Below are 57,671 nucleotides of genomic sequence, written 5' to 3'. Positions count from 1 at the left end.
GGATATTCAGTGCCGTACCTGCATGGATGGCGTTGTGTACTTGCTGCTGCAGCGCTGCGCTTCTATCCATGTCAGCCATCAGAAGCGATCCAGTTCAGGGTGAGGAAGCTGGCCATGATGCACATGCATGGCACCCAATTCAGCACAGCGGTGCAGGGTGGGCACTGCCTTGCCGGGGTTGAGCAAGCCAGCAGGATCAAAGGCGGCCTTGACTGCGTGGAACTGACTGAGCTCGCCACTCTGGAACTGGATGCACATCTGGTCTATCTTTTCCATCCCGACGCCATGTTCACCGGTGATCGTGCCACCGACCTCTACACATAATTGCAGGATGCGGCGACCAAATTCCTCAGTGCTCGCCAGCTCACCCGGCTTGTTGGCATCGAACAGAATCAGTGGATGCAGATTGCCGTCGCCGGCATGAAAGACATTGGCCACCGGCAGGCCATATTCCGCCGACCACTGACTGATCTGACGCAATACCCGTGGCAGATGGCGGCGCGGGATAGTGCCATCCATGCAGTAATAATCCGGAGAAATGCGGCCCACTGCTGGAAAGGCCGATTTGCGTCCCTTCCAGAAAAGTTGCCGTTCGGCTTCATCCACCGCAGTGCGTACTTCGGTGGCACCACTCTGTGTCAGCACTTTGCGCACGGCCATTATGTATTCGGATACCTCTGCATTCGTCCCATCCAATTCGCACAGCAGTATTGCTTCGGCATCGCGCGGGTAGCCCGCATGGGCAAAATCTTCAGCGGCCTGGATGGCGAGCTTGTCCATCATCTCCAGGCCCGCAGGAATAATGCCGGCAGCGATGATGGCACCGACGGCTTCACCGGCCTTCACCACATCATCAAAAGCGGCGAGGACAACCTGCGCACGCTCAGGCCTGGCCAATAGCTTTACCGTCACCTCGACAATAATGCCCAGCATGCCTTCGGAACCTGTCATCAGGGCAAGCAGATCATAGCCCGGCGCATCCAGCGTTTCAGCACCGATAGTGAGTAACTCCCCCTCCATGGTGACGACCTTCAGCATCAGGATATTGTGTACGGTAAGGCCATACTTGAGGCAATGCACGCCACCGGAATTTTCTGCAACATTGCCGCCTATGGTGCAGGCAATTTGAGAAGAAGGATCAGGAGCGTAATACATACCATGCACGGCTGCCGCTTCGGAAATGGCCAGGTTGCGCACGCCCGGCTGCACCGTTGCCTGCGCATTGTGCGGATCGACATTCAGAATTTTCTTGAACTTGGCCAGACTCAGCAACACGCCATCACTCGATGGCAGCGCCCCACCGGACAGACCGGTGCCCGCGCCACGCGCCACTACCGGTACCTGTAACTTATGACACAAACTCATGATGGCTTGCACCTGCGCGATTGTTTCCGGCAAAACCACGACCAGCGGCAAACGACGGTATACAGATAGCCCATCGCACTCGAACGGGCGTAAATCTTCAGGGTCGGTCAATACCAATGAAGCGGGCAGCAAAGAAAGAAGCCCCTTTAGCAGGGCTTCTTGAGCGTGGGCATGCGGATTAATTGCGGTCTTTTCTGCCGTCATGCCAATAAATTGAGTAAATTAGTCAGAATATTGATTTCAGCAGAGTTTGAATAGAATAACAACCTTGATGCCGCCATGGAAATCAATGCGCTAACTCACTTCGGACTTGAAACAGTCCAGAAAGACTCAAAAATGACCGATAATGGAACCATTGCGCAGATTAATCAGAGTGAACCGGGATGAATAGTTTGGCAAAAAGGCTAAAAGCATGGACTTGACTGCACACGTCGAAAGCAACGTTGAAGCCGCATTGGTCGAGGATATCGGCAGTGGCGATCTGACCGCGCAACTGATCCCGACGGGGCAAGAGGCACGCTCCACCATCATCAGCCGCGAAGCGGCGGTGCTTTGCGGCGTGGCCTGGTTCGAGGCCTGCTTCCGCAGGCTGGATGCCGAGGTAGAAATAAAATGGTTTGCCCGCGACGGCGAAGCTGTGGCCGCCGGGCAAACTCTGGCCGAAATCAGCGGCAACGCGCGCGCCCTGCTCAGCGCCGAGCGACCGGCGCTGAATTTCCTGCAAACCCTGTCCGCCACCGCTACCGCAACACGGCAATATGTCGATTTGATCAGGGATACTCACGCCAAAATCATGGATACGCGCAAGACCCTGCCCGGCCTGCGTGTCGCGCAGAAATATGCGGTCAAGTGCGGTGGAGGGGAAAACCAGCGAGTAGGGCTTTACGATGGCATCCTGATCAAGGAAAACCACATCCTGGCAGCGGGCGGCGTTCGCGAGGCGCTGACGCAGGCCACGAATATCGCCACAGCGGGGATATCGATACAGATCGAAGTGGAAAGCCTGGACGAACTGGATCAGGCGCTGGCAGCAGGGGCGAAATTGATCCTGCTCGACAACTTCAACCTGGAAAGCCTGCGCGCGGCGGTAAAGCTGGCCGGCACTAGGGCCGAACTGGAGGCTTCCGGCGGCATCACCCTGGAAACCGTACGCGCCATCGCCGAGACGGGCGTGCACCGCATCTCCATCGGCAGCCTGACCAAGGACATCAAGGCGGTGGATTTGTCGATGCGATTTAAAACCCGCTAGACCAGGGTGCCTCTAAAAATTCAGAGTTCGCCCAAATGCAAGGCGCGGAAAAAATTTCGCAGCGCAGCATATGGTTGATATGTAAGTAAGAAATTTTTTACGCAACGCGGCAGTTGGGATGAAATCTGGATTATTTAGAGGCTCCCTCAGAAACTACCCCAGATAGGCGGCAAGCACACGTTCGTTCTTGTGCAACTCGGCAGGACTTCCCTCGACGGCGATACAGCCATGCTCCATTACATAGGCATAGTCCGCCACTTCCAATGCGCTTTTGGCGAATTGTTCCACCAGCAGCAAGGTGATCCCGGCTTCTTTCAGACGCCGGATGGTGTTGAAGACTTCCTGCACGATGACTGGCGCTAGCCCCATGGACGGTTCATCCAGCAACATGACCTTGGGGTTGGCCATGAGCGCACGTCCGATGGCCAGCATCTGCTGTTCGCCACCGGACAGCGTACCGGCAGCCTGCTGACGCCGTTCCCGCAGGCGCGGAAAAAGATCGTAAACTCGTTCCAGGTCACCTACCGCCTTGCTGCGGAAGCCGAAAAACAGGGGCAGATGACTGTAGGCACCGAGGAGCAGGTTGTCCTCCACCGACAAAGGTCCAAATACCTTGCGCCCTTCCGGTGCATGAGCCAAACCCAGCCTGGCAATACGCGAGGCATCCAGACCCTGCACCGGCTTGCCATCTAGAATGACGCGGCCTTTGGTCGGCTTCAACATCCCCGAGATAGCACGCATGGTGGTGGTTTTTCCGGCACCGTTGGCTCCGATCAAAGCTACGACCGTGCCCTGCTTCACTTCCAGCGAAGTACCTACCAGCACCTCGCTGGTGCCATATCCTGCATGCAGATTTTCGACGACTAGCATCTGTGCTTCTTTCTGTTCGTTAAGCCGGCGACGGTATAGCGTCAGGCGCTTCCGCCTCGCTGACAACCCCCAGGTAGGCCTCGATGACCTTGGGATCGCGTTTCACTTCATCCGGCGTGCCTTCGGCAATCACCTGGCCGCCATCAAGGACAGTCACCGCATCGCACAACTCGCTCACAACATCCATGTGATGCTCGATCAAAACGATCGTGATACCACGCTGGCGGATGCGTTTGATGATCTCCACCAAATTGTTCACATCCGGATGAGCAAGACCGGCAGCGGGTTCGTCCAGAATCAGGAGATCGGGTTTTCGCGCCAGCGCACGGGCAATTTCCAGGAAACGCTGTGCGCCATAGGTGAGGTCTTTTGCCCGTGTGCGGGCCTGGTCTTTGAGGTCGACCAGTTCCAGCAGCGCCAGGGACTCGGCCTGGGCACGTTTTTCCTCCCCCCGGGCAAATCCCAGCAGCACGAGGGGCAGCGGACTGCGATAAACCCCTTTCAGCGCGACCATGACGTTATCCAGCGCGGTCAGTTCGCCGAACAGTTGCAGGTTCTGGAAGGTACGCGAAACGCCGACCCGTGCTACCTTGAACAGGCTTCCTTGCGGCAGCGCCCTGCCATGCAGCAGGATTTCGCCCGCAGTCGGGGCATAAAGCCCTGAAATAACGTTTACGGCGGTACTCTTGCCGGATCCGTTGGGGCCGATCAAGCCGTGCACCTGTCCGGCACGCACCGTCATGGACACGCCGTCGACAGCTTTGACACCGCCGAAGTAGCGCTTCAAATCCCGCAATTCGAGCAGCGCTTCGCCATTGGCCGCCTTGGCCGCCAGCACGGTATTCAGCTCAGCCGGCGCGGGGAGCGCAGGCGGATCAATGCGGAACAACTGCGCCAGAAAGCGGGAGGCGAATCCCATCAAGCCTTCCGGTAGTCCTACCACCACTGCAAACAGCATCAGGGCAAAGATCGCCTTGCGCCAATTTTCAGTGTTCTCCACCAGAAAGCCTCCTCCAACGAGCAAACCCATGGCGATGATAGGCGCGATAGCCTGAAACGGTTTGGTGGTCTTTTTCATCAGCCCGCGCACCCCCGCCGCCAAGGCCACCAGCAAACCAAGCGCCGAAATTACTTCGAACATAAGCCAGTTGGACAGCAGATTGGGCAGCAGGGCGATCAGCGAAGCCCCGACAAAAGCGCCCCACAGGCTTTTACGTCCCCCCAGAACAACGCCGAGGAGCAAAATCACCATAAGGTCATAAACATAGGTTTGCGGTTGCAGATACTCGAAATTGAAGGCGTACAGCCCGCCCGCCAAGCCGCCGAGTCCAGATCCCAGGGCGAAGCCCGCCACCTTGTGACGAAAGGTCCCGACCCCCATCGCATCGGTAGCGATCGGGCTGTCGCGCAACGCTTCGAAGGCGCGACCCCATTGCGAGGAGAGCAGGTTACGCATCGCCATCCAGACCAGGGCCAGAAGGATCAGGCACAGCCAATAAAACCCCTGGGCTTTTAGATCGAAACCGAAAAGATCGGGGCGAGTCACGTGCAAGCCCTGTGCTCCGCCGGTGAGTGACTCCCACTCGTTAAGAACGGTTACGCTCAGGGCTGAAAAGCTCAGTGTTGCCAGGGCAAATTGCGGCCCCTCCAGTCGTAGCGCCGGAAACGCCAGCAGGCCGCCAAGAACCAGCCCCACCAGAAGACTGACGGCAAGCGCGCCAAATATCCCGAAACCGAGCAGGGAAACACTCAACCCCGCGGCATAGGCGCCGAGTCCCAGGAACGCGGCTTGCGCCAGGTTGACTTGACCGAGGTAGCCCACGGTCACGTCCAGACCGATGAGAAGAATGCCATAGATCGCCAGCAGGGTCAGCAACCCCAGGACATAGGAGTTGTCCACTGCCAGGGGTATGGAGGCAAGCAGGGCGAGAGCAACGAGCTCTGTTCCGCGAATGAATAACAGGCGTTTCCACATGGTCGGTCAGTTTTACGATTAGTTGATTGCGTCAGTGAAGCATGCCGCTGAAAATTGTTGTTCCCGTTACCTTGTCTGTTTCTGCTCAAGAGTGCCGGTCGCTACGGAGAACGGCACCCAAGTCAGTTCAGACTTTCCTGATGCTGGCCTTGCCGAAGACCCCATTCGGGCGCACGGCCAAGGCAAGAATGAGCAAAATCAAACCCGGTGCTTCGCGCCAGCCGCTACCGATATAGAAACTCGCCAGGCTTTCCAGAGCGCCCAGGAACAAACCGATCAGGACCACGCCGAAACCGGAATCGAGGCCCGCAACCACGGCAACCGCAAAAGCCTTCAGGATGAGGGCGGATGCCATGGTAGGACCCACGGTAGTAATCGGCGAAACCAGAATACCCGCCATCGCCGCCACCATCCCGGACAAGCCGTAAGAGAGCATGATCGTTCGGGTGGCCGAAACCCCCATCAGTTCAGCCGCATCACGGTCCGCCGAAACAGCCTCAAACGCCTTTCCCAGCAGGGTCTTGCGCTTGAACAACTCGATCAGCCCCATCACGGCGAGAACGCCGATGGCCACGGAGATTTCTAGCGGAGTAATACTGACGCCGAAAACCTGGAATGACTCGGATGGAATGGGCGTGGGGAATGGACGATCATCCCTCCCCCAAATATTCTCGGCCGCAGAAAAACCGAATAGCCCGATAATGATGGTCAGAAGTATCCAGCCCTCGCTTTTCTGCTCAAGCGCAAGGCGCACCCCGGCACGCTCGACGAACAGGCCGAGGACTGCGCCGAAAAGCAAGCCACCGGGTACCACCAGCCAGTAGGGCAACCCGACATTAATGAGGGTCAGGCTAAAGAAAGCGGAAACCATTACCAACTCGCCCTGACCGAAATTGATGCTTTTGCTGGTAGCGTATGTCAGCTGAAAGCCGTAGGCGATAAGCGCGTAAACAAGGCCCATGAAGGCCCCGCTCACAGCCATCTGGGCGATAATGATTGATTCCATGATGATTGCTTTGTGTGAACCGTGGAAGGGGGAACCCCCCTTCCACAGCTTTACTTACCTTTCTTCACTTCCGTTGCGCTTTTGATGAGACGCTGCTTTTCAGCCTCATTGGCGAAAACGACGCGACCATCCTTGACCATACCCATCACCACCTGATCACGACGGAAAGCTTCATGGGTCTGCTCGTTGGCAGGATCCCATTTACTGAAGGGGCGCAGCCAGGTAGCGATCACGCCTTTCACGGGTTCTTTCAAATCCTCAAGCGCTTCCTTGATCTTGTGGGTGTCATCGCTTTGCGCCTGTTTCACGGCAGCTGCAAAAATATAAACGGCATCATAACCCTGGGCTGCAGACATCGGGGATGCCATGCGGCTGACCCCATAAGCCTTGTGGTAGCCTTCGATGAAACTCTTGGCCTTGGGCGTAATCGGCTCCTCAATGAAGGTCTGCGGCATCAAGGCACCATCGCCGCTCTTGCCTGCGTTATCGATGAAGTTGGACATAGAGAGGGTCCAGCCGCCGATCAGCGGCTCTTTCATGCCCATTTTTGCCATACCGTTAGCAAGGGCGGCCATCTCGGGTCCAATCCCCCAGAGCAGGATCGCCTGTGCACCACCGGCTTTCGCACGCATCAACTGCGCCGTCATGTCCTTGTCGCCGATGTTGTATTTTTCGGTGGCAACCACCTGCAGTTTGTCACCCTGCTTCTTGATTTGCTCCAGCAGGTCGTCACGACCGGAAACACCGTAGTTGGTTGCGTCGTGCAGGATCGCCACTTTGGTAAATTTACGGTTGATCGCCTCTTCAATCACCATGGCGGACTGAATGCCGTCATTCGCGGAAAAACGGAAAATCGACAAATCCTTCACCCCTGCCTTGCTCCACTGAGTCATGGAGGCGGAGCCAGCTGCAGGCGTGATTATTTTGGTGATTCCTTTATCCTGCAAATGCTTGTCGCCCGCGAGCACGACCCCCCGTATTCACGGTGCCGATCACGCCGGACAAATCGCCCATCGAGGCCAGTTCCTGCCCGATCAGAGCGCCACGCTCGTTCTTGCCTTCATCGTCCCGTTCGATTATCTCGATTTTCATCTTCTTGCTGCCGACACTGATACCGCCCGCCGCGTTGATCTCGGAAATCGCGAGTTTGGCGCCGTCCCTCATGGATATGCCCATCGGAGCCGAACCGCCACTAAATGGGCCGGTAATTGCAATCTTGATGGCATCAGCGGCAAACGAAGGAACAGCAAACATACCCAGCAGCAGCGTTGCAATTAAAGTCTTTTTCATATGGTATTCTCCAATAATAATCATACGGTTAATTGAAACAATTCTTTCCAGATACTTACTTGGGACGCGCTCCATGGAGTATACATAATTTATATCTGATCTATTAAGATTCGAGTATATGATTTTTGCTCGGATATAGCGCAGCCCACACGTAAGCAAGGATCTGCGGCAGATGCAGCGTTTTACACGGCCCGCAATACCCACCACCAAGCGGTCAGCGTAAAAAAGGACAGGGCTATCCCCACAGCCACCATCAGAGTGACGAGAGGAGGATCGAGATCATGTTCGATCGCCACAATAGCGCCGGTAATCATGGGCCCCATGGCGGCTTCGAACAGCGTTACTTGCGTTACCAGCCCGTGCCCCCCGAGCGCGCCCACCAACAAAAAACACAGCAGCAGCGGTGCGAGAAATAATTTGAACACCAAGCCCAGCGCCAAGTTGCGGCCATTGCCCGCCAAGTGCCCTAGCTGCAACTGTAAGCCCACCGACACCAGTGCGAGCGGCGCCAGGGTGTCGCCCAGACGCTTCAGAACAGCTGAAAACCATAATGGATAATCCACCGGGATCAGCAGTACAGCAACCACCAATGCGATGAAAGGCGGAAACAACATGATTTTGCGTGCGATGGTTCGGGCGTCCGGGGCACCGGAGGAATACAGGCCGGCAACAATGATCCCGACTGTGGACAGTGCCAGGAAGGAGCCCAACTGGTCAGCAATGATCCCGGTTGCAATGCCCTCGTGCCCGTAAAAGGTTTCGATCATGGGCAAACCAATAAACGAAGTGTTACCTAACCCTCCGGTGAGCATCAAGGCACCGACAGTCGCGCGCGGCAATTTGAGCACCCGTCCTGCCATCCAGAAGAACCCGGCGCCCATAGCAAATAATATCCAGGGCATGGCGGCCGCATACGCTAGCTCGCGCGTGAAATGGATATCATGAATGTAGAGCAGAACCAGTGCCGGCAGGGAGATGTGGATGATGAAGCTGTTCAGCGCAGAAGGCGCGTTGTCAGGCATGCGCCCACCCTTGCGCAGCGCCATACCGAAAATGAAACAGGCGACCAGCAGGATAAGATTATTCATGCCAGTCGATCTTGCAGAAAAGAGTTAGCCGGTGTGCTGAACGATGAAGCGCTTCACTGCTTCGGCATCCGCCGCCATGACTTCGAAGCGCTGCGGCAGGTTCTCTATCCCCACCATATCGGCCGGGCGCTCAGGCTCGCAACCCAGCGCTTCGCGGATGGTTTCCTCGAATTTGGCGGGCAATGCAGTTTCCAGGCAGACCATGGGCACGTTGGCTTCACGGTGCTCCAGGCCAACCTTCACGCCGTCGGCAGTGTGGGTGTCGATCATCACGCCGTATTTCTGGTGCATGTGGCGTATGGTTTCCAGCCGGTTTGCATGGCTGCTGGAGCCGGATTCGAAGCCGAATTCCCTGACTCTGGCGAAATACGGCGTTTTCGAAAGATCGAAGCTGCCACCCGCGTCCACTTCCTTCCATAGCTCGTTCACCACTGCCGGATCGCGTCCGACCAGATCGTAAACAAAGCGCTCGAAGTTGGACGCCTTGGAGATATCCATCGACGGGCTGCTGGTATGCTCGGTTTGCGGACGAGGACGATAAACGCCAGTGCGGAAGAACTCGTCGAGCACGTCGTTCTCGTTGGTTGCAACGATCAGTTTCTTGATCGGCAGGCCCATCTGACGGGCGATGTGGCCGGCGCAGACGTTGCCGAAATTGCCCGACGGCACGGAGAAAGACACTTCCTCGTCGTTGCTTTGGGTCACCGCGAAATAGGCCTTGAAGTAGTACACCACCTGGGCCGTGACGCGCGCCCAGTTGATCGAGTTGACTGCGCCGATCTTGTGTTTGGCCTTGAAGTCGAGGTCATTGGAGACCGCCTTGACGATGTCCTGGCAATCATCGAACACGCCCTTCACGGCGATGTTGAAAATGTTCGGGTCCTGCAGAGAGAACATCTGGGCAGTCTGGAACGGACTCATCTTTCCCTGCGGTGAAAGCATGAAAACCTTGATGCCACGCTTGCCGCGCATGGCATATTCCGCCGCGCTGCCGGTATCGCCCGAAGTCGCACCGAGGATGTTGATCTCGGAATTTTCCTTGGCAAGCACGTACTCGAACAAGTTGCCGAGCAACTGCATCGCCACATCCTTGAAAGCCAGCGTCGGGCCGTAAGACAGCCCGAGCAGGTGCAACCCCGGCTCCAGCGTTTTCACCGGCGTAATCTCGTCGCTGCGGAAAATCTCTGCGGTATAGGTCTTGTCGACGATGGCCCTGAGGTCGGCGGCGGGAATATCGTCTGCGAAGCGGCGTATTACCTCGAATGCCAGCTCGCGGTAGCTCATGTCACGCATCGCGGCGAGTTCTTCCTTGCTGAATCGGGGGTAAGCTTCTGAGATGGTCAGGCCACCATCGGTAGCGAGGCCTCCGAGCAGGATTTCGGTGAAGGTTTTAGGCTGCATGCCGCCGCGGGTGCTCAAGTATTTCATATTTATAACCGTCAAATTGCTGTTGATTAATTCGAGCTTAGTTCTTCCAGACGTATCCGCGTCACCTTGCCGGAAATCGAAGACAACGCCTCAATTTTGGCGATCGCCTGGTTGATGAATTTTTCTACCGTGATATGGGTCAACAAGATCACGTCAGCCTGCTCTTCGCCTTCGGCAGGCTCTTTCTGGATCATGGCATCAATCGAGATCCCCAGATCGGCCAGAATCCGCGTTACATCAGCCAGCACGCCGGGCTTGTCGAAAACACGCAGGCGCAAGTAGTAGGAAGTACGGACTTCGTCGATTGCCAGCACCGGCACATCGGACAAGGCGTCCGGCTGGAAGGCCAGGTGCGGCACGCGGTTTTCCGGATCGGAGGTCAGCATCCGGGTCACATCGACCAGGTCCGCCACCACGGAACTCGCAGTCGGCTCAGCACCGGCGCCGCGGCCGTAATACATGGTCGCGCCAACGGCATCGCCTTTGACCAGCACCGCATTCATCACGCCTTCCACATTGGCGATCAGGCGCTTGGCCGGGATCAGCGTCGGATGAACACGCAGTTCAATGCCCTGTTCGGTACGTTTGGTGATGCCGAGCAGCTTAATGCGGTAGCCCAGTTGTTCGGCATAAGCGATATCTTCTTTGGTGAGCTTGCTGATGCCCTCGGTGTAAGCTTTGTCGAACTGCATCGGAATACCGAAACCAATCGCCGCCATAATGGTGAGCTTGTGCGCCGCGTCGACGCCTTCGATATCGAAGGTCGGATCGGCCTCTGCATAGCCGAGTTCCTGCGCCTGTTGAAGCACGGCATCGAAGGCCAGGCCCTTGTCGCGCATTTCGGTCAGGATGAAGTTGGTAGTACCGTTGATGATGCCGGCGATCCATTCGATGCGGTTGGCGGTGAGGCCCTCGCGCAACGCCTTGATGATCGGGATGCCGCCTGCCACGGCCGCCTCGAAGGCTACCATCACGCCCTTGGCCTGTGCCGCCTGGAAAATTTCGTTGCCATGCATCGCCAACAGCGCCTTGTTCGCCGTGACCACGTGCTTGCCGTTGGCGATCGCCTTCAGGACCAGGTCCTTGGCCAACGACGTACCGCCGATCAACTCGACGACGATATCGATGTCCGTGTTATTCACTACCGCCATCGGGTCAGTGGTAATTTCCAGCTCGGGGCCGGCAAGTTTCCGCGCCTTTTCCAGATCGCGTACCGCCGCCATGGTCACCTTGATTTCGCGCCCGGCACGGCGGGTAATTTCTCCGGCATTGCGCCGCAATACTGTGAGGGTGCCGCCGCCGACGGTACCCAGGCCTAACAAACCTACGTTGATGGGTTTCATAATGAGTTTTCAGTTAACAATAATTTAGTTAGGAACCATGCCGCTTGCGATAGTGCTCAAGAAAGTGTGCAATACGACCTATGGCCTCGGTGAGGTCGTCTACGTTGGGCAGGAACACCACCCGGAAATGATCGGGGTTTGGCCAGTTGAAACCGCTGCCCTGCACCAGCAACACCTTTTCCTCAAGCAGCAACTCAAGGATGAATTCCTGGTCATCGGCAATCGGGTACATCTTGGCATCAAGCCGGGGGAACAAATACATGGCGCCCTGCGGCTTGACGCAGGTTACACCGGGAATATCGGTGAGCAACTGATAGGCCAGGTCGCGTTGCTTGGTCAGACGCCCCCCGGGCGCGACCAGATCATTGATGCTCTGGTAGCCGCCAAGTGCAGTCTGTATTCCGTACTGCGCCGGCACGTTGGAACACAATCGCATCGAGGCGAGCATGGTTAAGCCTTCAATGTAATCTCTGGCATGCTTTTTTTCGCCCGACACCACCAGCCATCCCGCACGATAACCGGCTGCACGGTAATTCTTGGAAAGTCCGTTGAAGGTAATGAACAGCACGTCGTCTGCCAGAGACGCAATCGAGGTATGGGTCGCACCGTCATACAAGACCTTGTCGTAGATCTCGTCGGAGTAGATGATCAGCTGGTGTTGTCGCGCGATCTCCACGACCTCTCGCAGCAGTTCAACCGGATAAAGCGCACCGGTCGGATTATTCGGGTTGATCAGAACAATCGCACGGGTATTTGGCCCGATTTTGCCGCGAATATCGTTCAGATCTGGCAGCCAGCCAGACTGCTCGTCGCAGATGTAATGGTGGGGCGTGCCGCCGGCCAGTGTTACCGCCGCTGTCCACAGCGGATAGTCAGGCATCGGCACCAGTACTTCATCTCCAGTGTTCAGCAAACCCTGCATCGCCATCACGATCAGCTCGGACACGCCGTTGCCGATGTAGATATCCTCCATCGTCACATCGGCGATTTTCTTTTCCTGGGTGTAGTGCATGATCGCCTTGCGCGCGGCGAACAGCCCTTTGGATTCGCAATACCCGGAGGCATTGGGCAGATTATGGATCACATCCTGCAGGATTTCCTCCGGCACTTCAAAACCGAACGGTGCCGTATTGCCGATGTTGAGTTTGATAATGCGATGCCCGTCCTCCTCCATCTGCCGGGCACGCGCCATCACCGGTCCACGGATGTCGTAGCAGACGTTGGCGAGCTTGCTGGATTTGAGTACGGGTTGCATGGCTTCGAGCCCCTTTTTGCGCTGGCGACCGGGTCGCCCCACAGAATGCGCTAAAAAGGTATAATCTTACCCGACCGTCCCTTGTCCCGCAAATGGAGGCCCACCTTGAAATTCCACCTGGCCGACGATGCCGGCTTAAATCTTTTCACTGGCTACGACATCGATTATGTCGCGGTCAACCATCAACACTATCAAGCCAGCCTGATCGTGCTGCCGGATCGGATCGTCGAAACATGGCCGCCGCAAAGCTTTGCAGCGTTGGGAGCCGCCCATTTTGAAGCCATCCTGGAGTTTATGCCGGAGATCGTACTGCTCGGCACCGGCAGCACCCTGCGCTTTCCTCACCCCCGCCTGACGGACGCACTGATCCGGGCGTATATCGGCGTGGAGGTGATGGACACCCCAGCTGCCTGCCGCACCTACAACATCCTCGCGTCCGAGGGCAGAAAGGTGGCAGCGGCGCTGTTGCTGGGTTAGAGGAAGAGGCTAGAAAAAACCTGGCGCCAAGCGCCAGACACTCTATCTTGCCCTGAATTATCGCAATGTCCTGATCACGGCCTTCTGCAGGTCGGCCAGCTTATCCAGCACCTCGCCATTCAATTTCATCAACTTGGGACATAACTCAGCGACAGCCTCAACCTCACCAGCACCACGCAAACGAATGAGTTCCGCACCGACTTCATGCACCATGGTATGGATCGGCTCAAGGTCATAGTAGCCGGTCAGATGGCCATAGCGTTCCTTGCCATGGCCGTAATACCAGTGGCCGAATCGGCAATGATGGTGACTTTTCAGTTCCCCCTCGCTCAGCATCAAGGTGGCGCCTTCGATCGCCATCATCACCCGCTTGACCCATTGCACATGATCGGATTGCGCCATCAGCAACGGAAAATCGGCCAGATCCCAACGCGTATTTGCCCAGCGCAGCCAACCCGGATCAGGCTTGAACTGCTCAATCCAGTACGGCACCTTCGAAGCCGGCATGGGGTGAGCAATGCCATAGCCCTGCGCCTTGCCACAACCCAGGCGCATCAGCATCACGCCCTGCTCCATGGTTTCGACGCCCTCCGCAATCACATCCAGATTGAAAATGCTCGCCATGCTTACCACCCCTTCGATGATGGTGAGATCGCCCGAATCTTCCAGCATGTTGTGGATGAATGACCGGTCAATTTTCAGCATATTGGCGGGCAGACGCTTGAGATAAGCCAGCGACGAATAGCCCGCGCCGAAGTCGTCCAACGCGAAGCTTACGCCCAGTTCCTGACAGCCCAGCATGATGGAACGCACCGTCTGGATATCGTCGAGCGCAGCGCATTCCAGAATCTCCAGTTCCAGTGAGCTGGGCGGAACCGAGGGATATTCCGCAAGCACATCCCGCAGTTGATCGACAAATTCCATGCTTCTGAAATGGCACGCCCCAAGGTTGATACTCACCAGGGTGTTCAGTCCCTCTGCTCGCCACACCGCCAACTGGCGCAGCACATCCCGCATCACCCACATCCCGATATCCTTGATCAGATCGGTCTGCTCGATCAGCGGCAGGTATTCCATCGGCATCACCAGGCCGCGTTCCGGATGATTCCAGCGCAGCAACGCTTCGAAGCCAAACACCTCGCCGGTGCGCATGTTCACCTTGGGCTGGTAGTAAAGCTCCATTTCACCCTGCGCCAGCGCCTGAGCAATCCGCTCCTGCTCCTGGTAAAGGAAGCGAACCTCTTTGTCGAGTGAAATATCGAACAGGCAAAAACGGTTGCGCCCGGTTTGCTTGGCCTGATACAACGCTTGGTCGGCATGGCGCAGCAGGTTGCCGGAATCGGTATCGTTGAGCGGATAGATAGTCGCGCCAATGCTGGCGGTCAACTGCATAATCAAACCGTTGACTTGATAGGGCCGCGCAATATCCAGCAAAATCCGCTGTAGCGCCGCTTCCGCCTCCTCCAGATCGGCAACATTGGTAAGCAACAGCACGAACTCGTCGCCCCCCAGACGAGATACCGTATCACCACCGCGCACGCTGAGCGTCAGGCGGTGCGCCACCTCGATCAGCAGCAGGTCACCCAGTTCGTGTCCGTAGAGATCGTTAATTTCCTTGAATTTATCCAGGTCGATGAAACCGACCATCAGCAGCTTGTCCATGCGTTTAGCGCTGGAAATCGCCAGTTCGAGACGGTCAGCCAGCAAGGAGCGATTGGGCAGCTTGGTCAAGGCATCGTGCCCCGCCTGCCAGGTGATTTGCTGCATCAGTCGGCGCTTTTCGCTGACGTCATGAAACACCAGCACACAACCTAGCACATCGCCATTGCCATCGCGGATCGGCGCAACGGACTCCTCGATAGAAACCTCACGCCCGCCACGAGTACGCAGTAAACCGTTGCTCTCCAGTTCGATCACCGTACCCGGAACCAGCATGCGCGCCGCGTGAGTTGCCAATGGAAGTCGTGGAGTTTCACCGACCACGTTGAAGACCTTCTGCAATTCGAGACCATGTGCTTCCCAGGATGCCCAACCAGTCAACTGTTCCGCCACCGGGTTGAGGTATTCCACACGCCCCATCGCATCGGTGGTAATGACCGCATCGCCTATCGAGGACAAAGTCACCTGTGCTCGCACCTTTTCGGCGCGAAGCTCCGCTTCCGCCTGCTTGAGAGAAGTGATATCGCGGCCTTCCGCAATCAGCCAGGTAATCTCCTTGTTTTTCTCACGAAATGGCTTCAGGGAAAAATCCACGGCGCGAGGCATCCCATCCGACCCCAGGAAATAGGTTTCGTAGCGAACGAATTCACCGTGGGCGGCGCGCTCAACCGCCTCGCGCAGACGCGGCGCTTCCGCAGGGTCCCACCATGGCGTATCCCAGAGCGGGCGGCCAACCACCTCGCTGGCGCGGATCCCGGCAGCATCCAGGACGCCCTGATTGGCTTCCAGCAATATGCCTTCCCTGTCTAGCAGGCCAGCGAACTGGAATGTTTGATCGAAAATTGCCCGAAACCTGTTCTCGCTCTGATCCAGCGACTGCAGCAAATGCTCCACCTCCTCCGCCATTCGGTTGAAGGCCTGAGCCGCCCCGTTGATTTCTGGGTCGCCTCCAGCCTCGACCCGCGCACTGTAGTCGCCCCGCTTGAAACGGATAGCGGAAATCGACAACTGGCGCAACGTTTTCAGGTTGCCGCGCAGCAATAAAACAAGGAGCAGGATGACGGCAAAATTCGCCAGTGCAATAATCTTGAGCTGCGTTGACAAATGCTGCCACAGCCGATTGATCGACGGCACTGGATCGATGCGCAGCTTCAGCGTACCGAAATTCGCTTCACCGACATTGATGGATGAAATCAGCTCCTCAGGGGGAATAGGAGCGAAACGAACAAACCACTCGGGCGCGGAAAGCGGCACTTTGCCGCCGTCCTGAATGACCTGCAAGCCGGAGCCTGACTGCCACTCAATACGACCAATATTACTAGGCTCTCCGATCTGAGCGCCAAACACTTGCTGAATAGCGGCGACATTATTGTTAACCACGTACTTCGGCAACAACTGATCAAGGAAACGCTGGGTATCTCGCAGCTCAGTCAGATGGTGTTCGCGCACATAGGCGCTTTCATCCGCCATCTGTAGATAGCTGAGCAGGCCACCCGAAGAAAAAATCACCAGTACCACAAAGAACAGCAAGCGGGGCAGCAGCCCGATCTTGTTCCATAACACTAGGAATTTCCCTGGATTACTCACCACGTTCACTCCCGGGTTTAATTATTATCCGAGCAAGCTATTCATTTCAAATATTCTAACAGCATTTTCAGTCCCTATAGCGGTTATTCTCTGACCTCTAATAAATCACCATGGCATTCTGCAGATCCGCCAGTTTATCCAGCACCTGATCCTTCAGTATCAGCAGCTGCGGACATAGTGCTTCTGCCGCCTGGATATCGCCAGCGTCGCGCAATCGAATGATTTCCGAACCGACCTCATGCACATGGGCGTGAATCGGCTCCAACTCGGCAAAAACCGGCAGATGGCCGTAGCGCTCACTGCCTATACTATCGAACCATAAACCGAAACGGCAGTGGTGGTGGTCCGTCAACTCTGCCTCAGCCAGCACCATCGCGGCACTGCTAACCGCTGTCGTCACCTGTTTGACCCATTTCAAATGATCCTGCTGCGCCACCAGCAGCGGGAAGTCAGCCAGATCCCAGCGCATGTCCGCCCAGCGCAGCCAGGCTGGATCGGGTCTGAACTGCGTACACCATGCCGGCACGTCGACTGCGGGCATGGGGCGGGCTATGCCATAGCCCTGCACCTCATCGCAGCCCAGGCGCATCAGCATCACGCCATGCTCCGTTGTTTCGACCCCTTCGGCGATCACGCCGAGCTTGAAAATACTCGCCAGACTCACCACGCCCTCGATAAGGGCCAGATCATCCGGGTCTTCCAGCATGTCGCGCACGAACGACTGGTCGATTTTCAGGGTATTGGAGGGCAGGCGCTTCAGGTAAGACAACGATGAATATCCGGTACCGAAATCGTCCAGCGCGAATTTGACACCCTGCTTCTGGCAGGCTGCCATGATCGCCCGCACCGACTGTATATCCTCGAGCGCGGCGCTTTCCAGAATTTCCAGTTCCAGAGAACCGGGCGAAACCGTGGGATATAACTCAAACAGGTCGCGCAACTGGTCGACCAAATCCGCGTTCTGAAAATGGCGCGCCGCGATATTGACGCTCACCGTGGTGCGCATCCCCGCTTTCTCCCATACCGCAAGCTGGCGCAAGGCTTCCTGCAAAACCCATAAGCCGATTTCCACGATCAGATCGGTATGTTCAACCTGAGGCAGAAAATCCAGCGGCCCGACCAACCCGCGCTCCGGATGCTGCCAGCGCAGCAGCCCCTCGAAACCGATAACCTGGCCGGTGCGCATGTTCACCTTGGGCTGATAATATAGCCGCAGTTCTCCCTGTCGAAGCGCCTGGGCAACACGTTCCTTCTCGCGAAAACGGGAACGCGTCTGCTGGTCGAGCGACACATCGAAAATGGAATAGCGATTGCGGCCCGCCTGCTTGGCCTGATACATGGCCTGATCGGCGTGACGCAACAGGCTTTCTGGGTCGGCATCGTTGAGCGGGTACACCGTCACACCGATACTGGCGGATAGCTGCACCTCCCGACCGTCGATATAGTAGGGCCTGGCAACATCGATCAGAATCCGGTCCAGCGCCACCTCCATATCGTCAATATCTTCAACATCGTTGAGCAGCAGCACGAACTCGTCCCCACCCAGCCGGGCCACCGTATCCCCTCCGCGCACGTCATGCAGGAAGCGTTGCGCCACCTCTTTCAACAACTGGTCGCCCAGATCATGTCCATAGAGATCGTTGACCTCCTTGAATCCGTCCAGATCGACAAGGGCCAACACCAGCAATTTGTCCTGCCGTTCCGAATTGGAAATCGCCTGATCCAGCCGGTCGGACAGCAGGGAACGGTTAGGCAACCCGGTCAGCGGGTCGTGCCCAGCCTGCCAGGTAATTTGCTTGATCAGCTTGAGTTTGTCGCTAACGTCACGAAAGGTCAGCACGCAACCCATCACGCTGCCATCCTGATGGCAAATCTGCGCGAAGGAAAAATCGATAGCGAATTCATGGCCGGCGCGCGTCACCAGCAGGGAATTGATTTCCGACTTGACCACCTCGCCATAGAGTATCGCCTGGCAGGTGAGATTCAGCGGCAATCGGGTAGTTTCGCCGATGACTTTGAACACCTCGTGCAGTGACCGCCCCTGTGCTTCTGCCACGCTCCAGCCCGTCATCTGCTCCGCCTGTGGATTGAGATACTCCACCTGCCCCGACATGTCGGTGGAGATCATCGCCTCGCTAATCGAGGCCAGAGTGGCCTGGACGCGCGATCTCTCGGTACTGAGATTGTTCTCGCTTTGCAGCAACGACTGCAGCAGCTGTTCCACTTTCCCCACCATACTATTGAAGGCATAGGCGACAGCCCGGATTTCCGTGGCGCCTCTGGCCTCCACCCGCACGGCACGATCACCCCGCTCGAAACGAAGGGCAGCAGCCGATAACTGGCTCAGCGTTTTCAGGTTGCTGCGAAGCGCCCACGAAGTCAGCAGCAGAATAATCAGCATCACTACGCAAACAATTTTGATCTGAACAACCAGATGGCCCCACACGATATTGAGTACCGGGGCAGAATCGGCACGCAGTGTCAGCGTGCCGTAGTTCACTCCGTCAGACTCGATGGGGAACGATGTTTCCATATCGGAAATGGCGGCAATGCGCAGAAACCAGTCAGGCGCTTCAAGCCGCACCGGCACAGGCCGTTGGGCAAGTAGCGAACCAGAGCGCGACTTCCACTCGATGTGACTGATATATTCGCGCTCCCCGATTTGGGAATCGAGCAATTTTCGGATCCTGGCAAAATCACCGATCGCCTCCGGCTCGGCCAGTAATAACGCCAGGGAGTTCCCGGTCTCGCGCATTTCCGCCTGAAGGTGGCCGCTAAAGTAGGCACTCTCGTCGACAATCAGGAGATAGCTACGCGTGCTGGCCGCAGTCAGTATCACCAGCACAATGGCGAGCATCAGACGAGGCAATAGCCCGACCCTTCCCCATAACGCCACTAATTGTCCCGGTTTTCGCACTGCGCCAGCACCCCCTGATCCAAACATTTCATAAATCTACCACAGAGGCGCGGAGACACAGAGAAAACCATGCGCCAGATGGTTAACCTGTTTTCCATCCACAACCCCGTTTAACGCTGCCCTTGGCCACAACTTATCTGAAACAAAAAACGCTCAGCGTCTCTGCGGTCAAAAACCCATGCACTCATCGCGGAATAATTTCCAGAAAGTCATGAATGGCATCGAATTCCGCCACATCCTTGGCAGGCAGTTGCGTGTCCGGCCGATGCACCGCGAGCAGATGGGCGATGCCATAATTCCGTGCCGAGCGCAGCACCGGCAAGCTGTCGTCCACCAGCAGCGTGGCAAGAGGATCATAGCGTTCAGCGGACTGAAGCTTGTCCCAGAACCCGGGATGCTCTTTGGGCACACCGATGTCGTGGGCACAGATGACCGAGTCGAAAAAACCATCCAGACGGGTTTTTCGCATTTTCAAGGCCAGGCTCTTGTGGTGGGCGTTGGTTACCAGCACGATGTGCCGACGGCTGCCGCGTAACGCCGCAAGAAAATCGGTGACATGCGGATGCACGGCGATGAGATGCTCTACTTCCTCCTTGAGCTGGGCGATGTCCAGCCCCAGTTCGCGCGTCCAGTAATCCACACAGTACCATTCCATGGTACCCACCACCTTGTGGTAGCGCGGCGCCAATGCATCCTGCGCTGCCTGATGGCTCAGACTGTGTTTTTCGGCGTACCGCAGCGGGACGTGCTCGAGCCAGAAATGGTTGTCGAAATGCAGGTCGAGCAGGGTACCGTCCATATCGAGGAAAACGGTCTGTATGGCGTTCCAATCAAGCATTTTATTTAAGGGCTCAGGACTGATTTTCACTCGGCACTATCTATAAAAACCCCATCAATCGCGGTAGGGTTCGGTGGAAATTCCTATTCGCAGGGCCGGGCCCCATAGCGGAGCAGACCGCACGCTATGAAATCATGAAATCAATAAAGTCACAATCACAAAATATATTTTTTGCATATAGGGAAACTGCGTAAAATACCCTGTCGGCAAGAAGCCATTGGCGTTCATTATTGTCAACCTACCTCACTCAGCATTCAATAAATCAGCCATGGCAGAATCTCCAATTAACGACACACGCGAGTTCCATTTCACGGCACAGGATTTCGAACGCATCCGCAAGCTGATCTATGATCGGGCGGGGATTTCCCTGTCACCCGTCAAGCAGGACATGGTCTACAGCCGACTGGCGCGGCGTTTGCGCGCGACACGAATACCTTCCTTTAATGAATATCTGATTCGCCTGGAGCGTGGCGACGATGTGGAAATGGAAGCTTTCACCAACTCGCTCACCACCAATCTCACCTCCTTTTTTCGCGAGCAGCATCATTTCCCGCTCTTGGCCGAGCATGTTAAAAAAATGGGTCGGCACCACCCGATCTCACTCTGGTGCTCTGCCGCCTCTACCGGTGAAGAACCCTATTCCATGGCCATGACCATGGTGGATCTTTTCGGCACCTTCACGCCACCAGTGCACATCCTGGCAACGGACTTGGACACCACGGTATTGCAAAAAGCCCAGAAAGGCATCTATCCGCTGGATCGGCTTGAAAAAATGCCGGCGGAAACAGTAAAAAAGTTTTTCCTCAAGGGTGCTGGCATACAGGAAGGCCAAGCCCAGGTGCGCAAGGAATTGCGCGATATGATTACCTTCAGGAAAATCAACCTGCTCGATGAATCCTGGCCGATGCGCGGACCATTCGATGCGATATTCTGCCGCAATGTCATGATCTATTTCGACAAAAAAACTCAATACGATGTGCTGAAGAAGTTCGTTCCGTTGCTGCACAAGGATGGCTTGATGTTCGCCGGCCACTCGGAAAGCTTTTATCACGCCGCCGATTTGTTCAAGTCGCTGGGCAAGACCGTCTATGAACTATCACCCCAGGCCAAGCTCCTCGCTGCCCCCATGACTAACCGAAGGGAAACGCCATGAACCCTACGGATTATCATGGAACCCCCTTGCCCCATTTCTATGACAGGGCTACAGCGATGAGATTGCCGATAAAATTCGTTTCGCTGCCAAGGCGCGTCTTAGCCGTATTCCAAGCATGATAGTTCAGAAGAGTCTGACAGCCGATGTCATACTGCCCTCCCTGTCCAACCATATCACCTCGACAGAAAAATTGATTATCGTTGGCGCTTCCACGGGTGGAACCGAAGCGATCAAGGAATTCCTCATCAAATTGCCGCCGGACTGCCCTGGTATCGTCATCACTCAGCACATGCCGGAAAACTTCACCAAATCGTTCGCCCAGCGCCTCGATACACTATGCAAAATATTGGTGAAGGAAGCCGAACATGGCGACCGCATCCTGCCAGGGCATGCCTATATCGCGCCGGGACATTCCCACTTGCTGGTAAAGCGCAGCGGCGCCAATTACATCTGCGAACTATCCGACGGTCCGCCCGTCAATCGGCATCGCCCCTCGGTGGACGTCCTGTTCCGCTCCGCTGCTAATCATGCAGGCAAGAATGCAATTGGCGTGATCTTTACCGGCATGGGCAAGGATGGTGCCAGGGGGATGTTGGAGATGAAGCAGGCAGGCGCCTTCAACTTCGCCCAGGATGAAGCCAGCTGCATCGTGTTCGGCATGCCCAAAGAGGCGATCCTCATTGGTGGCGTCGATGCGGTCGTGCCACTGCAGGACATGGCTGCACGCGTTATGGCACATTTGTCAGGCCTGAGCACGCGCACCTCCCATGTTTAGACTTGATAGGGACTAGCGAAATCGAGCGGGTCAAGTTTTTGTGCGCAGAGGAAATATCCATGCCGCATAAAATGGATAACAGCGCTATACCAGCTGCAATAAACCGGTATATCTACGATAACCGGCAAATTCCTTGAAGACCGATTTTTCCAATGAACTCAGTTTTTCAGAGGGTGTCGTCTCGTGATATCCCCTTGCGCTTTAGGCTGCGGCGCAAAAGTTTCAAAGCTTCCACCTGAATCTGGCGCACCCGCTCGCGGGTGATGCCCAAGGTGTCAGCCACTTCCTCCAGGGTGTGAATGGCATGTCCGTTCAGGCCAAAACGCCGCTCTATAACGCGGCGCTGTTTATCTCCCAGTTCCTCCAGCCACTGACGCACGAGCGCCTCGAGCTCTGTATGCTGCAGTTGCAATTCGGGCGAAAGGGTATTCTCGTCGGGAATCGCATCACTCAAAGAGAGTCCAGGGTCAATATCCAGCGGCGTATCCAGGGAGGCTATGCGCTCATTCAGGTTCAGCACATAGCGCACATCGGCCACCGGCTTGCCTAGCATGTGCGCCACCTCTTCCACGCTGGGTTCGTTGCCTTTGTGGGACTCAAGGTGACGGAACGCCTGCAAGCAAGTATTCATCTCCCGGATCACATGCACCGGAATGCGGATAGTGCGCGACTGATTCATGATGGCGCGTTCGATATTCTGCCGTATCCACCAGGTGGCGTAGGTAGAAAAGCGGAAACCCCGTTCCGGATCGAATTTTTCCAGGGCATGGATGAGCCCCAGATTACCTTCCTCGATCAGGTCCAGCAGCGCCATACCACGATTGACATAATGTTTGGCGACATTGACCACTAGCCGGAGATTGCACTCAATCATCCTCTGGCGGGCCTCGAAATCACCCTGGATTACCCGGCACGCCAGGCTGTACTCCTCTGTAGCGGTCAGCAAGGCATTCTGCCCGATTTCATTCAGGTAAATCAGGGTCGGGTCATGCCGCGACTCGCCAGGCAGATCAGACAGTTCAGGCACTTCAAGCCGCTCCGGTAGCGCCTCGACCTTCTCCTCTTCCAGAGGGGACTTGTCATCGCTCAGGAACTCATCGTCGTCGCTGTAAGGATCTTCGCTCATCAGGATTTATCGCTGGGCAGATATTTCATCGGGTCGACCGGCTTGCCAAACCGCCGTATCTCGAAATGCAGCTTGACCTGATCGGCATCAGAATCACCCATTTCGGCAATTTTCTGACCCTTGGTCACACTCTGCCCTTCCTTGACCAGGATCTTGTGATTGTGCGCGTAGGCACTCAAATAGGTCTTGTTGTGCTTGATGATCACCAGTTTTCCATAGCCGCGCAGTCCGCTGCCACTATAAACCACTTTACCCGGTCCAGCGGCGAGAACAGGCTGGCCACTCTTCCCGCCGATGTCCAGGCCCTTGCCAGAACCGGATGCCTCATTGAACGACGTGATTACTTTGCCTGTGGTGGGCCAGTTCCACTCGACCCGCTCATCATCCTCGGCCTGGTTACCCTCTTTTTTCTCTGCCGGCAATTCAGCCGGTACCGGCTTGTCCTGGGATTCTGTCCTGGCCGTGGAAGCTTTTTCCGCCTGTTCTGAGTAAGCCAGCTTGAGCGCCTTGGGTTGGGTCTTCAGCAACGCATCCTCGCCGGCTTGCCGGGTTTCCGCCATCGCTCCGGTTTTCAACGGAGTGACCACTACCGTCTGCGGAGAATCTTTAAACTTCACAGACTGGCCGATATGTATGGTGTAGGGCGGAGTTATGCCGTTCCATTCAGCCACTTCTTTGTAGTCGAAGCCATGCTCCAGCGCAATGCCATACAGAGTATCACCCTTCTGAACGGTATAGGTCTGTGGGCGCAAGTCCCCGTCATTCCTGGTTTTGGTGGGTGATTTCTGAGCCATGGAAGCACGCTCGAGCACAGGCGCACTCGACTTGGTTGATGCGCAACCGCTGATCAGCAGGGCAAACACACCAGCGATCAGAACGGTACCAGCAATCATACCAACCCCGGCAATAGCGGCACGAACTTCACTGCCTCCAGCGTTGTCTGACGATATTCTTCAGCAGTATGCTCTATCAGACACAAGCGCTGTTCGCCGGTTCCAATCGGGAACACCATCCGACCACCCTCGGCCAATTGTGACAGCAGCGCCTCCGGCACGTGAGTGGCAGCCGCAGTCATGATGATCCCGTCGAATGGCCCGAGTTCCGCCAATCCGAGAGAGCCATCTGCATGCTTGACCCTGACGTTGGCAGCACGAATTTCGCGCAGATGTCCACGCGCCTTCATCAGTAGCGGCGCGATCCGTTCCACGGAATACACTTCCTGTGCCAGACGGGCCAGCACGGCAGTCTGGTAACCACAGCCCGTGCCGATTTCCAGCACTTTACCCAGTGACCTGCCACCGCGTAGCAGTTCAGACATGCGTGCAACGGTTTGGGGGTTGGAAATCGTCTGACCGAAACCAATCGGCAGCGAGCAGTCTTCATAGGCGCGGGTGGCCAGTGCCTCGTCCACGAAAATATGGCGCGGCACAGAAGCCATCGCATCGAGCACCACCTCGTCCTTGATACCCTGGCTGCGCAAGCGCTCCACCATGCGCACCCGGGTACGCTGGGAAGTCATGCCGATGCCACTGAGGTTCGCACTCATAACCACCCTTTAATCACGTCCATCTGCCCATAATGAGTCAAGTCAATCTGCAACGGGGTCACAGAGACCATGCCGCGCGCCACCGCGCCGAAATCCGTGCCAGCCCCGGCATCCTGCGCAGCGCCGGCCGCGCCCACCCAGTATACCGTTTCACCACGCGGGTTAACCGACTTCACCACCGGCTCTGCCTTGTGCCGCCTGCCCAGCCGCGTGACTTCCCGGCCCTGGAGCTGATCATAGGGAACGTCCGGTACATTGACGTTCAACAGCACCGGACTGGTGAAGGGGTGGTCCTGGTGGCGCTTGATAATCTCGGCGACCACGCGCGCCGCAGTTTCATAATTGCCAGCCCCCTTGCTCACCAAGGATACAGCGATTGAGGGGATACCCAACAAATAGCCTTCAGTTGCCGCCGCCACCGTACCGGAATAAATCGTGTCGTCACCCATGTTGGCGCCGTGATTGATGCCTGAAATCACCATGTCCGGCAGATGATCCAGCATGCCGGTCACAGCGAGGTGGACGCAGTCGGTTGGGGTGCCGTTAACATAATAGAAGCCGCTGTGGGCTTTGCGTAAGCTGAGTGGGCGATCAAGCGTGAGCGAGTTGCTGGCGCCGCTGCGATCTCGCTCAGGAGCGACTACAGTGATATCGGCAAGGGAGGAAAGTGTTTCGGCAAGGCAGGCCAAGCCAGGAGCGAAATAACCGTCATCGTTACTCAACAGAATCCGCATCGTTGATTTTTACGGTTGGCCAGTGAAGTCTCTAAGTGGAACACCCTTTCGGGCTTTCACTTCAGTTATAAGTTGGTCGGGGCGAGAGGATTTGAACCTCCGACCACATGCACCCCATGCATGTACGCTACCAGGCTGCGCTACGCCCCGAGAGACGGCATTATAGCCGAAACCTCCGGGCTCGGCTACATTCGAACTAGATTTGAAGCAGTTCCAGCACGCTTTTAATTTCCCGCCTTAGCAACGCCATATCCATACCATTGCCCGCTTCATGCATAGCGTCTGCAACCCCTGCCGGTGCTTCGCGCTCACCCGCTTCTTCCAGGCGATGGCGCGCACCGCTGATGGTGAAACCCTGCTCGTACAGCAGGTCGCGGATGCGGCGCACCAGCAGCACCTCGTGGTGCTGGTAGTAGCGCCGGTTGCCGCGTCGTTTCACCGGCTTGAGCTGGGTAAACTCCTGCTCCCAGTAACGCAGCACGTGGGGCTTGACTCCGCACAACTCGCTCACTTCACCAATCGTGAAGTAACGCTTTGCCGGAATCGGCGGTAAATCAGGCTTGCTTGCGAGTTCCGCCATTTGCGGCCTCTAATTGATAGGAATCTTCCACCAACCCTTTCAGCTTCTGGCTGGCATGAAAGGTCACCACGCGCCGCGCGGTGATAGGAATTTCTTCACCGGTTTTGGGATTGCGGCCTGGGCGTTCAGGCTTGTCGCGCAATTCGAAGTTGCCGAACCCGGACAGCTTGACGCCTTCCCCTTGTTCCAGGGATACGCGAATCTCTTCAAAGAAGGATTCAACCATGTCCTTGGCTTCCCGTTTGTTCAACCCTACTTTTTCGAACAGCATGTCTGCAAGTTCGGCTTTTGTTAATGTCATGTTTGTTCCTCAATTACGTAACTTCGCGCCATAGCGGGAAGCCAAAACTTCAGCAAGTTGCGCGGTTACCGCGTCTACTTCTTCATCGGTCAGAGTCTGTCGAGTATCTTGCATCAACACCCGGAATGCAAGACTTTTTTTACCTAAATCAATGCCTTTGCCACGATACACATCAAACAACTTAAGCTCGGTTACGGCGTCCGGCAAGTGCTCACTCATGCCGTCAAGCAAGTCCTGCACGCTGACTCCTTCGTCCACGACCACCGCAATATCACGGCGCACCACCTGAAACTTCGATATTTCAGCAAACGACGGAACCCTGCCCCTCAGCAGTACGGCCATATTCAGTTCGAACACGACCGGCGCGGCCGGCAGCTCGTATTTCTGCTGCCACTTCGGATGCAGCGTGCCAACCCAGCCAATAAACTCACCCTCCAGCCACACCTTTGCCGACTGGCCAGGATGCAACGCCGGATGCGAGCCGGACTCAAAGCGGGGAACCGACGGCCAGAACAGGGCTTCCACATCCGCCTTGGCGTCATAAAAATCCACTCCGCGCACGGCCTCGCCCCACTGCTCGGGCTTAGCATTGCCGTAACACAGACCGGCGATTTTTTCTGGCTGAATAAATCCATCCGCCGATTGGGTGAAGCAGCACCCGGTTTCAAACAGGCGCACACGCTCCTGCTTGCGGTTGAGATTGAAGCACAGATTATCGATCAACCCGCCGAACAGAGTCGAGCGCATCACGCCCATCTGGCTGGCAATCGGATTTTTTAGCGACAGCGGACTGTCGTTGCCGGCAATATCGCGCTCCCATGCCGCATCGACAAAGCTGTAATTGATCACTTCCTGGTAATCGCGCGCAGTCAGCAGCGCCCGCAACGAATCCCGCCCCCGCGCCGCCTCGGACTGGGCCAGCATGTTCAGGCTGCCTCGGGGCGGCAGTGCGGGAATATTGTCGTAACCATAGAGCCGTGCCATTTCCTCGATCAGGTCGGCCTCGATGGACAGATCGAATCGATAGCTCGGCGGCGTGACCTGGAATGCGCCGCCGTCTTCGGCAAAATTGAATTGCAGACGAGTGAGCAGCGCCACTATTTGGACCGCACTTAAATCTATGCCCAGCACCTGGCTGACGCGTGCCACCCGTAGCCGGATCGGCGTACGCTGCGGCAATTCGGCTATTACTTCGGTGATCTCGCCCGCCGCGCCACCGCAGATTTCCAGCAACAACTGCGTGGCCCGCTCCAGCGCAACGCGCGTTGCAGCGAAATCCACACCCCGCTCGAAACGATAGGAAGAATCGGTGGAAAGAGTCAGCCGGCGCGCCTTGCCGGCGATTGTATCAGGGCTGAAGAACGCGCTTTCCAGAAAAATATCGACGGTCGCATCGGACACCGCGCTGGCTTGACCGCCCATCACGCCTGCCAGTGCCAGAGCTTGGTGAGTATCGCCGATGACCAGCATGTCGGAATCCAGTGCCGCCGTCTGCTGGTTAAGCAGTTCCAGTTGCTCTCCGGGACGGGCGAAACGCACACTGATGCCACCCTGAATTTTAGCCAGGTCAAACGCATGCAGGGGTTGACCCAGTTCCAGTAAAACGTAATTGGTCACATCCACAACCGCACTGATCGGACGCAGTCCGCTTCTTTTCAGCCGGCGCGCCATCCATTCCGGCGTCGTTGCTGCAGCATCCAAGCCTTTCAGCACCCGACCGCAGTAACTTGGACATGCCACAGGCTCATCCACCACCACAGCGATCCGGTCAGAAATTGAGGCAGGCACCACCACCGCATTCGGTAAATTCAATGCTGCGCCCGTCACCGCCGCTACTTCGCGCGCCACACCAGTCACACTCAGGCAATCGCTACGGTTGGGAGTGAGCTTGAGGGTGTACAACTTGTCGTCGAGGCCAAGATAATCACGGATCGACTGCCCGACCGTCGCGTCGGCCGGCAGCAGCAACAGGCCGCTGCTTTCTTCAGCCAGTCCCAGCTCTGACTCGGAACACAGCATGCCGGAGGATTCTACACCGCGCACTTTAGCCTGCTTGATCGCCATCTTCGGCAGTTGCGCGCCGACCAGGGCGCACGGCACCTTCGCTCCGGCATGAACATTGGCCGCACCGCACACGATCTGCAATGGCTCGCCGGCACCGACATCGACCCGGCAGACATTCAGCCGGTCGGCATCGGGATGTTTCTCCAGCGACAAAACTTCTCCCACCACCACTTTGTCGAAGGGAGGCGCAACCGTTTCCAGCGCTTCCACCTCCAGCCCCGCCATAGTCAGGGCATGGGCGAGTCGGTCACTGTCGAGTTCGGGATTGACGTAGGCACGCAGCCAATTTTCGGAAAATTTCATTCAGTTGAACTGCCTTAGAAATCTCAGATCGCTTTCGAAGAACAACCTCAGATCGTTCACGCCGTAACGCAGCATCGCCAGACGCTCCACACCCAGACCAAAGGCGAACCCGAGGTATTTCTCGCTGTCCACATTGACGTGGCCTAGCACGTTGGGGTGCACCATGCCGCAGCCCAGCACTTCGAGCCAGCCGGTATGGCTGCACACCCGGCAACCCGCGCCGCCGCACATCACGCAGCCGATGTCCATTTCCGCCGAAGGTTCGGTAAAGGGAAAGAATGAGGGCCGAAAACGCACCTTGAGGTCATCCCGCTCGAAGAAGCGCTGCATGAAATCGGCCAGCACACCCTTGAGTTCAGCGAAGCTCACCTGCTCGTCCACCCATAGCCCCTCAACCTGATGGAACATGGGGGTATGCGTAACATCAGAATCGCAGCGGTAAACCCGGCCCGGCGCAATGATCTTCAGCGGCGGTTGGTGATTCTGCATATAGTGCACCTGCACCGGCGAGGTATGAGTGCGCAGCACATGCTGCTCATCCACGTAAAAGGTGTCATGCATGGCACGGGCGGGATGATTTTCGGGAATATTCAGCGCAGTGAAGTTGTAGAAATCGCTCTCGATTTCCGGCCCTTCTGCGACGCTGAATCCGATCGAACGGAACAAACCTTCGATGCGCTGCAGCGTGCGAGTGACCGGATGCAGGCCACCCACCCCTAAACCGCGGCCTGGCAGCGTCACATCGAGCGCCTCCTGCGCCAGTTGCGCCTGCAATAGCCGCTCCTGTATCGCTTCACGCCGATCTTTCAGGGCCTGCTCCAGCAAGTCCTTCGCCTGGTTGATACGGGCGCCTGCTTCACGGCGCTCTTCCGGCGGCATTTTGCCGAGCTGTTTGAGCTGCTCGGTGAGCACGCCACTCTTGCCCAGATAGCGCGCCTTGGCCTGCTCCAGTTCGGCCGGATTATCTATTCCGGCGAAGGCGGCCTGCGCTTCTTTCAGGATATCATCAAGGTTTAACATTCAATTTATATTGGAGCTAACGATTTTTTGCCCTTAAACCCAAACAAAAAAAGGAGGCTTCTCAGCCTCCTTTTTCTTGACTACAGCTTAAGCAGCGAGGCGAGCTTTTACCTGATTCACGATGTGTGCAAAAGCGGGCTTGTCGAACACAGCCAGATCAGCCAGGACCTTGCGATCCACTTCAATCGCGGCTTTCTTAATGCCGTTCATGAACACGCTGTAAGTCAGGCCTAGTTCGCGAGCTGCCGCGTTGATGCGGACAATCCACAGGGCACGAAATTGACGCTTCTTCTGGCGACGGTCGCGATAAGCATACTGACCGGCTTTCATCACCGCCTGTTTGGCGATGCGGTAAACGTTCTTGCGACGACCACGGAAACCCTTGGCCTGTACCAGAACTTTCTTGTGGCGCGCGCGCGCCGTTACTCCACGTTTAACTCTTGGCATTTTTCAGTCTCCTTACGCGTAGGGCATCATGGCGCGAACCGACTTCATGTCGCTCGCACAAACCATCGAAGTACCGCGCAGCTGACGCTTACGCTTGGTCGTCTTTTTGGTCAGGATGTGGCGCAGGTGGGAATGGGTGCGCTTGATACCGCCGCCACCCAGAGACTTGAAGCGCTTGGCAGCGCCGCTCTTGGTTTTCATCTTAGGCATTTACAACTCCTACATTTTAGCTTGATGTCAGGCGCTCCCCTGCGGGGAAACTTGGTAGCCTGAACACCACTTCTTTTTAGCTGACAACTTACGCTGCCAGCTGGACTTACAACTACTATTTCTTCTTCGGCGACAGCACCATCACCATCTGACGGCCTTCCATTTTCGGAAACTGCTCGACCGTACCATGTTCCAGAAGATCGGCCTCAACGCGCTTGAGGAGCCGCAAACCGATCTCCTGGTGCGCCATCTCCCGACCGCGGAAGCGCAACGTGATCTTGCACTTGTCGCCCTCTTCCAGAAATTTGATCAGATTGCGCAACTTGATCTGGTAGTCGCCTTCGTCCGTTCCCGGACGGAATTTGATTTCCTTGACCTTGATCTGGATCTGTTTCAGCTTGGCTTCGTGCTGCTTCTTGCTTTCGCGGTACTTGAACTTGCCGTAATCCATCAAACGGCACACCGGCGGCTGAGCTTGCGGAGCGATCTCGACCAAATCGATCTCGGCCTCTTCCGCCATACCCATGGCCACTGCCAGGCTAACTATGCCTAGCGGCTCACCTTCCACACCGACCAAACGAATTTCGGGCGCATTAATCTCGCCATTAATTCGTGATTCTTTTTCCTGAGCGATAGCAAAACCTCCAAATCAAAAAAATTAAACCGCGCCTACCCTCTCGGCAACCTCGCCCTTGAGCCGCTGAATCAACGCTTCCAGCGGCATCTGGCCTAGGTCTTCGCCCTTACGAGTACGCACGGCAACCTGTTTCGAAGCCACCTCTTTGTCCCCCACAATCAGGAGATAAGGCAACCTTTGCAAACTATGTTCCCGTATTTTATAGGTTATTTTCTCATTTCTCAAGTCCGCCTCGGCGCGCAGACCATTCTTTTTGAGCTCAGCCACCACCTCACGCGCATAATCCGCCTGGGCATCGGTGATATTCATGACCACCATTTGCCGCGGCGCCAGCCACATCGGAAAAGCCCCAGCGTAGTGTTCAATCAGAATACCGATGAAACGCTCAAGCGAGCCGAGAATGGCGCGGTGCAGCATGACCGGCGTCTGCTTGGCGCTCTCTTCGTTGATATAGGTTGCGTCCAGCCGGCCAGGCATGGAGAAGTCCACCTGGATGGTACCGCACTGCCAGACACGATTCAGGCAGTCACGCAGCGAGAATTCAATTTTGGGCCCGTAGAATGCGCCTTCGCCTGGCTGCAGTTCGAATTCCAGACCCTTGCGCTTGAGCGCCGTTTCCAGGGCAGCCTCGGCCTTGTCCCACTCCTCGTCGGAGCCGACACGCTGCTCAGGCCGGGTGGATAGCTTGACGACGATGTCAGCGAAGCCGAATTCAGCGTAGACCTTTTGCAACAGATCGATGAACGTCGCCACTTCATCCTGGATCTGCGCTTCGGTGCAGAAAATATGGGCGTCGTCCTGGGTGAAATTGCGCACCCGCATGATGCCGGCCAGCGTGCCAGATGGCTCGTTGCGGTGGCAGGAACCGAATTCCGCCAGCCGCAGGGGCAGGTCGCGGTAGCTCTTCAGGCCCTGGTTGAATACCTGGATATGGCACGGGCAATTCATCGGCTTGACCGCGTAGTCGCGGTTTTCCGAATGAGTGGTAAACATCATCGCCTGGAACTTGTCCCAGTGACCCGACTTCTCCCACAGACTGCGGTCTACCACCTGCGGTGTGCGGATTTCCTGGTAGTCGTTGTCGCGAAACACGCCGCGCATGTACTGCTCGACGATCTGGTAAAGCGTCCAGCCATTTGGATGCCAGAACACCATACCCGGCGCTTCTTCCTGGGTATGGAACAGGTCCAGCAGCTTGCCGATCTTGCGGTGATCGCGCTTCTCGGCCTCTTCCAGACGGTGCAGATAGGCTTCCTGGTCTTCCTTTTTCGCCCAGGCGGTGCCATACACCCGCGTCAGCATTTCATTCTTCGAATCGCCGCGCCAGTAGGCGCCGGCCACCTTCATCAACTTGAACACCTTGAGCTTGGCCGTGGAAGGCACATGCGGGCCACGGCACAGGTCGGTGAAATCGCCCTGAGTGTACAGAGACAGATCTTCGTCGCTGGGTATGGATTCGATGATCTGCGCCTTGTACTGCTCGCCCAAATCCTTGAAGAAGGTAATGGCATCGGAACGCGACAGCACCTTACGCTCGACTTTCAGGTCGGCTTTGACCAGCTCCGCCATTTTCTTTTCAATGGCCAGCAAGTCATCAGGCGTGAACGGACGCTTATAGGAGAAATCGTAAAAGAAACCATCATCGATCACCGGGCCGATGGTGACCTGAGCATCCGGAAAAAGAGATTTTACGGCTTGCGCCAGGAGATGCGCAGTGGAGTGGCGGATCACTTCCAGACCTTCGGCATCCCGGTCGGTGATGATCGCCAGATTGCTATCGGTCTCTATGCGATGGGATGTATCCACCAGCTTGCCATCGACCTTGCCGGCCAGCGCCGCACGAGCCAAGCCCGCACCGATGCTGGCAGCCACTTCGGCTACCGTTACTGGCTGATCGAATTTACGCTCGGAGCCATCAGGCAAGCGAATAACAGGCATAACAACCCTACCAAAACAAAAGTGCGGCATGGCCGCACTTTTTAAGAATTTGGTAGGCGCGATTGGACTCGAACCAACGACCCCCACCATGTCAAGGTGGTGCTCTAACCAGCTGAGCTACGCGCCTAAAAAACGAAACGGCATTCTATCTTAATTTTCCCGCCGTTTCAAATAACGCTTTACCGGGCTGCCGGATCCTGACGAAAAAAAGCGGCAAGTTGCCGGTACACCTCAGGATATTCCCCGAGCAGAGAGCGGGGGATTTCAAAAAAAGCCTCGCTCATCACAGCGAAGAATTCTGCCGGGCTCTCCGCCGCATAAGGGTCGATCATCGTTCCCACCCCGGATTCGACTTTGGCGCTAAAGGCGTCAAATGCACTGGAAAAAGCCTGGGTCCAGGCGACCCGATCCATTTCATGATGCAGCGGCGGGAACCCATCCGGCGCACCATTCAGCATATCCAGCTTATGGGCGAATTCATGGATTACTACGTTGACACCATCCAGTTCGCCGGAACGTTCCACATCAGCGGCAGAAAGTATCACCGGCCCACGCTCCCATGATTCGCCGATCATCGGTTCGCGTATATGGTGCACCACCCCGTCTTCATCCATGAATTCGTATTCCGGCACGAATTCGTCTGGATAGACGATGATCGACACCCAGCCCGCATAATAGTCCAGACCCAAATTGAGAATCGGCAAGCACGCCTGTGCGGCAATCTTCAACCTCATGTCGCCACTCAAGACATATCCATCCGCCGCGACCAGTTCTTTTTCGTGCAAAAACAAAATCACCAGTTCGCGCAATCGAATGATCTCGTCGCCTGACAAACCACCCAGTAACGGCAAGGATGAAATAGCATCCCGCCATGCCGGTTCGGGCAGGGTATCGTGCGCCTGGATACGCCTCCTGCGCCAGTTCCTGAAACTCCACACCATGGCATCCTAAAACGACACAAATCATTGATTTAAAGATCTTTTTATCGTATTAAAAATATCTTTAAATCATTTTTTATCCTCTATATTTAAGTAATTCATGGAAGGCACTCCCCTTCCATTGAAAGGTTCCTGTCAACGAGTAAACACGACACGGAGGGACAAAATGAATAGTTTGATCATTCAAACCGAAGCAATGCTGTATGAGTTCCGCAAGAGCATTCCAACCGACTGCAAGACCGCCAAATCGATTGACCGCAACGACTCCTGGGACAAAGTTGCAACATTCGCCAAGAGCGACGGCTTTGTGGAACTCGCCGAACAACTTGAGGCATCGAAATATCAATTGTTTAAACAAACTCACTGAAAACCGATCAGCTGCGCCGCCACGCCCCAGCCACACCGGGCACTTCCCGGATCTGTGCGATGATGCGCGCGAGCTGATCAAGATCAGCGATCTGCACGGTAAATCGCATTCCCGCCTGTAGCCCCCGGCTTAGCGTGCTCACTGCGGTGACATTGATTTTCTCGCGCGTCATCACCTCGGAAACATCACGCAGCAACCCCTGCCTGTCATTCGCCTCGATCTCGATATCCACCTCGTAATGGCCGCCGCTCTTCGTTCCCCAGCTGGCGACTAGCAACCGGTCACGCTGGCTCTCATCGAAATGCAGAACATTCGGGCAATCCTGACGGTGGATCGCCACACCACGACCACGCGTAACGAAACCGATGATTGCATCCGGCGGCACGGGCTTGCAGCATTTGGCAATCGTGGTGAGCATTCCACCCTCACCATGGAGCAGCACCCCGGACGCAGAAGGGCCGATACCCGCACGGGGTGCGGGCAGATGCCATTCTTCCTCTTTTGGTACGACCTCTTCCTGGATCGCTGCCATTACCTGACGGGCAGTAATGTCGCCGCGGCCGATGGCAGCGAGCAAATCCTCAGGCCTGGCGAAGCGGTTTTTCTGCGCCAGCGTTTCCAGGTTGGGCAGGGGCAGACCAAGGCGGTGGGTTTCTTTTTCCAGCGCCTCGCGCCCCTGAGCGACATTCTCTTCGTAGTGCTGATGCTTGAACCAGTGGCGAATTTTTGCCTTGGCGCGCGAGGTCCTGACATAGCCCAGGTTGAAGTTGAGCCAGTCGCGCGAAGGCCCGCCTTGCTTCACGGTGATGATCTCGACGCGCTGACCGTTCTGTAACGGGTAAGTGAGCGGCACAATATTGCCGTCCACCTTGGCGCCACGACAGCGATCACCCAGATCGGTGTGAACATGATAGGCAAAATCGATCGGGGTCGCCCCTTTTGACAGCGCCACTACCTTGCCCTGGGGAGTAAGAATGTAAACCGTATCCTGGAACAGCCCGGTCTTGAATTGCTCCATCAGCTCGCCGGCATCGTGGACATCCTCCTTCCACTCCATGATCTGGCGCAACCAGGCGATTTTTTCCTCGAACCCGGCGTCCTGTCTGCCGCCTTCCTTGTAGCGCCAATGTGCCGCCACGCCCAGCTCGGCATGGTTATGCATGTCGTGGGTACGGATCTGGACTTCCAGCGCCTTTTCCTCAGGCCCGACTACAGCGGTGTGCAGAGAGCGATAATCGTTGCCCTTGGGATGGGCAATATAATCGTCGAACTCGCCCGGGATCGGCTGCCACAGGCTATGAACCACGCCCAATGCGGTGTAGCAGTCCTTGAGGTCGTTCACCAGCACCCGCACTGCGCGCACATCGTAGACCTCGGAGAAATCTACCCCCTTGCGCTTCATCTTTTTGTAAATGCTGTAGATGTGCTTGGGACGGCCAGACACCTCAGCAACGACACCGTTCTTATGCAGTTCCTGGCGCAACTGCTCGCGCACGTCCGCAATGTACTGCTCGCGGCCGAGTCGCTTCTCGTCCAGCAGGCGGGCGATTTTCTTGTAAAGATCAGGCTCGAGGTAGCGGAACGACAGGTCTTCCAGCTCCCACTTCACCTGCCACACACCGAGACGGTTCGCCAGCGGCGCAAAAATATCCTGCACCTCATGCGCTACGCGATGGCGGGTGTCTTCGTCAGCATGCGAAAGCTCGCGCATGGCCTGGGTGCGCTCGGCCAGCTTGATCAGCACCACCCGAATATCTTCCACCATCGCCAGCAGCATTTTACGCAACGACTCGATGTGAGCGCCCTGCTCACGCTTGTCGCCACCTGCCGGTGCGCTGTATTCGCTGATCTGGCCCATGCGGGCAACACCGTCCACCAGACGGGCGACCCCTTCGCCGAAGATAGCCGCCACTTTGGCTAACACTTCCGGATCGTGCTCTGCCGCTCCCTGCAGGATTGCGGCAACAATGCTTTCCTGATCCAGGTTCTGATGTGCCAGAATAACCGCGGTGCCGAGCACATGTCTCATGGCGTCCGGATCTTCGGTGTTAAGTTCCTGCGCAAACTCGCAAGCATGCAATAGGGTTCCCCGTCCTTGGGGACTGAGCTCTATGCCCAGAGATTCCAGCCAGGAAGGGAAATCAGGTTGATCACCGCCGGTCGGCAGCGTGTGAGAAGAATGGACGGAAACCATGGGGGAATAATAGCAGACTTGGCCAGTAATATAGGTTGGGCAGGCTGAAAGCCGTAACCCAACTTACCGTTCCTGCCAGTAGCGATGTCTCTCCTGGCGCCAGGTTTGCAGCTTGACGCCAGCTTCCTTCTCAAAGCGCAGGAGTACTGCGCCGTCGAAATCCGAGCGGTACAACCGACTACCCAACACCCGGTAGCGCTCCACCACTTCCGGCTTGGGATGGCCGAAGTGGTTGCGGTATCCCGCAGTAAAAATCACGATGGATGGATTAACCTGGTGGATGAACGCCTCGGTGGAAGAGGTCTTGCTGCCGTGGTGAGGTGCCACCAGGAGCGTGGCGGCGAGAGCGTCAGGCGTGCGCGCGAGGATTTCCGCTTCCGATTCACGCTCGATGTCGGCAGGCAACAATACGCTGCCGTAGGGCGAAGTGATTTTCAGCGTGCAGCCGCGGGCGTTGTTCCTGAGGTGCTCGTCGGCGTAGCTTTCCCAGCCTGGATGGAGCATTTCAAAATGCACCCCATCCCATTCCCAGGATTGGCCGGCGTAGCAGGGCAGCGACTTTCGAGCATGGGGCAGGATAGGGCTATCTGCGGGTAATGATGATGCCAGCCAGCCGACCGGAACCGCATCCAGCACGGACGCTGCCCCGCCGCTGTGGTCGCTGTCGTCATGGGTCACGATCAGCCCGTCGAGCCGCTTAATGCCGGCAGCGCGCAGGTAAGGCACCACGATGCGGCTGCCGCTGTCAGCATCGGCGGTATAGCGCGGGCCGGTATCGTAAAGCAGCGCATGGTTCCGGGTCTGCACTACCACTGCCAGCCCCTGCCCAACATCCAGCACGCTAAGCCACAAAGCACCCTGCTCGGGCTGCGGCGGCAACACCATGAACATCGGCATGAGTCCCGCCGCCCCCAGCCAGCGTGCAGGAAAACCACGCGGCAGCAACAGCCAGAAGATGCCGATCGCTGCTGCCAACACTGTCCACAGCGGAGGAGCGTGCTGCTGCCACACCGCATCCGGCATCTGGCTCAACCACTCCAGCGCGGCCATGCACCACGTCATCACTTGATGTGCCAGGAGCAACGGGGAATCCAGCGGCAGAATCGCTCCCGCCAAGGTTAGCGGCACTACCACCAGGCTGATAACCGGGATGGCAAAAGCATTGGCCAGCGGCGAAACGATAGACACCTGCTGGAACATCAGCAGCAAAGCCGGGACCAGGCCAAGCGTCACCGCCCACTGTACATTGGCCCACGCGCGTAACCAGTGCGGTCTGCCAAGGCGTCCTACGCCAACATAAAGAATCGCCGCCACCGCGCCGAACGACAGCCAGAAACCCGGCGATAAGACCGCCCACGGATCTATCAGCAGCACCACCAGAACAGCCAGCGCCAGCACCGACGAAGCCGAGCTGGCGCGCCCCAGCCACAACGCTGCGGCCACCACGGAAAGCATGTACAGGGTACGCTGGGTCGGCACGCCGAATCCAGACAGCAGCGCATAAAGCAAGGCGGCCAAGGCACCCGCCACAGCAGCTGCCTTGCGTGCCGGCAGGCGCAGGGTAAGACTCTGGCTGCGCCGCCACAGACCGTACACCAGTGCGAAAGCCAGGCTGGAGATCATGGTGACGTGCAATCCGGAGATCGACATCAAATGATTTACCCCGGTGCGCAAAAACACCCTCCATTGATCGGGTGAAATCGCATTCTGCTCGCCCACCGCTAGCGCCTTGAGCACTCCAGCGTAGGGCCGCTCGCCCAGCACAGTCTGGAACCGCTGTGCCACCCGCTCGCGCAGCATCTCGACCATATAGCCGGGGCGATAGACGTGTTCTGCCAAGCGGCGGTTGCTGTCCTCCTGACGTACATAGCCGGAGGCGCGGATATTGCGTTCCAGCAGCCACGCCTCGAAATCGAAACCGTTCGGATTGGCGTTGCCATGCGGGCGCTTGAGGCGCACCGTCAGCTGCCAGCGTTCGCCGGCGTGGAAATCGGGCAGTGCGGCATCGGATGCTTTCTTGCCGAAACCCTCGCTATAGGCACTAAGCTGGATGTGATGAGGCACGACGGCTTCCAGGGTTTTCACACGCTCGACATCGAACTCGAAACGCATGCCGCGTTCATTCGTCGCTGGCAGGGCAGCCACCACGCCAACGACCTGAATATCGCGTCCTTCCCAGGCAGTGGGCAAGGCATCTTGCAACCGTTGCTGAGCCATGAAGGCAGCCCAGAAAAAGCCGAGCCCGAGAAAAAACACCTTGGCCAATACCTCGCGCGGCAAAGCCGGAAGAAAACGGCTAACCAGCCACATCAGCGGCAGCAGAAGCGTCCAGACCAGAGTCGGCAGCGCGGCCTGCTGTTGCAGCAACCAGACACCCAGGACGAAAGCGAGAATATTGCTGGTCATGCCATTGGCAATCTTATGTGTATATAATGAACTCACTCGAAATCAGTCTAATTGAATGAACGGGGAAATTGATAGTGAAAAAAAACAATAATATTCAGTTAGCAACACCAGAAACTGACCCCCAGCTATACATTTTGCATTCTGTTACCAAGCTCACCCTTCGTCGCCCACGTTTTTTTCAACTTACCCTTGCCCTCTTACTAGCCGGGATCTTTGGCAGCCCCGGCCTAGGCAAAGCACAGGACCTCACTGCCCTGTCCATCGAGCAATTAATGAATCTGGAGGTCTACACCGCTTCCAAGTTTCTGCAAAAAACCAGCGAAGCGCCCGCCACCGTCAGCATCATCAGCGCCGACGATATCAAGCGCTATGGCTATCGTACCCTGACCGACGCGCTCAAAAGCCTGCGCGGGGTGTACATCGCTTATGACCGCAACTATAGCTACATCGGCACCCGTGGTTTCGGGCGCCCGGGCGATTACAACACCCGCGTTCTATTGCTGGTGGATGGCTACCGCCTGAATGACAACATCTACGACCAGGCCCCCATAGGCACCGACTTCCCGCTCGACATGGCCATGATCGAGCGCATCGAGTTCGTGCCAGGCCCGGGTTCCGCCATATACGGGGCCAATGCCTTCTTTGGCGTGATCAATGTGATTACCAAGCAAGGCAAGTCCATAGAGGGAACGGAAGCCGCGCTGGAACTGGCCAGCCTGAACACCACCAAAGCCAGAGCCAGCCTGGGGCGCACGCTGGATAACGGGTCGGATCTGCTGCTCAGCGTTTCGGCTTACGACAGCAAGGGAAAAGACCGTTATTTTCCGGAGTTTGATACCCCTGCCAGCAACAACGGCATAGCCCAGGGCCTGGACTATGCCCGCTACCAGCAATTCTTCGCCAAGTGGAAAATGGGGGCTGTTACCCTGACAGCCAGCGCGGACGATCGCAAGAAAGGCATACCCACCGCTTCGTATGGGCAAATCTTTAACGACCCGCGCAGCTATACCGATGACCAGCATGCCTTCCTGAACCTGACCTATGCTGACACACTCTCCGCCAAGCTGGATGGATATGGATCAGTGTATTACGGTGAAACTCGCTACAAGGGCGATTATGCTTATTCACAACCAACGCCAACCAACAAGGATGGCAGCACCGGCAAATGGTGGGGCGCTGAAGCGCGCCTGGTGAGCACGGCCTGGTCCGGCCAGAAAATCATGGCCGGTGTGGAGACTCGCCAGGATCTTGAGCGCAGGCTATTCAACTTCGATGATCTACCCTACGCTTCCAATCTGGATACCAATCCAAAGAAGCGCACGTACGCGCTCTATCTGCAGGATGAAATCACCCTGAATGAACAACTGATCCTGAATGCCGGCATCCGTTACGACCATGACAGCGAATCCGGCACCAGCACCAATCCACGCCTGGCGATGATCTACAAGGCGCAGCCCGAGACCACCTTGAAGCTGCTGTACGGCACGGCATTTCGCGCGCCCAATGCCTACGAGCGCTACTACGACGTCGGCCTCATTCTGAATCCCGATCTAAAATCGGAAAGTATCAAAACCACGGAACTGGCCATCGAGCACTTTTTTCGCGAAGACCTGCGTGGCACTGCTTCGCTGTTCAGTTACAAGATCAACAACCTGATTGGCCTGACAACTTTACCCAGTGGTATCAGCTTCCAGAACAGCAATATGGAAGCCAAAGGGCTGGAACTGGAAGCCGAGCGTGTGTGGACCGACGACAGCCGCCTCAAGGGCAGCATTTCCTGGCAGTTGGCCAAAAACAGCGACTCCGGCGAGTGGCTGAGCAACTCCCCCCGGCGCCTGGCCAAACTGAACTACACTACCCCGGTGTACGGAGATGCGGCCCGACTGGGGCTTGAAATGCAATTTGCCAGCGCGCGCCTGAATACGCTTGGCAATCTGGTCGGCGGCTACGGTATTACCAACCTGACTTTGGGGAGCCATAAGCTCGCCAAAAATCTGGAGGTGTACGCCAGCATCTACGACCTGTTCGACCGACGCCGCACCGACCCTGCCTCGGACGAGCATTACGATTCAAATGGCACTTATCTCGAATCGATCCAGCAGGACGGGCGCAGTTTCCGTATAAACATGACTTACAAATTTTAATGAACCGACTGTTACTCAATTTCCTATCGGCAATTACCGGGATCAGCCTGTTGTGGGCATCCCTGCCGATGGCCTATGCCTATGCGGATCCCACGCCAGAATATGCGCTCAAGGCGGCATTCATCTACAACTTTGCCAACTTTACCGAATGGCCGGTGAAAAGCGCGGAAACACTCAATCTGTGCGTCCTGGGCAGCGACCCGTTTGACAATGCATTAAGCAGCATTGAAGGCAAGCGGGTAGGCTATGCCAAGCTGGTCATCAAACATGTGGCGATTAATGGCAACGCACTGCGTAGTTGCCAGATGGTGTTTATCAGCGCATCCGAGAAGGGAAATCTGCCCGCCATTCTGGACATCGCGCGCGAATCCGGCATCCTGACCATTGCCGATCTGCAGGGCGCGGCCCAGCAAGGCGTCATGATCGGACTGGAGGTTGAGCAGAAAAAAATTACTTTCGAGGTCAACCTGGATGCTGCGCGACGCGCCAGGTTGAACATCAGTTCAAAACTTCTGCGCCTGGCGAAAGCTGTCTACTAAAAAATGAACTCCGCCCAGGACTGGCTGCGCAAACAGCCCATTGCTACCAAGCTGAAAGTGCTCAATCTGGCCACCAGCGGAACGGTGATTCTATTGGCCAGCCTGTTGTTATTGCTCGCCCAGTTCTACTTTTTCAATCGCAGCCTGCTGGAAAACACGCACAGCCAGGCTGCCATGATCAGTGAAAACGTGTCTGCCGCCATGATGTTCACCGACCAGAAAGCCGCACAGGAAATTCTCTCCTCGCTGCATGGCACGGCCAACATCGAAATTGCCGCCATCTACGACCCTCAGGGAAAGTTATTCGTCAGTTATCGCCAGGATATTAAGGATATGGGAGAACATATTCTCCCATCCCAAGCACCACAGACTGGCTACGATTTTTCATTGCAACACCTGAGCCTTTCTCAGCCGATTGATCTGAAAGGCAAGCCGCTTGGATCGATCTACATTCAGGCCAGCTTGTACGCTGTCTATATCCAGCTGGCCTGGTACTCGGCAGCCATTTTGGCCATCATGGCGATCAGCCTGCTAGTTGCCAATATCATCCTGTTGCGTATGCAGAAAAAGATTACTGATCCGATCCTGTCTTTGGCTAGGACCAGTAAAACCATTTTCGAGCTCGGCGACTATACCGTTCGCGCCCATAGCGATACATCCGATGAAATTGGCCAGCTAGCCAATTCATTCAATCTCATGCTGGACCGTATCCAGAAACGGGATTCTGAACTGGAAGCGGAAATCATGCAGCGCAAGCGCATTGAGATCCGACTGGACCGCCTGGCCCATTTCGACAACGTCACCAACCTGTCGAATCGCCACTTCTTCAACGAGCGCCTCGGCTCCCTGGTAGGCCGTGCCTTACAGTTCAAAGAACGGGCCGTGGTGATGTTCATCGATCTGGATAATTTCAAGATCGTCAACGATACGCTGGGGCACGACGCCGGTGACGCCCTGCTTCGTATCGTGGCGGAACGCCTGTCCAAAACCCTGCGCTTTGGCGACGTGATCTCCCGGATTGGCGGGGATGAATTTGCTATCATTCTGGAGAATGTGGAAAAAATCAGCCAAGCCGTGAAGGTTGCAGAAAAATGTCTGTCCAGCCTGGCTGAGCCGATCCTGATTGATGGCAATGAACTCTATATCGGCGCCAGTATCGGCATCAGCGCTTGCCCGGATGATGCGTCAAACATGCATGAACTGCTCAAGCATGCCGATACGGCGATGTATTACGCCAAGAACAAAGGCAAAAACACCTATCAGGTGTTCCTGCCCGACATGAAAGAGGGTGCACAAAAGCGCCTGACCCTGGAAAGCAGCCTCAGACGCGCCCTGGAGCGGCAAGAGTTCGCGCTCTACTACCAGCCGCAGATTGATCTGAAAACACGCCGGATGATCGGAGTTGAAGCATTGATCCGCTGGATGCATCCAGAACTGGGCATCGTCAACCCGGTCGAGTTCATCCCGATTGCCGAGGAAAACGGCCTGATTGTCCCGATTGGCGAATGGGTCTTGAAAACCGCTTGCCTGCAATTGAAAGTCTGGCACGATTTGGGGCTGACACATCTCAGCATGTCGGTAAATTTGTCCGGACGCCAACTCAAGGAGGACAATCTCGTGGAACGCATCAAGCAAATTGTGCGTGAAGCAGAGGCGGATCCCTCAGCCTTGCATCTGGAACTGACTGAAAGCATGTTGATGGATGCTGGGACTATGACCATCGAAAAGTTGGAACAAATATGCGCAATCGGGATACAGCTCGAAATCGACGATTTCGGCACCGGCTATTCTTCCATGAGTTATCTCAAGCGCTACCCCATTACCACCCTCAAAGTGGATAAAAGCTTTGTGCGGGAATTGCCCGAGAATACCGACGATGCCGCGATCACCACAGCCATCATTGCCATGGCGCATAGCCTGAAAATGCACGTCATGGCTGAAGGCGTGGAAACTGATGAACAGGCGGAATTTCTGCAATCCAATGGGTGCCGCAACGCACAGGGCTACCTGTTCAGCAGACCCGTTCCTGCAGAACAGATTGGAAAACTGCTTGAGCAGGAAAATCTTTGATAGACTGGACTTGAAAAATCGAAGCTAAACGGGTCAAGCAGGCAAGCCGTGTAGCGGATAGTTGGTGGTACCTATAAGCTACTTGGATTGAAACCGGTGCAACCAGCGCTCTATCCGATCCCGGAATACGATCGCAATCAGCATGATTCCCAGACCGAAGCCAACTACCGCAAATAACAGGCCATAGCGCTGGCTCTCATAATAAGAACCTGCCAAAGTGAGGAGACTGGTCCCCAGCATCCGGCCTGCCGTGACGATCACCAGAAAATCGCGCAGCCGCATATGCCCCAGCCCCAGCAGATAGCACAGATAGTCCTTGGGAAAACCGGGGATAAGAAACATGAAGAAGGCCAGCAGACGGCCCTTGTGCTGCATCACATAATCGTAGCGTGCAATGGTCTCCGCCTTGACCACTCTTTCAACCAGCGGCCGCCCCAGCATCCTGGCCAGCATGAAAGCCAGCCATGAGCCTAGCGTCAATCCGATTGTCGAATAAACCACGCCCCATGCCGACCCGAAAATCAGCCCCCCGACGAAACCAGTCAGCTCCCCCGGTACCGGGGCAATCACCACCTGTGCAGCTTGAAGCCCAATAAAAATGAACGCCGCGTAAGCGCGATGCCGGTTGATGAAATCCAGCAGATGCTCTTTACTGAGAAACAGATTGACGAAACCGGAGGTATACAAGAGGAAGCCGATGACCGTCAGGCCGCTCAGCAGCAGAAGGAGGAGCAACAACGCTTTCTTGTTCGAGGGAAAGATCATGCGAGATCCAGTCGCCTCCTAAGTGAATAGCCTGCAGCCACTATACCAAGAATCGGTTTAGCCTTCGCTACCAAGGACTCCATCCACCAGCTTGAGCACGCGCTGCGTCCGCGCCGCCAGCTCAGGATCATGGGTGACGATGATGAAGCTGGTACCCAACTCCCGGTTCAGTTCCAGCATCAGATCGAACACTCCTTCCGCGGTATGGCGGTCGAGATTGCCAGTCGGCTCGTCCGCCAGCACGCAGGCCGGGCGCGTTACTAGGGCGCGGGCCACCGCGGCGCGCTGGCGTTCGCCGCCGGAAAGCTCACCGGGAGTGTGGCCAAGGCGGTGTCCCAGGCCGACCTGCTTGAGTATCACCGCCGCTTGCTCATACGCGGCATCCGGCTTCATGCGCCGGATCAGGAGCGGCATGGCAACATTTTCCAGAGCGGAAAACTCCGGCAACAAGTGGTGGAACTGGTAGATGAAGCCGAGTGATCGGTTGCGCAGGCCGCTGCGCTCGGATTCGCCCAGCTCATTGACGTTACGCCCCATGATGGAGACCTCACCTGAGGTGGCATCATCCAGTCCGCCCAGCAAATGCAGTAGCGTGCTTTTACCGGAACCTGAAGTACCGACAATCGCCACCCGCTCGCCTTGTGCTATTTCCAGGTTCACTCCGAGCAGCACCGGCACTTCGACCTTGCCTTGGTGGAAAACCTTGTGCATGTTGGTGCAGGAAAGCACCGTCTGGTGAGGGGTGAGGAGTGAGGAGTGAGGAGAAAACCCATCATGCTTTTCCCCGCCCCTCACCGCCAACTCCTCACTCCTCACGCCTATCTCCTCACTCATACCTTAACGCCTCCGCCGGGTTGGTCTTGGAAGCACGCCAGCTGGGGTAGAGCGTCGCCAGCAGGGTGAGAATGAAAGACACTGCGGCGATTACCCCGACGTCGCGGCTTTGCAGATCGGAAGGCAGTTCGCTGATGTAATACACATCTTTGGCGAGGAAATGCACGCCGAACAGCCGTTCTATGGCCGGCACCACCACGTCGATATTCAGCGCCAGCACCACGCCGCCAGCCACGCCGATCAGCGTGCCGATGACCCCGATCAGGGTGCCCTGGACAATGAATATCTTCATGATGCTGGAGGGGGAAGCACCCAGGGTACGCAGGATGGCGATGTCCGCCTGCTTGTCGGTAACCGCCATCACCAAGGTAGAAACAATGTTGAATGCCGCCACTGCCACGATCAGCAACAGGATGATGAACATGACATTCTTTTCGATCTGGATGGCGCGAAAGAAATTGGCGTGCTGCCGAGTCCAGTCGCTGATGTAGATATCGTCACCGAAGCGGCCAGACAGTTCCCGTGCCACCTGCGGTGCCTGATTCATGTCCTTGAGCTTGAGCCGCACGCCGGAAACGCGGTTGCCCATGCTGTACAGCTTGGCCGCGTCATCCATGTGAACCAGCGCCAGCCCGGCATCGAATTCGTACATGCCGGCCTCGAAAATTCCGACTACGCTGAACTGCTTCACCCGCGGCATGATGCCGGCCGGTGTAACCCGCCCCTGCGGCGCAATCAGCACCACCTTGTCGCCCTTAGAGACCGACAGGGTTCGCGCCAGTTCGGAACCCAGCACGATACCAAATTCTCCGGAGCGCAATGCATCCAGCCGGCCCACCTTCATCTTGTCGGCCAGCTCGGACACTTGCGCTTCGCGATCTGGCAGAATGCCGCGCACCACCGACCCTTGCACGGTCTGGTCGTAGGATAGCAATCCCTGCGCCATGATGTAGGGCGCCGTGCCAACCACCTCGGGATGCTGAGACGCCACTTCAGCAACACTCCGCCAATCGGCCAGGGTATTGTTCGCGCCGCTGATCTGGGCATGCGCCGCCACGCCAAGGATGCGGGTGCGCAGCTCCTTCTGGAAGCCGTTCATCACGGAAAGCACCACGATCAGGGCGGCCACACCAAGCGCAATGCCCAGCATGGAAACCATGGAAATAAAGGAAATAAAGTGGTTGCGCCGCTTGGCGCGGGTGTAACGCAGGCCAACAAAGAGCTCGAAAGGTTGCACGGGTAGGAAAGGCTGGCAAAGGCGCCAGTTTGCCACTTAACGGCTGGAAACACAAAACCGGTCAGCAGAAGCCAATGAGGATTTGGACGGCCGCAGGTCTGATGATAGACTGAAAATTGTCCCGTTCAATTATTCCTTCAATGCATTGCCATCTTCTCATTCCGGGCCTGTTTCCGCCCTTCCGCCCTGAAACCAGAAAAGCGCTACGGGATTTATCCCTTCCGGCTCTGACTACACTACTGGCACGCAGCAGCCAGAAGACGCTTCCGGATGGCAGCATGGATGAATGGCTGTGCCGAACCTTTGGCGTCGAGAAACGCCACGACTGGCCGGTAGCAGCCTTTACCCTGCTGGCGAACGGCGGCAACCCGGGAAGTGATTTCTGGCTGCTGGCAGAGCCCGTACATCTGCAGTTGCAACGCGACCGGCTGGTGCTCGCTGATTCCGGCAATCTGGACATCACTCAAGAAGAGGCAAACAGCCTGACTACCGCCCTTAACGAGCATTTCGCCGATGAGGGTCTGAGTTTCTTTCCGACCCGGGCATGCCACTGGCATTTGCGTCTGGCCCATCCCCCCAACCACCTGAAAACCCATTCTCTGGAAACCGCCGTTGGCAGGAATATCCGGAACATTCTGCCCAGCGGCCCTGACGGCAAACGCTGGCACAGCATCCTCAATGAAACCCAGATGTTGCTGCACCGCCATCCGGTTAACGAGGTACGGGAGCAGCGCGGCTTACCATCGGTGAACAGCATCTGGCCCTGGGGCGGGGGGGGGCTACCGACTAACCTGGCCCCCTATTTCGTCCATATCTGGGCCGACAACGCGTTGACCCGCGGCTTGGCGGTCGCCACCGACACTCCCTGCGCCAACGTACCGGAGACCGCCGTGGAATGGTTGAATGCCAACCAGGGCAGATCACACCATCTGGTTGTTCTCGACACACTACGCACCCCAGCACTGTACGGCGATGTCCACCGCTGGCGCGAAGCCCTGTTACTCCTGGAAAAAAACTGGTTTGGACCGCTACGGCAAGCACTGTCCCGCGATAAAATTTCCCGATTGACGCTCTATGCTTTCGATAGTGGGCAGGCCAGGTCATTTTCAGTCAGCCGAACCGACCTGTGGAAAATCTGGCTCCGCGGAAAATCGTTGGATGCCTATTTTGGAGATTCATGATCATATGAACACCCCGAGTTTCTATAATGACGCGCCCAAAATCACCCTTTACGACCCCCTGGCCGAGTTCCTGGGCGCAGCAGAAAAAGGCGTCGTAGGGTATAACTACCTCGACGCAGTCAAACTGGCCGGACACTCCTGCCCCACGGTAGCAGGCGCCTGGCTGATGACGCGCAAGGCACTGGCGAGCCTGTATGGCGACGAACTGCCGGTGCGAGGTGCAATCCAGGTTTCATTCCGTGATGGTCAGGCTGACGGTGTGACCGGGGTGATCGCCAATGTCGTCAGCCTTATCACCGGTGCCGCGCAGGCCGGCGGCTTCAAGGGTATCGGAGGAAAATTCGACCGCCGTAACCTGCTGCACTTCAATGCCACCATCGCCGGCGAAATTCGCTACACCCGACTGGATACCGGAATCAATGTGGAGACAAGCTATCATCCGGAACTGGTTAGCCCCTCCTCTGACATGAAGGAACTGATACAAAAAGCCATGATGGGCATTGCCAATGCGGAAGAGCGGAACCTATTCGGCCTGCTCTGGCAGGACAGAGTCAAGCGCATCCTGATCGAGCATGCCGATAATGCCGAGATGATCTCCGCCATAATCAGCAGGAGCTAGGTACGTGACCGAACACAACGAGATTTCCCTGCTGCTCGCGCCGGAGGCAGCCGAAACCCAGTGCTTGGAAACCGTCAAACAATCGCGCAACAGCAGTCATGCCCTGGCGGCGCTGATCGCCCTGCAGTCCTTTATTTCTGCCACTGTTCGCCCAGCGGATCGCTACACCCCTGCTTATGAAGCAGTCAAGGGCGTCATCGAAAAGCATGCCATCGCAACCCGCGCAAAAATACTCGCCGAAAATGCGGACAACCTAGCCAAGGCGATTCTGCAGCGTAACCGGCCGGAAATCGCGCAGATACACACCGCACTATCCCGCAACGGCTTCTGGCAGGCGGCACAGCAGGCCATCAGTCAATTTGCGCCGGATGATCTGGCCACCTCTGCCACATGGGCAAAAAACTGGTGCAGCGAAGCCAGGACGCAAGCCCAAGCTGCCAGCGGCTATCCGGATGCGCTGGATTTCAGCAAGGCCGGGATTGCCGCATCCGAATATGCAGCCATGACGGAACTCAGTCATTATTTAACCGATACCCTCGGTTAAATAATGATTTAGGGGAAACCCTTATTGACAAACAAGCCTTCCACATAAGCTGTGGATAAGATTGTGTATAAGCTGTATAGATACGTTGCAAGTCCATTACAAACAAGGAAGAACAGTAATTTGACTAAATTCTGCGCTTACAGTATTTTTGTAATTAATCAATAAGTTATAAATATTTCCATTGTTTATCATGATGTTACGATTGTAGTTTCTCGCCACAACCCAAATTGTGGATGAATCAACCCTCAAATACGTTATCAAGCGATGGCTAAATTTAATAAAAAAGACTGCTTCCGTAGCCCTAAACACCGGGTACTTCAGTTTATTATTAAATACGCTTACGCAGTCCGCACACGCAGTGGCCTTTATGGTGTGCTGATGATCCTGGATCTGGATAATTTCAAACCGCTCAATGATAAGCACGGACATGATGTGAGCGATTTGTCGATTTGGCGCCTTCAGCGCCTTCTTCAGGCAAGGGCTGGCTCATGTTTTCGAGTCGAGCGACAAAGCCATCCATCACTGCAACCCCACTGCTCTGTAACTCTGCATCCTCCGCGTCCTCTGCGGTGAATGCTGTTGCTTTCAGAATCAGTCCGCTTCAAATAAAGGATAGTTGAAGCGTCGGGCTTTTTCATGCCTTTTTACCGGCAGGCTAGCCAGCATCCGCACGGTGCCGCTACCGTACTTGCCGTTGATTTCGTCCATCGTTTCCAGCAGCGTGCCCTGCCGTCCATCCTGTTCCATGACGCCGAAAAGATCGAAAGTCACACTGGCGGCGAACCGGATCTCCGACGCAATCACCCCGCAGCCGCGGTACAGCTGGCCGGGCTGGTAAAGCCGCTCCAGCGCCGCCTGCACTACCCTGGACAAGGCAAAATAGCTACTGGTCTGGTAGTCGAGCCTGATTTCCACGCTGGCGCTATCAAACGATTTCAGGCGCAGGAACACTGCCAGTTTCGCCGCCATGTAGCGTTTCGTCACCAGTTCTGTCGCCACGCGAGTGGTGTGATGGGTCAGGTGGGCGGCCAGCGTTTCACGGCTGGCGATGATCTCCCCCAGGGAGGCGGTGCGGGCAATGCTTTTCGGCAGACGGGGTTCCAGCTCCAGCGCAAACACCCTCTCACCGCGCAGCTCGTGCCGCAGGTCGGTTCCAGATCGCCCCATCAGCTTGCTGATCAGCGCTTCATCGGCTTCGATGAATTGCAGGGCGGTGGCTATCCCGAACTTGTCGAGCAGGGCTTCGCGGTTGGCGCCGATGCCGGGAATATCCCGGGCTTTGACGCGGGCCAGGAATTCGGCAATGCGCCGCCCCGGCACGATGGTTGTGCCGTCCGGCTTATTGAACTCGGAAGCGATTTTGGCCAAGGTTTTGGTGACGGAAACGCCGACCGAAACGGTGATGCCAGTTTCGCGTCTGACCGCTTCCCGCATGGCATTGGCAATCTCGCCGTAACCCTTGCGCCACAAGCTGCGCAGGCCGTGCAGGTCGATGAAGCCCTCGTCGATGGAATAGACTTCAATTTCGGGAGAGAACCGGGCGAGAATGGCGAACAGCTTGTCCGACATCTGGCCGTAATAGCCGAAATCGGCGGGGATATACTCGGCCTGGGGAAGCCGCTTTTTCGCCTCCCACACCGGCATGCCGGTACTGATTCCGGCCGCCTTGGCATCGTAGGTCTTGGCCACCACGCAGGCGTCCTGGCTGGAAAGGACGCACACCGGACGGTTTCTCAGATCAGGACGGCGCGCCAGCTCGCAGGAAGCATAGAAACAGTCGGCGTCGACATGGGCGATGGCATGAGGCCAGTCGGTAACGAGCATGGTAATGGGTGAGGGGTAAAGTCAAAAGCGGCGTAGCGATGGATTGTTTTTTCTCCTCACCACTCACCACTCACCTTCACTTATATTTTCTGACCAACCCAACCACCACGCCGAAAATCTCCAGCGATCCGGTCGGACGGATAATCGGGTAGGCCGGATTGGCCGGCCGCAGAACAAACTGGCCCTTTTCCCGTTCCAGATATTTGAGGGTGAATTCGTTATCGACGATGGCGACGACAATATCTCCGACATTGGCAGACTGCTTCTTCTCCACCGCCACGATGTCGCCGGGATGGATGCCGGCATCGATCATGGAATCCCCCTTGACCGTCACCAGCACGGTTTGCGAGGGTCGCTCAACCAGGTATTCGTCGATGGTCAGCATATCGTGCTGGGTATCGTTGGCCGGGCTGGGGAAACCGGCTCGCACACTGTCCGCGAGCAGGCGTTCGAAGAACCTGCCGCCCGGCTTGAGCCGCTTGTCCGGCGTCACTTCGAGAAAGTCCTGCAACTTCAGGCGTGCAACCAACGCCGCCACCGAGGATTTCGACTTGAGGCCAAGCAATCCGGCCATGGTAGCGTAGGAAGGCAAGATCCGATGCTGGGCATAGTAGTCCTGGAGCTGGTCCAGGTAAGAACGATCGTTCGACATGGGTTGAAGTGTAGTGAACGATCGTTCGCCAGTCAAGTCCTGCCTAGTCAAGCACTGTTCTCTACGTTATTCCCACAACCAGGCGGCACCGCGCACGCCGCTAGAATCGCCGAACTGGTTGCGCACCAGCCGGGTATCCACCCGATCGGAAAACACATAGCGCCCCCAAATCCCGGGCACATTCTGGTACAGGCGCTCGATGTTCGACATGCCGCCACCCAGCACGATGACATCGGGGTCGAGAATATTGATCACGTGAGCCAGCGAGCGTGCCAGGCGGTTTTCATAGCGCTGCAAGGTCAGTTCGCACGCGGCATCACCGCCCGCCGCCCGCGCCGCGATGGTTGCGGCGTCAAGTTTCTTACCGCTGACACGCTGATGATCTGCCGACATCCCCGGCCCGGAAAGAAAGGTCTCGATGCAGCCGTGCTGCCCACAGTAGCAGGCCGGCCCTGGAAGCTCCGCGCCTTCTGGCCAGGGTAGAGGGTTGTGCCCCCACTCGCCGGCGATGCCATTGGCGCCGGTCAGGATATGGCCGTTAACGACGATGCCAGCACCGGTGCCTGTCCCGACGATCACCCCGAATACCACCGCGGCACCGGCAGCGGCGCCATCCGTGGCTTCCGAGAGGGCAAAGCAGTTGGCATCATTGCTGATCCGCAGCTTGCGCTGCAGCAAGGACTCCAGGTCATGAACAATCGGCTGGCCGTTGAGGTGCACGGAATTGGAATTCTTGAGCAGGCCGGTGGACCTGGAAATGGCACCCGGCGTACCGATACCGACCGTTCCAGCCTGTCCGAGTGCGGCTTCCGCCTGATGCACCAGATCGGCAATCGCCCGCAACGTGCCGGAGTAATCGTCCTGAGGGGTGGGTACGCGCCGGCGCAAAAGTTCGCCGCCTTCGTCATCCAGAGCGATGATCTCGATTTTGGTGCCCCCGAGGTCAATACCCAGCTTCATAGCAATTCCTCACGACATCGACTTGGTGAAATAGGCTGTAAGCAATTCGATAATTGATAACGCCAAATCCTGCCACAGTGCAGCAATTGGAATCGATGACCATTCCTCCCAATACCCCAGCCAATCTGTTTTGAACAGAGAATTATCATATTGTCATTGCCAATGGCCCGCACTGCAGTCTCAAAAACAGGGTTCGAAAATAAGCATTTTCCTTACTACAAAATAAGTATTTCTACTTAGTACAGAATACGCACTCTTCTTATTCCCGGTCTTTCCCCTCCTCTGTAGACTGGTTGTGCATCCTGAGGAAATTCACTTCGCATTTCCTAAAAGAACGAACAGACATAAGGAAAATACCATGTTCGCGATGACTCTCAATAAATCAGATCCGGAAGAAGATGGCATTCTGGACATCCTGGAAGAAGAATCCACTCAGCCGCCAGAAGAACTAGCGGAACTCCCGCCCGGAACGGAAGCATTCAGCGCCGAATTCCAGGGCGATGCCACAATGATCTATCTCAATGAGATCGGCCGCAACCCCCTTTTGACTGCGAAGGAAGAACGAGAACTTGCAACCCGTGTCAGAGAGGGCGATTTCAATGCTCGCCAGCGCATGATCGAATGTAACCTTCGCCTGGTAGTCAGTATCGCAAAACACTACATCAACCGTGGCATGGCGTTGCTGGACCTGATCGAGGAAGGCAACCTGGGACTCATACACGCCCTGGAAAAATTTGATCCGGAACGGGGTTTCCGCTTTTCCACCTACGCCACCTGGTGGATACGGCAGAATATCGAACGCGCCATCATGAACCAGTCGCGTACCATCCGCATTCCGGTGCATGTAATCCGGGAAATGAACACCTGCCTGAAGGCGTTCCGTCTCATTGAGTCCCACAAGGGCGATGAACCCAGCGCGGAAGAGGTAGCACACTTGCTGGACAAACCGGTGGGCAATGTACGCTATGTGCTGAACCTGAATGAGCGCATAGTATCTCTGGATACACCGCTGGATATCGACCCGAGCCTCTCCCTGAGTGACGCGATTCCCGACGAAAACACCCCGCCGCCAGATGTGCAATTGCAGCAGGCTCAGCTTGAGGCGCTCGTCCAGCAATGGCTGGATGAACTGGGAAGCAAACAGCGTTGTGTGGTAGAACGGCGCTTCGGTCTGAACGGCCATCAAACCCACACCCTGGGAAAGGTTGCCGAAACCCTCGAAATTACCCGAGAGCGGGTACGCCAGATTCAGCTTGAAGCGCTACAATCCCTGCGCCACATTCTCGTGCGCAACAACATTTCGAAAGAAATATTTTTCTGACGAAACCTGGCGTGACCTCTGGCCCCAACGGTCATGGCGAACCTCCATGACCGTTTCCCTCTCTCCTAGCTCTCTCCCGGAGGGCGAGAGGGACGAGGTCTCGCTTCGCGAGTTTCACACTCACTGGCAAGAAAACATCGAATGTCCAGCCAGATAAGCTTGCGGAAAACATAAACAGCCCCGGCATGCCGGGGTTGTTTATCTACTCCCATTCTCCAGGCGTGTTTACGCTAATTTCGCGTGAAATTAGCGTAAACACGCCCTAGCACATTATCGTTTTGGGTATTACACTGGAGCCCATTCAACCTTTGCATTTCAGCAACCCATGACCATAGACACTCAAAATAATTATCTGGCGATCACCGCTTCCGGCGAAGACAAAATAGGTCTTGTCGATCGGCTTTCGAGCAAGATCGCCGAGAGCGGATGCAATATCGAAGAAAGCCGTATGGCCGTGTTGGGCGGGCAGTTTGCCCTGATCATGTTGCTTTCCGGTCCATGGAACGCACTTTCCAAGCTTGAAGGGCAAATGGGGGCGCTGGGCGATCAGCTAGGGCTCTCTATCATCCACAAACGAACCCAGCAACGGGAACGGACGCAACCGGTGGTTCCCTACAGGGTGGAAGTGGTGGCCATGGATCATCCCGGCATCGTTCGCAACCTGGCCGCTTTCTTCTCCAAGAACGGCATCAATATCGAGGAACTCCAGACCGACACGTACCCGGCGCCACACACCGGCACATCCATGTTTTCCGTCACCATGACGGTGGGTATTCATGCCGACGTTCACATTCCCACTTTGCGTGGAAATTTCCTCGATTATTGTGACGACCTGAATCTGGACGCGAGCTTCGAACCCGCACGAATGTGATACCGGGCTACGTACTCGCAGCCTCAAGAAAACCGCAATTCCCTGGCCCCTTAATGTTCGCCCCCATTAGTCATCATGGGGAACCGCACCTCGTCATTGGGCCATTTCGGTCGTGATGCTATTCGACCAGCGCAACGCATCCACTTCCGCGCCCATCAAATCTTGTACTGCCAGCCCCAAACTTTCCAATACATCCCCGGCATGATCAAACCGCCCCTGCTCTGTCATTTCTGCCAGAGAAAGCAGTCCACCCAGATTGCCCGATTTATTAAGCAAGGCGTCAGCAATTTCGTCTGCCGGATTGATCAGATCAATCACTTCCATCAATGGTCTATTCAGGAGAGCATCCAGTAAAGACAAAATGCCCGTCATGAAAGCCCGATCATGGAAATCCCGGTCACTTTCTTTGCATTTCTGGGCGAGAGATTCCATCAATTTTCCTCGCCTGGCAGCAAGTCGCAACAGCGGACTATAACTCACGTCATCTTGTTGCGGGGTGTATAACAACAGTTGTAGCCAACGTTGCATCTGACGTCGACCCACAATTTTAATTGACTGATTAAAAGATGATATTTTTGTTTTCAGCCCCATCGATACTGAATTAACCAAGCGCAATAGCTTAAGACTCAAGCCGGCATCCTGTTTCAGGACCTGCTCGATTTCATGATCGGGGGCATCGGTCAGAATGAGCCCCAGCAATTTGAGCATGATCGCCTGATTAGGAAGGGTGCACTTGCCTATAGCCAAATTGGGGCGCGCAAAGTAATAACCCTGAAACAAATCGAATCCGGCCTCTGCACACTGAAGATACTGCTCATGGCTCTCGACCTTCTCTGCCAGAAGCCTTACCGGGTAATTTCTGAGCTTGTTGACAATCCCCAGAGTCGACGGCCAATCCTGTAGCGTAATATCTATTTTTACAATATCCACAACGTCAAGAAGAGGATCGAAAGTGCCGTCATTGACATAGTCATCCAGCGCCAAATCAAAACCCATCTCTTTAAGTTCCCGACAGCGCTCAATCAGCGGAAGATCGACAACCCCGGTTTCCAACAGCTCCAGTGTGACCCGGTGTTGCGACAGGATTTCAATCGCATCGCTCATCAGCAACTCTTGCCTCACCTTGATTAAACACTCATATACCGCCAGGGCCTCTCCAATTTCAAACTGGCTGAAAGCATCGTTGATTGCCTGTGAAGTGGCCTGCGTATTGTCGAGAAAATGCACCGCATTCAGCTCGCCGCTACTAAACAGCAATTCATATGCGACCAGATGTTGTCGCTTATCCAGGATGAGTTTCAACCCCAAGAAAATCTCTTGCGCCTGTAGCAGGTTATGCATGCTTATTCATCTATCTTTCAGTAGGTAACAGGCGGTAACTAATTGAAATATCATATAACTTTCCTCATGATATCGTAAAAACAGTGAATTCAAATGGTTAACCCCAGGAGCAAAGCCGAAATTAATTTTCAGCCAATCTAACGACCCCTCTGGCGGAAAGCTGAAGATCCTTCGACCATCTGTCGTCACCAACAGTCTGCGTGCTGGTAGCTAGTGCATCGGCAATTTCACCCCTGTTCCACCCCAGGCTAGCCAGCAAGTCCAGGGCAACGGCATCGGCCTCATGCAATTGATCGAGTTTGTAACTCTCTATCATTATCCGGGAACCGACAAACGAAGCCGCTGATGAGGCTGTTGCCATCGCCGTAGCTGACTGTATCAAAACAGCGGAGCCGCGAATAAGGTTGGCGACCGGAAACAACACTTGGGCAGCGATGGAAAACAGGATACTGGTTGCTGAATCCTCGTCATGATGACGGCTGATTACATGCCCCATCTCGCGAGCGATCAAGAAAGCCAAAGCCTCTTCATCAAGACGCAGCTTTTGCACACCGCGGAAAATCACCACCGTACCGGTTGCGCAGGATGCACTCCCCGGTTCGGCTTTTTCGGCAATAACGAACTCAAACTGGCTGAATCTCTCAGTGAGATCAGGGTAAATTTCAAAAGCCGATTGCGCAAGACGAGTACCCAGCCGCTGAACCCTCTGATCGAAAGCACGATCAAGCCTGCACTCCACCCCTGCGCAGGGTGAAGGAGTATCTGCCGCAGCGGCGAGATTCAGGTGCATACCCATCTCAGAATGAACAGCACTTACCGAGGACGGCACGGCCACCTGCATACGACCCTGGGGCGACGTTGCGCACGCCCCGAGCAAAAGACTGGAAAGGACAACGAACCAGATGCGGGTAATCATGAGTTCACTCTTCTGAAAAACCTCGGCTAACAGAGAATGAACCCGTTCACCGTGCGCTGTCAAATCACTCAAAGCAACATGGAGACGAATCATTATTTCCTGATTAATATCCTAGACCATCCGACAAAATAAACCATGACGGAATGACCCACTGGGAATCGAAACGACACGAACTGATGTGTCAATCAGCGTTCAAATTTGACCACCCATCAGCGTCCAATTTTGACCAGGGTTTTAAGCTGGCTTCTTGCGCTGTTTGAAGCGGAAGGAATCGTTTCCGGTTTCCAGGATGTCGCAGTGGTGAGTGATACGGTCGAGCAGCGCCGTGGTCATCTTGGCATCGCCGAAGACCTGCACCCACTCCCCGAAGCTGAGGTTGGTAGTGATGATCAGGCTAGTGCGCTCGTAGAGCTGGCTGATCAGGTGGAACAGCAAGGCGCCACCGGATTCCGGGAACGGCAAATAGCCCAGCTCATCCAGGATCACCCCATCCATCTGGGTCAGCTGCCGCGCCAGAGCGCCTGCACGGCCTTGAGCTTTCTCCTTCTCCAGTTGGTTCACCAGATCCACCGCATTGTAGAAGCGCACCCGTTTCCCGGCATGGATCGCCGATACGCCTAGCGCGGTAGCCATATGAGTCTTGCCCGTTCCGGTTCCGCCCACCAGAATCAGGTTGTGCGCCGCCTCCATGAAGGCGCCGCAGGCCAATTGCCGAATCTGCTGCTCAAGCAGAGGGGACTCCGACCACTGGAAACTTTCCAGGTCAC

51 protein-coding genes, 2 tRNA genes and 1 pseudogene (2 of these 54 only partly in view) are annotated in these 57,671 nt (G+C 56.1%); 14 read left to right on the top strand and 40 right to left on the bottom strand.

Annotation, left to right across the window (positions count from 1 at the left end; translation table 11 throughout):
• Positions 1–79, bottom strand: partial view of a glycolate oxidase subunit GlcE gene (gene glcE, locus SCD_RS05635; protein ID WP_009206078.1) — the beginning only. It extends 986 nt beyond the left edge of the window; only the first 79 of its 1,065 coding nucleotides appear in the window; its start codon is at positions 77–79; the stop codon falls past the left edge of the window.
• On the bottom strand, positions 79–1,569 hold the full coding sequence (locus SCD_RS05630) for an FAD-linked oxidase C-terminal domain-containing protein (RefSeq protein ID WP_009206079.1): 1,491 nt from the start codon (positions 1,567–1,569) through the stop codon (positions 79–81). Before SCD_RS05630 ends, glcE begins: the two co-directional genes overlap by 1 nt.
• A gap of 208 nt (positions 1,570–1,777) precedes the next feature.
• Here SCD_RS05630 and nadC point away from each other — a divergent pair, with 208 nt between their 5' ends.
• Positions 1,778–2,614: a carboxylating nicotinate-nucleotide diphosphorylase gene (nadC, locus tag SCD_RS05625; protein WP_009206080.1), complete on the top strand. Its 837-nt coding sequence runs from the start codon at positions 1,778–1,780 to the stop codon at positions 2,612–2,614.
• A 153-nt stretch (positions 2,615–2,767) separates the two neighbouring features.
• Here the strand turns inward: nadC and SCD_RS05620 are convergent, their stop codons facing one another.
• The 9 genes from SCD_RS05620 to SCD_RS05585 all read right to left on the bottom strand — a co-directional run bounded on the left by SCD_RS05620 (position 2,768) and on the right by SCD_RS05585 (position 12,869).
• A complete protein-coding gene (locus SCD_RS05620; protein ID WP_009206081.1) occupies positions 2,768–3,484 on the bottom strand; it encodes an ABC transporter ATP-binding protein in 717 nt (238 codons plus the stop codon).
• Positions 3,485–3,503: 19 nt separating this feature from the next.
• Positions 3,504–5,459: a branched-chain amino acid ABC transporter ATP-binding protein/permease gene (locus tag SCD_RS05615; RefSeq protein WP_009206082.1), complete on the bottom strand. Its 1,956-nt coding sequence runs from the start codon at positions 5,457–5,459 to the stop codon at positions 3,504–3,506.
• Between the two features lie 127 nt (positions 5,460–5,586).
• On the bottom strand, positions 5,587–6,465 hold the full coding sequence (locus SCD_RS05610) for a branched-chain amino acid ABC transporter permease (protein ID WP_009206083.1): 879 nt from the start codon (positions 6,463–6,465) through the stop codon (positions 5,587–5,589).
• Between the two features lie 50 nt (positions 6,466–6,515).
• Entirely contained in the window at positions 6,516–7,358 is an 843-nt protein-coding gene (locus SCD_RS05605; RefSeq protein WP_269763887.1) for an ABC transporter substrate-binding protein, read from the bottom strand.
• Between the two features lie 43 nt (positions 7,359–7,401).
• A complete protein-coding gene (locus SCD_RS16980; RefSeq protein WP_269763886.1) occupies positions 7,402–7,755 on the bottom strand; it encodes an ABC transporter substrate-binding protein in 354 nt (117 codons plus the stop codon).
• Between the two features lie 182 nt (positions 7,756–7,937).
• Positions 7,938–8,843, bottom strand: coding sequence for an AEC family transporter (locus SCD_RS05600; RefSeq protein ID WP_009206086.1), 906 nt, complete (start codon positions 8,841–8,843; stop codon positions 7,938–7,940).
• Between the two features lie 24 nt (positions 8,844–8,867).
• A complete protein-coding gene (thrC, locus tag SCD_RS05595; RefSeq protein ID WP_009206087.1) occupies positions 8,868–10,271 on the bottom strand; it encodes a threonine synthase in 1,404 nt (467 codons plus the stop codon).
• 26 nt (positions 10,272–10,297) lie between these two features.
• On the bottom strand, positions 10,298–11,614 hold the full coding sequence (locus SCD_RS05590) for a homoserine dehydrogenase (RefSeq protein WP_009206088.1): 1,317 nt from the start codon (positions 11,612–11,614) through the stop codon (positions 10,298–10,300).
• A gap of 28 nt (positions 11,615–11,642) precedes the next feature.
• Positions 11,643–12,869, bottom strand: a complete 1,227-nt coding sequence (locus tag SCD_RS05585) for a pyridoxal phosphate-dependent aminotransferase (protein WP_009206089.1) — start codon at positions 12,867–12,869, stop codon at positions 11,643–11,645.
• 105 nt (positions 12,870–12,974) lie between these two features.
• On the opposite strand from SCD_RS05585, the gene SCD_RS05580 reads away from it, so the two are divergent.
• Positions 12,975–13,346, top strand: coding sequence for an Mth938-like domain-containing protein (locus SCD_RS05580; protein WP_009206090.1), 372 nt, complete (start codon positions 12,975–12,977; stop codon positions 13,344–13,346).
• Positions 13,347–13,403: 57 nt separating this feature from the next.
• Here SCD_RS05580 and SCD_RS16975 read toward each other — a convergent pair whose 3' ends face one another.
• The 3 genes from SCD_RS16975 to yrfG all read right to left on the bottom strand — a co-directional run bounded on the left by SCD_RS16975 (position 13,404) and on the right by yrfG (position 20,347).
• The gene (locus SCD_RS16975; RefSeq protein ID WP_021035801.1) at positions 13,404–16,568 is read right to left on the bottom strand and encodes an EAL domain-containing protein; all 3,165 of its coding nucleotides are present in this window, start codon (positions 16,566–16,568) and stop codon (positions 13,404–13,406) included.
• A gap of 121 nt (positions 16,569–16,689) precedes the next feature.
• Positions 16,690–19,461 (bottom strand): EAL domain-containing protein, encoded by a 2,772-nt coding sequence (locus SCD_RS05570; protein ID WP_009206092.1) that lies wholly within the window; start codon positions 19,459–19,461, stop codon positions 16,690–16,692.
• Positions 19,462–19,693: 232 nt separating this feature from the next.
• Positions 19,694–20,347, bottom strand: coding sequence for a GMP/IMP nucleotidase (yrfG, locus tag SCD_RS05565; RefSeq protein WP_009206093.1), 654 nt, complete (start codon positions 20,345–20,347; stop codon positions 19,694–19,696).
• Between the two features lie 268 nt (positions 20,348–20,615).
• Here yrfG and SCD_RS05560 point away from each other — a divergent pair, with 268 nt between their 5' ends.
• Together SCD_RS05560 and cheB are read left to right on the top strand one after the other, a co-directional pair.
• Positions 20,616–21,500, top strand: coding sequence for a CheR family methyltransferase (locus tag SCD_RS05560; protein WP_009206094.1), 885 nt, complete (start codon positions 20,616–20,618; stop codon positions 21,498–21,500).
• Between the two features lie 49 nt (positions 21,501–21,549).
• A pseudogene (cheB, locus tag SCD_RS05555) lies at positions 21,550–22,275 on the top strand (chemotaxis-specific protein-glutamate methyltransferase CheB); the annotation flags it as partial.
• A 166-nt stretch (positions 22,276–22,441) separates the two neighbouring features.
• Here the strand turns inward: cheB and rpoS (SCD_RS05550) are convergent.
• From rpoS (SCD_RS05550) to SCD_RS05480, 15 genes are all read right to left on the bottom strand, one after another.
• Positions 22,442–23,401, bottom strand: a complete 960-nt coding sequence (gene rpoS / locus SCD_RS05550; RefSeq protein WP_009206096.1) for an RNA polymerase sigma factor RpoS — start codon at positions 23,399–23,401, stop codon at positions 22,442–22,444.
• Positions 23,401–24,294 (bottom strand): peptidoglycan DD-metalloendopeptidase family protein, encoded by an 894-nt coding sequence (locus tag SCD_RS05545; RefSeq protein WP_009206097.1) that lies wholly within the window; start codon positions 24,292–24,294, stop codon positions 23,401–23,403. The genes rpoS (SCD_RS05550) and SCD_RS05545 overlap by 1 nt, the downstream gene beginning before the upstream one ends.
• A complete protein-coding gene (locus SCD_RS05540) occupies positions 24,291–24,947 on the bottom strand; it encodes a protein-L-isoaspartate(D-aspartate) O-methyltransferase (protein ID WP_009206098.1) in 657 nt (218 codons plus the stop codon). Before SCD_RS05540 ends, SCD_RS05545 begins: the two co-directional genes overlap by 4 nt.
• The gene (gene surE, locus SCD_RS05535; protein ID WP_009206099.1) at positions 24,944–25,681 is read right to left on the bottom strand and encodes a 5'/3'-nucleotidase SurE; all 738 of its coding nucleotides are present in this window, start codon (positions 25,679–25,681) and stop codon (positions 24,944–24,946) included. Before surE ends, SCD_RS05540 begins: the two co-directional genes overlap by 4 nt.
• A gap of 73 nt (positions 25,682–25,754) precedes the next feature.
• Positions 25,755–25,831: transfer RNA gene (locus tag SCD_RS05530), tRNA-Pro, on the bottom strand.
• A gap of 46 nt (positions 25,832–25,877) precedes the next feature.
• Entirely contained in the window at positions 25,878–26,261 is a 384-nt protein-coding gene (locus tag SCD_RS05525; RefSeq protein WP_009206100.1) for a MerR family transcriptional regulator, read from the bottom strand.
• Positions 26,236–26,562, bottom strand: coding sequence for an integration host factor subunit alpha (locus SCD_RS05520; RefSeq protein WP_009206101.1), 327 nt, complete (start codon positions 26,560–26,562; stop codon positions 26,236–26,238). The genes SCD_RS05525 and SCD_RS05520 overlap by 26 nt, the downstream gene beginning before the upstream one ends.
• Positions 26,563–26,571: 9 nt before the next feature.
• Positions 26,572–28,929, bottom strand: coding sequence for a phenylalanine--tRNA ligase subunit beta (pheT, locus tag SCD_RS05515; protein ID WP_009206102.1), 2,358 nt, complete (start codon positions 28,927–28,929; stop codon positions 26,572–26,574).
• Entirely contained in the window at positions 28,930–29,949 is a 1,020-nt protein-coding gene (pheS, locus tag SCD_RS05510) for a phenylalanine--tRNA ligase subunit alpha (protein ID WP_009206103.1), read from the bottom strand.
• 87 nt (positions 29,950–30,036) lie between these two features.
• Positions 30,037–30,396 (bottom strand): 50S ribosomal protein L20, encoded by a 360-nt coding sequence (gene rplT, locus SCD_RS05505; RefSeq protein ID WP_009206104.1) that lies wholly within the window; start codon positions 30,394–30,396, stop codon positions 30,037–30,039.
• Between the two features lie 12 nt (positions 30,397–30,408).
• Positions 30,409–30,606 carry a 50S ribosomal protein L35 gene (gene rpmI / locus SCD_RS05500; RefSeq protein WP_009206105.1) on the bottom strand — a complete coding sequence of 66 codons (198 nt, stop codon included), beginning with the start codon at positions 30,604–30,606 and terminating at the stop codon, positions 30,409–30,411.
• Between the two features lie 115 nt (positions 30,607–30,721).
• Positions 30,722–31,240, bottom strand: coding sequence for a translation initiation factor IF-3 (infC, locus tag SCD_RS05495; RefSeq protein ID WP_084607439.1), 519 nt, complete (start codon positions 31,238–31,240; stop codon positions 30,722–30,724).
• Positions 31,241–31,264: 24 nt separating this feature from the next.
• Positions 31,265–33,181, bottom strand: coding sequence for a threonine--tRNA ligase (gene thrS / locus SCD_RS05490; RefSeq protein WP_009206107.1), 1,917 nt, complete (start codon positions 33,179–33,181; stop codon positions 31,265–31,267).
• A gap of 50 nt (positions 33,182–33,231) precedes the next feature.
• Positions 33,232–33,308: transfer RNA gene (locus SCD_RS05485), tRNA-Val, on the bottom strand.
• 52 nt (positions 33,309–33,360) lie between these two features.
• Positions 33,361–34,122: a M90 family metallopeptidase gene (locus SCD_RS05480; protein WP_009206108.1), complete on the bottom strand. Its 762-nt coding sequence runs from the start codon at positions 34,120–34,122 to the stop codon at positions 33,361–33,363.
• A 163-nt stretch (positions 34,123–34,285) separates the two neighbouring features.
• On the opposite strand from SCD_RS05480, the gene SCD_RS05475 reads away from it, so the two are divergent.
• The gene (locus tag SCD_RS05475; protein WP_009206109.1) at positions 34,286–34,486 is read left to right on the top strand and encodes a hypothetical protein; all 201 of its coding nucleotides are present in this window, start codon (positions 34,286–34,288) and stop codon (positions 34,484–34,486) included.
• A gap of 7 nt (positions 34,487–34,493) precedes the next feature.
• Here SCD_RS05475 and SCD_RS05470 read toward each other — a convergent pair whose 3' ends face one another.
• Together SCD_RS05470 and SCD_RS05465 are read right to left on the bottom strand one after the other, a co-directional pair.
• A complete protein-coding gene (locus SCD_RS05470; RefSeq protein WP_009206110.1) occupies positions 34,494–36,680 on the bottom strand; it encodes a RelA/SpoT family protein in 2,187 nt (728 codons plus the stop codon).
• 63 nt (positions 36,681–36,743) lie between these two features.
• Positions 36,744–39,086: a DNA internalization-related competence protein ComEC/Rec2 gene (locus SCD_RS05465; protein WP_009206111.1), complete on the bottom strand. Its 2,343-nt coding sequence runs from the start codon at positions 39,084–39,086 to the stop codon at positions 36,744–36,746.
• 272 nt (positions 39,087–39,358) lie between these two features.
• Between SCD_RS05465 and SCD_RS05460 the strand changes: the two genes are divergently transcribed.
• Genes SCD_RS05460 through SCD_RS05450 form a run of 3 tightly spaced genes read left to right on the top strand, consistent with a single transcriptional unit; the run spans position 39,359 to position 43,839 of the window.
• The gene (locus SCD_RS05460; RefSeq protein WP_148290745.1) at positions 39,359–41,230 is read left to right on the top strand and encodes a TonB-dependent receptor plug domain-containing protein; all 1,872 of its coding nucleotides are present in this window, start codon (positions 39,359–39,361) and stop codon (positions 41,228–41,230) included.
• Positions 41,230–41,769, top strand: coding sequence for a YfiR family protein (locus SCD_RS05455; RefSeq protein ID WP_009206113.1), 540 nt, complete (start codon positions 41,230–41,232; stop codon positions 41,767–41,769). Before SCD_RS05460 ends, SCD_RS05455 begins: the two co-directional genes overlap by 1 nt.
• A 3-nt stretch (positions 41,770–41,772) precedes the next feature.
• The gene (locus SCD_RS05450; protein WP_009206114.1) at positions 41,773–43,839 is read left to right on the top strand and encodes an EAL domain-containing protein; all 2,067 of its coding nucleotides are present in this window, start codon (positions 41,773–41,775) and stop codon (positions 43,837–43,839) included.
• Positions 43,840–43,917: 78 nt separating this feature from the next.
• Here the strand turns inward: SCD_RS05450 and SCD_RS05445 are convergent, their stop codons facing one another.
• The 3 genes from SCD_RS05445 to SCD_RS05435 all read right to left on the bottom strand — a co-directional run bounded on the left by SCD_RS05445 (position 43,918) and on the right by SCD_RS05435 (position 46,675).
• A complete protein-coding gene (locus SCD_RS05445) occupies positions 43,918–44,604 on the bottom strand; it encodes a TVP38/TMEM64 family protein (RefSeq protein WP_009206115.1) in 687 nt (228 codons plus the stop codon).
• A 57-nt stretch (positions 44,605–44,661) separates the two neighbouring features.
• The gene (gene lolD, locus SCD_RS05440; protein ID WP_041673344.1) at positions 44,662–45,315 is read right to left on the bottom strand and encodes a lipoprotein-releasing ABC transporter ATP-binding protein LolD; all 654 of its coding nucleotides are present in this window, start codon (positions 45,313–45,315) and stop codon (positions 44,662–44,664) included.
• 115 nt (positions 45,316–45,430) lie between these two features.
• Complete coding sequence (locus SCD_RS05435; protein ID WP_009206117.1) at positions 45,431–46,675, bottom strand: lipoprotein-releasing ABC transporter permease subunit; 1,245 nt, start codon at positions 46,673–46,675, stop codon at positions 45,431–45,433.
• Positions 46,676–46,815: 140 nt separating this feature from the next.
• On the opposite strand from SCD_RS05435, the gene SCD_RS05430 reads away from it, so the two are divergent.
• The 4 genes from SCD_RS05430 to SCD_RS17100 all read left to right on the top strand — a co-directional run bounded on the left by SCD_RS05430 (position 46,816) and on the right by SCD_RS17100 (position 49,592).
• Complete coding sequence (locus SCD_RS05430) at positions 46,816–47,856, top strand: hypothetical protein (RefSeq protein ID WP_041673343.1); 1,041 nt, start codon at positions 46,816–46,818, stop codon at positions 47,854–47,856.
• A 4-nt stretch (positions 47,857–47,860) separates the two neighbouring features.
• A complete protein-coding gene (locus SCD_RS05425) occupies positions 47,861–48,475 on the top strand; it encodes a hypothetical protein (RefSeq protein ID WP_009206121.1) in 615 nt (204 codons plus the stop codon).
• Between the two features lie 4 nt (positions 48,476–48,479).
• Positions 48,480–49,019: a hypothetical protein gene (locus SCD_RS05420; protein WP_009206122.1), complete on the top strand. Its 540-nt coding sequence runs from the start codon at positions 48,480–48,482 to the stop codon at positions 49,017–49,019.
• Positions 49,020–49,283: 264 nt separating this feature from the next.
• Positions 49,284–49,592 (top strand): diguanylate cyclase domain-containing protein, encoded by a 309-nt coding sequence (locus SCD_RS17100; protein ID WP_084607437.1) that lies wholly within the window; start codon positions 49,284–49,286, stop codon positions 49,590–49,592.
• An 18-nt stretch (positions 49,593–49,610) separates the two neighbouring features.
• Here the strand turns inward: SCD_RS17100 and SCD_RS05410 are convergent, their stop codons facing one another.
• From SCD_RS05410 to SCD_RS05400, 3 genes are all read right to left on the bottom strand, one after another.
• Positions 49,611–50,843 carry a DNA polymerase IV gene (locus tag SCD_RS05410; protein WP_009206123.1) on the bottom strand — a complete coding sequence of 411 codons (1,233 nt, stop codon included), beginning with the start codon at positions 50,841–50,843 and terminating at the stop codon, positions 49,611–49,613.
• Between the two features lie 76 nt (positions 50,844–50,919).
• A complete protein-coding gene (locus SCD_RS05405) occupies positions 50,920–51,495 on the bottom strand; it encodes a LexA family protein (RefSeq protein WP_009206124.1) in 576 nt (191 codons plus the stop codon).
• Positions 51,496–51,561: 66 nt separating this feature from the next.
• A complete protein-coding gene (locus tag SCD_RS05400; RefSeq protein WP_009206125.1) occupies positions 51,562–52,455 on the bottom strand; it encodes an ROK family protein in 894 nt (297 codons plus the stop codon).
• 358 nt (positions 52,456–52,813) lie between these two features.
• Between SCD_RS05400 and rpoS (SCD_RS05395) the strand changes: the two genes are divergently transcribed.
• Complete coding sequence (rpoS, locus tag SCD_RS05395; RefSeq protein ID WP_009206126.1) at positions 52,814–53,776, top strand: RNA polymerase sigma factor RpoS; 963 nt, start codon at positions 52,814–52,816, stop codon at positions 53,774–53,776.
• A 325-nt stretch (positions 53,777–54,101) separates the two neighbouring features.
• Positions 54,102–54,647, top strand: a complete 546-nt coding sequence (locus SCD_RS05390) for a glycine cleavage system protein R (protein ID WP_009206127.1) — start codon at positions 54,102–54,104, stop codon at positions 54,645–54,647.
• Between the two features lie 93 nt (positions 54,648–54,740).
• Here SCD_RS05390 and SCD_RS05385 read toward each other — a convergent pair whose 3' ends face one another.
• From SCD_RS05385 to istB, 3 genes are all read right to left on the bottom strand, one after another.
• A complete protein-coding gene (locus SCD_RS05385; RefSeq protein ID WP_009206128.1) occupies positions 54,741–55,988 on the bottom strand; it encodes an EAL and HDOD domain-containing protein in 1,248 nt (415 codons plus the stop codon).
• A 121-nt stretch (positions 55,989–56,109) separates the two neighbouring features.
• The gene (locus SCD_RS05380; RefSeq protein ID WP_009206129.1) at positions 56,110–56,997 is read right to left on the bottom strand and encodes a M48 family metalloprotease; all 888 of its coding nucleotides are present in this window, start codon (positions 56,995–56,997) and stop codon (positions 56,110–56,112) included.
• Positions 56,998–57,138: 141 nt separating this feature from the next.
• On the bottom strand, positions 57,139–57,671 hold the 3' portion of the coding sequence (istB, locus tag SCD_RS05375) for an IS21-like element helper ATPase IstB (RefSeq protein WP_009206130.1). Its footprint extends 202 nt past the window's final position; 533 of the gene's 735 nt are visible here — the last part of the coding sequence; its start codon lies beyond the right edge, outside the window; its stop codon occupies positions 57,139–57,141.

Source organism: Sulfuricella denitrificans skB26 (assembly GCF_000297055.2).
Lineage (GTDB): Bacteria > Pseudomonadota > Gammaproteobacteria > Burkholderiales > Sulfuricellaceae > Sulfuricella > Sulfuricella denitrificans.
Note: the sequence above shows the minus strand (reverse complement) of the source record. Positions and strands in the feature narration are given on the sequence as shown.

Excerpts from the sequence above, each read along its gene's own strand:
- SCD_RS05475 (WP_009206109.1), top strand. The coding sequence starts at position 34,286 with ATGAATAGTTTGATCATTCAAACCGAAGCAATGCTGTATGAGTTCCGC.
- SCD_RS05585 (WP_009206089.1), bottom strand. The coding sequence starts at position 12,869 with ATGCAACCCGTACTCAAATCCAGCAAGCTCGCCAACGTCTGCTACGAC.
- SCD_RS05590 (WP_009206088.1), bottom strand. The coding sequence starts at position 11,614 with ATGAAACCCATCAACGTAGGTTTGTTAGGCCTGGGTACCGTCGGCGGC.
- rpoS (WP_009206096.1), bottom strand. The coding sequence starts at position 23,401 with ATGAGCGAAGATCCTTACAGCGACGACGATGAGTTCCTGAGCGATGAC.
- SCD_RS05615 (WP_009206082.1), bottom strand. The coding sequence starts at position 5,459 with ATGTGGAAACGCCTGTTATTCATTCGCGGAACAGAGCTCGTTGCTCTC.
- pheT (WP_009206102.1), bottom strand. The coding sequence starts at position 28,929 with ATGAAATTTTCCGAAAATTGGCTGCGTGCCTACGTCAATCCCGAACTC.
- SCD_RS05430 (WP_041673343.1), top strand. The coding sequence starts at position 46,816 with ATGCATTGCCATCTTCTCATTCCGGGCCTGTTTCCGCCCTTCCGCCCT.
- nadC (WP_009206080.1), top strand. The coding sequence starts at position 1,778 with ATGGACTTGACTGCACACGTCGAAAGCAACGTTGAAGCCGCATTGGTC.
- rplT (WP_009206104.1), bottom strand. The coding sequence starts at position 30,396 with ATGCCAAGAGTTAAACGTGGAGTAACGGCGCGCGCGCGCCACAAGAAA.
- SCD_RS05385 (WP_009206128.1), bottom strand. The coding sequence starts at position 55,988 with ATGCATAACCTGCTACAGGCGCAAGAGATTTTCTTGGGGTTGAAACTC.
- SCD_RS05605 (WP_269763887.1), bottom strand. The coding sequence starts at position 7,358 with ATGACTCAGTGGAGCAAGGCAGGGGTGAAGGATTTGTCGATTTTCCGT.
- SCD_RS05450 (WP_009206114.1), top strand. The coding sequence starts at position 41,773 with ATGAACTCCGCCCAGGACTGGCTGCGCAAACAGCCCATTGCTACCAAG.
- SCD_RS05520 (WP_009206101.1), bottom strand. The coding sequence starts at position 26,562 with ATGACATTAACAAAAGCCGAACTTGCAGACATGCTGTTCGAAAAAGTA.
- SCD_RS05560 (WP_009206094.1), top strand. The coding sequence starts at position 20,616 with ATGGCAGAATCTCCAATTAACGACACACGCGAGTTCCATTTCACGGCA.
- SCD_RS05390 (WP_009206127.1), top strand. The coding sequence starts at position 54,102 with ATGACCATAGACACTCAAAATAATTATCTGGCGATCACCGCTTCCGGC.
- SCD_RS05545 (WP_009206097.1), bottom strand. The coding sequence starts at position 24,294 with ATGATTGCTGGTACCGTTCTGATCGCTGGTGTGTTTGCCCTGCTGATC.
- SCD_RS05525 (WP_009206100.1), bottom strand. The coding sequence starts at position 26,261 with ATGGCGGAACTCGCAAGCAAGCCTGATTTACCGCCGATTCCGGCAAAG.
- SCD_RS05445 (WP_009206115.1), bottom strand. The coding sequence starts at position 44,604 with ATGATCTTTCCCTCGAACAAGAAAGCGTTGTTGCTCCTCCTTCTGCTG.
- SCD_RS05480 (WP_009206108.1), bottom strand. The coding sequence starts at position 34,122 with ATGGTGTGGAGTTTCAGGAACTGGCGCAGGAGGCGTATCCAGGCGCAC.
- SCD_RS05465 (WP_009206111.1), bottom strand. The coding sequence starts at position 39,086 with ATGACCAGCAATATTCTCGCTTTCGTCCTGGGTGTCTGGTTGCTGCAA.
- SCD_RS05400 (WP_009206125.1), bottom strand. The coding sequence starts at position 52,455 with ATGAAGCTGGGTATTGACCTCGGGGGCACCAAAATCGAGATCATCGCT.
- thrC (WP_009206087.1), bottom strand. The coding sequence starts at position 10,271 with ATGAAATACTTGAGCACCCGCGGCGGCATGCAGCCTAAAACCTTCACC.
- rpmI (WP_009206105.1), bottom strand. The coding sequence starts at position 30,606 with ATGCCTAAGATGAAAACCAAGAGCGGCGCTGCCAAGCGCTTCAAGTCT.
- yrfG (WP_009206093.1), bottom strand. The coding sequence starts at position 20,347 with ATGCTTGATTGGAACGCCATACAGACCGTTTTCCTCGATATGGACGGT.
- lolD (WP_041673344.1), bottom strand. The coding sequence starts at position 45,315 with ATGCACAAGGTTTTCCACCAAGGCAAGGTCGAAGTGCCGGTGCTGCTC.
- SCD_RS05630 (WP_009206079.1), bottom strand. The coding sequence starts at position 1,569 with ATGACGGCAGAAAAGACCGCAATTAATCCGCATGCCCACGCTCAAGAA.
- pheS (WP_009206103.1), bottom strand. The coding sequence starts at position 29,949 with ATGTTAAACCTTGATGATATCCTGAAAGAAGCGCAGGCCGCCTTCGCC.
- SCD_RS05610 (WP_009206083.1), bottom strand. The coding sequence starts at position 6,465 with ATGGAATCAATCATTATCGCCCAGATGGCTGTGAGCGGGGCCTTCATG.
- SCD_RS05540 (WP_009206098.1), bottom strand. The coding sequence starts at position 24,947 with ATGAGTGCGAACCTCAGTGGCATCGGCATGACTTCCCAGCGTACCCGG.
- SCD_RS05410 (WP_009206123.1), bottom strand. The coding sequence starts at position 50,843 with ATGCTCGTTACCGACTGGCCTCATGCCATCGCCCATGTCGACGCCGAC.
- SCD_RS05460 (WP_148290745.1), top strand. The coding sequence starts at position 39,359 with ATGAATCTGGAGGTCTACACCGCTTCCAAGTTTCTGCAAAAAACCAGC.
- SCD_RS05620 (WP_009206081.1), bottom strand. The coding sequence starts at position 3,484 with ATGCTAGTCGTCGAAAATCTGCATGCAGGATATGGCACCAGCGAGGTG.
- SCD_RS05425 (WP_009206121.1), top strand. The coding sequence starts at position 47,861 with ATGAACACCCCGAGTTTCTATAATGACGCGCCCAAAATCACCCTTTAC.
- SCD_RS05380 (WP_009206129.1), bottom strand. The coding sequence starts at position 56,997 with ATGATTCGTCTCCATGTTGCTTTGAGTGATTTGACAGCGCACGGTGAA.
- rpoS (WP_009206126.1), top strand. The coding sequence starts at position 52,814 with ATGTTCGCGATGACTCTCAATAAATCAGATCCGGAAGAAGATGGCATT.
- SCD_RS17100 (WP_084607437.1), top strand. The coding sequence starts at position 49,284 with ATGGCTAAATTTAATAAAAAAGACTGCTTCCGTAGCCCTAAACACCGG.
- thrS (WP_009206107.1), bottom strand. The coding sequence starts at position 33,181 with ATGCCTGTTATTCGCTTGCCTGATGGCTCCGAGCGTAAATTCGATCAG.
- SCD_RS05600 (WP_009206086.1), bottom strand. The coding sequence starts at position 8,843 with ATGAATAATCTTATCCTGCTGGTCGCCTGTTTCATTTTCGGTATGGCG.
- surE (WP_009206099.1), bottom strand. The coding sequence starts at position 25,681 with ATGCGGATTCTGTTGAGTAACGATGACGGTTATTTCGCTCCTGGCTTG.
- SCD_RS05405 (WP_009206124.1), bottom strand. The coding sequence starts at position 51,495 with ATGTCGAACGATCGTTCTTACCTGGACCAGCTCCAGGACTACTATGCC.
- SCD_RS16980 (WP_269763886.1), bottom strand. The coding sequence starts at position 7,755 with ATGAAAAAGACTTTAATTGCAACGCTGCTGCTGGGTATGTTTGCTGTT.
- SCD_RS05470 (WP_009206110.1), bottom strand. The coding sequence starts at position 36,680 with ATGGTTTCCGTCCATTCTTCTCACACGCTGCCGACCGGCGGTGATCAA.
- SCD_RS05455 (WP_009206113.1), top strand. The coding sequence starts at position 41,230 with ATGAACCGACTGTTACTCAATTTCCTATCGGCAATTACCGGGATCAGC.